Source organism: Frankia sp. AgB1.9 (genome assembly GCF_016786355.1).
GTDB lineage: Bacteria > Actinomycetota > Actinomycetes > Frankiales > Frankiaceae > Pseudofrankia.
In genome coordinates this window covers 1-56,874 of the sequence record NZ_JADWYX010000014.1, presented here as the reverse complement: position 1 = coordinate 56,874, position 56,874 = coordinate 1, and the positions used below count along the sequence as shown (strand labels likewise).

At 69.2% G+C, this 56,874-nt stretch carries 53 protein-coding genes, 1 pseudogene and 1 riboswitch (1 of these 55 only partly in view); of the genes and pseudogenes, 36 read left to right on the top strand and 18 right to left on the bottom strand.

The genetic code is table 11. The features are described 5' to 3' along the window. Positions 1–262, top strand: the 3' portion of a protein-coding gene (locus I6A60_RS07380; RefSeq protein ID WP_203015597.1) for a TauD/TfdA family dioxygenase. 584 nt of this gene lie to the left of the window's left edge; only the last 262 of its 846 coding nucleotides appear in the window; its start codon lies beyond the left edge, outside the window; it ends in the stop codon at positions 260–262. Here I6A60_RS07380 and I6A60_RS07375 read toward each other — a convergent pair whose 3' ends face one another. After that, positions 263–883 carry a TetR/AcrR family transcriptional regulator gene (locus I6A60_RS07375; protein WP_203015599.1) on the bottom strand — a complete coding sequence of 207 codons (621 nt, stop codon included), beginning with the start codon at positions 881–883 and terminating at the stop codon, positions 263–265. A 154-nt stretch (positions 884–1,037) separates the two neighbouring features. Between I6A60_RS07375 and I6A60_RS42700 the strand changes: the two genes are divergently transcribed. Genes I6A60_RS42700 through I6A60_RS07345 form a run of 7 tightly spaced genes read left to right on the top strand, consistent with a single transcriptional unit; the run spans position 1,038 to position 5,890 of the window. Next, positions 1,038–1,166, top strand: a complete 129-nt coding sequence (locus I6A60_RS42700; RefSeq protein ID WP_255545064.1) for a hypothetical protein — start codon at positions 1,038–1,040, stop codon at positions 1,164–1,166. A 14-nt stretch (positions 1,167–1,180) separates the two neighbouring features. Next, the gene (locus I6A60_RS07370; protein WP_203015600.1) at positions 1,181–1,975 is read left to right on the top strand and encodes an SDR family NAD(P)-dependent oxidoreductase; all 795 of its coding nucleotides are present in this window, start codon (positions 1,181–1,183) and stop codon (positions 1,973–1,975) included. After that, the gene (locus I6A60_RS07365) at positions 1,972–2,619 is read left to right on the top strand and encodes a carboxymuconolactone decarboxylase family protein (RefSeq protein WP_203015602.1); all 648 of its coding nucleotides are present in this window, start codon (positions 1,972–1,974) and stop codon (positions 2,617–2,619) included. The genes I6A60_RS07370 and I6A60_RS07365 overlap by 4 nt, the downstream gene beginning before the upstream one ends. A 38-nt stretch (positions 2,620–2,657) precedes the next feature. Then, the gene (locus I6A60_RS07360) at positions 2,658–3,917 is read left to right on the top strand and encodes an aromatic ring-hydroxylating dioxygenase subunit alpha (RefSeq protein ID WP_203015604.1); all 1,260 of its coding nucleotides are present in this window, start codon (positions 2,658–2,660) and stop codon (positions 3,915–3,917) included. Further along, entirely contained in the window at positions 3,914–4,261 is a 348-nt protein-coding gene (locus tag I6A60_RS07355) for a hypothetical protein (RefSeq protein ID WP_203015605.1), read from the top strand. The genes I6A60_RS07360 and I6A60_RS07355 overlap by 4 nt, the downstream gene beginning before the upstream one ends. Next, the gene (locus I6A60_RS07350; RefSeq protein WP_203015606.1) at positions 4,258–5,502 is read left to right on the top strand and encodes an amidohydrolase family protein; all 1,245 of its coding nucleotides are present in this window, start codon (positions 4,258–4,260) and stop codon (positions 5,500–5,502) included. The genes I6A60_RS07355 and I6A60_RS07350 overlap by 4 nt, the downstream gene beginning before the upstream one ends. A 55-nt stretch (positions 5,503–5,557) precedes the next feature. Next, complete coding sequence (locus I6A60_RS07345; protein WP_203015607.1) at positions 5,558–5,890, top strand: DUF4286 family protein; 333 nt, start codon at positions 5,558–5,560, stop codon at positions 5,888–5,890. On the opposite strand, the gene helR is transcribed toward I6A60_RS07345, so the two are convergent. After that, entirely contained in the window at positions 5,874–8,033 is a 2,160-nt protein-coding gene (helR, locus tag I6A60_RS07340; RefSeq protein WP_203015608.1) for an RNA polymerase recycling motor ATPase HelR, read from the bottom strand. The genes I6A60_RS07345 and helR overlap by 17 nt on opposite strands. Positions 8,034–8,426: 393 nt before the next feature. After that, a riboswitch (cobalamin riboswitch) is annotated at positions 8,427–8,625 on the top strand. Between the two features lie 44 nt (positions 8,626–8,669). On the opposite strand from helR, the gene bluB reads away from it, so the two are divergent. Together bluB and I6A60_RS07330 are read left to right on the top strand one after the other, a co-directional pair. After that, positions 8,670–9,323 (top strand): 5,6-dimethylbenzimidazole synthase, encoded by a 654-nt coding sequence (gene bluB, locus I6A60_RS07335; RefSeq protein ID WP_203015617.1) that lies wholly within the window; start codon positions 8,670–8,672, stop codon positions 9,321–9,323. A gap of 72 nt (positions 9,324–9,395) precedes the next feature. After that, a complete protein-coding gene (locus I6A60_RS07330; protein ID WP_307873565.1) occupies positions 9,396–11,255 on the top strand; it encodes a SpoIIE family protein phosphatase in 1,860 nt (619 codons plus the stop codon). A 24-nt stretch (positions 11,256–11,279) separates the two neighbouring features. Here I6A60_RS07330 and I6A60_RS07325 read toward each other — a convergent pair whose 3' ends face one another. After that, positions 11,280–12,254 (bottom strand): LysR family transcriptional regulator, encoded by a 975-nt coding sequence (locus I6A60_RS07325; protein ID WP_203015619.1) that lies wholly within the window; start codon positions 12,252–12,254, stop codon positions 11,280–11,282. Positions 12,255–12,449: 195 nt separating this feature from the next. On the opposite strand from I6A60_RS07325, the gene I6A60_RS07320 reads away from it, so the two are divergent. Continuing rightward, on the top strand, positions 12,450–13,829 hold the full coding sequence (locus I6A60_RS07320; protein ID WP_203015621.1) for an amidohydrolase family protein: 1,380 nt from the start codon (positions 12,450–12,452) through the stop codon (positions 13,827–13,829). An 18-nt stretch (positions 13,830–13,847) separates the two neighbouring features. On the opposite strand, the gene uidA is transcribed toward I6A60_RS07320, so the two are convergent. Then, positions 13,848–15,629 (bottom strand): beta-glucuronidase, encoded by a 1,782-nt coding sequence (gene uidA, locus I6A60_RS07315; RefSeq protein ID WP_203015624.1) that lies wholly within the window; start codon positions 15,627–15,629, stop codon positions 13,848–13,850. Between the two features lie 304 nt (positions 15,630–15,933). On the opposite strand from uidA, the gene I6A60_RS07310 reads away from it, so the two are divergent. After that, positions 15,934–17,049 (top strand): LacI family DNA-binding transcriptional regulator, encoded by a 1,116-nt coding sequence (locus I6A60_RS07310; protein WP_203015627.1) that lies wholly within the window; start codon positions 15,934–15,936, stop codon positions 17,047–17,049. Here the strand turns inward: I6A60_RS07310 and I6A60_RS07305 are convergent. Further along, the gene (locus I6A60_RS07305) at positions 16,950–18,239 is read right to left on the bottom strand and encodes a lactate racemase domain-containing protein (protein WP_203015629.1); all 1,290 of its coding nucleotides are present in this window, start codon (positions 18,237–18,239) and stop codon (positions 16,950–16,952) included. The two genes, I6A60_RS07310 and I6A60_RS07305, sit on opposite strands and share 100 nt — an antisense overlap. 168 nt (positions 18,240–18,407) lie before the next feature. On the opposite strand from I6A60_RS07305, the gene uxaC reads away from it, so the two are divergent. Both uxaC and I6A60_RS07295 read left to right on the top strand, forming a co-directional pair. Then, positions 18,408–19,835: a glucuronate isomerase gene (uxaC, locus tag I6A60_RS07300; protein ID WP_203015674.1), complete on the top strand. Its 1,428-nt coding sequence runs from the start codon at positions 18,408–18,410 to the stop codon at positions 19,833–19,835. Beyond that, positions 19,832–21,196 carry a mannitol dehydrogenase family protein gene (locus tag I6A60_RS07295; RefSeq protein ID WP_203042648.1) on the top strand — a complete coding sequence of 455 codons (1,365 nt, stop codon included), beginning with the start codon at positions 19,832–19,834 and terminating at the stop codon, positions 21,194–21,196. Before uxaC ends, I6A60_RS07295 begins: the two co-directional genes overlap by 4 nt. A gap of 25 nt (positions 21,197–21,221) precedes the next feature. Here I6A60_RS07295 and I6A60_RS07290 read toward each other — a convergent pair whose 3' ends face one another. After that, positions 21,222–21,731, bottom strand: coding sequence for a pyridoxamine 5'-phosphate oxidase family protein (locus I6A60_RS07290; RefSeq protein ID WP_203015633.1), 510 nt, complete (start codon positions 21,729–21,731; stop codon positions 21,222–21,224). A 247-nt stretch (positions 21,732–21,978) separates the two neighbouring features. Here I6A60_RS07290 and I6A60_RS07285 point away from each other — a divergent pair, with 247 nt between their 5' ends. From I6A60_RS07285 to I6A60_RS07270, 4 genes are all read left to right on the top strand, one after another. Next, on the top strand, positions 21,979–23,382 hold the full coding sequence (locus I6A60_RS07285; RefSeq protein WP_203015635.1) for an ATP-binding protein: 1,404 nt from the start codon (positions 21,979–21,981) through the stop codon (positions 23,380–23,382). Beyond that, positions 23,379–24,125: a hypothetical protein gene (locus I6A60_RS07280; RefSeq protein WP_203015637.1), complete on the top strand. Its 747-nt coding sequence runs from the start codon at positions 23,379–23,381 to the stop codon at positions 24,123–24,125. Before I6A60_RS07285 ends, I6A60_RS07280 begins: the two co-directional genes overlap by 4 nt. Next, a complete protein-coding gene (locus I6A60_RS07275; RefSeq protein ID WP_203015640.1) occupies positions 24,122–24,817 on the top strand; it encodes a hypothetical protein in 696 nt (231 codons plus the stop codon). The genes I6A60_RS07280 and I6A60_RS07275 overlap by 4 nt, the downstream gene beginning before the upstream one ends. A gap of 196 nt (positions 24,818–25,013) precedes the next feature. Further along, on the top strand, positions 25,014–26,549 hold the full coding sequence (locus tag I6A60_RS07270) for a serine/threonine-protein kinase (protein WP_203015642.1): 1,536 nt from the start codon (positions 25,014–25,016) through the stop codon (positions 26,547–26,549). Positions 26,550–26,598: 49 nt separating this feature from the next. Here I6A60_RS07270 and I6A60_RS07265 read toward each other — a convergent pair whose 3' ends face one another. The 3 genes from I6A60_RS07265 to I6A60_RS07255 form a co-directional block, all read right to left on the bottom strand. Beyond that, on the bottom strand, positions 26,599–27,399 hold the full coding sequence (locus I6A60_RS07265; RefSeq protein ID WP_203015643.1) for an SAM-dependent methyltransferase: 801 nt from the start codon (positions 27,397–27,399) through the stop codon (positions 26,599–26,601). 281 nt (positions 27,400–27,680) lie between these two features. Next, positions 27,681–30,989, bottom strand: coding sequence for a PKD domain-containing protein (locus I6A60_RS07260; RefSeq protein WP_203015644.1), 3,309 nt, complete (start codon positions 30,987–30,989; stop codon positions 27,681–27,683). A gap of 91 nt (positions 30,990–31,080) precedes the next feature. Beyond that, positions 31,081–33,321, bottom strand: coding sequence for a transglutaminase domain-containing protein (locus tag I6A60_RS07255; RefSeq protein WP_203042649.1), 2,241 nt, complete (start codon positions 33,319–33,321; stop codon positions 31,081–31,083). 565 nt (positions 33,322–33,886) lie between these two features. On the opposite strand from I6A60_RS07255, the gene I6A60_RS07250 reads away from it, so the two are divergent. Next, on the top strand, positions 33,887–34,696 hold the full coding sequence (locus I6A60_RS07250) for a Type 1 glutamine amidotransferase-like domain-containing protein (protein ID WP_203015646.1): 810 nt from the start codon (positions 33,887–33,889) through the stop codon (positions 34,694–34,696). 271 nt (positions 34,697–34,967) lie between these two features. Continuing rightward, positions 34,968–35,609, top strand: a pseudogene (locus tag I6A60_RS07245) (alpha-hydroxy-acid oxidizing protein); the annotation flags it as partial. A gap of 138 nt (positions 35,610–35,747) precedes the next feature. On the opposite strand, the gene I6A60_RS07240 reads toward I6A60_RS07245, so the two are convergent. Beyond that, entirely contained in the window at positions 35,748–37,286 is a 1,539-nt protein-coding gene (locus tag I6A60_RS07240) for a recombinase family protein (RefSeq protein WP_203015647.1), read from the bottom strand. Positions 37,287–37,302: 16 nt separating this feature from the next. Further along, on the bottom strand, positions 37,303–37,548 hold the full coding sequence (locus I6A60_RS07235; RefSeq protein WP_203015649.1) for a hypothetical protein: 246 nt from the start codon (positions 37,546–37,548) through the stop codon (positions 37,303–37,305). Positions 37,549–37,767: 219 nt separating this feature from the next. Between I6A60_RS07235 and I6A60_RS07230 the strand changes: the two genes are divergently transcribed. Further along, positions 37,768–38,238 carry a DUF2637 domain-containing protein gene (locus tag I6A60_RS07230; RefSeq protein WP_203015651.1) on the top strand — a complete coding sequence of 157 codons (471 nt, stop codon included), beginning with the start codon at positions 37,768–37,770 and terminating at the stop codon, positions 38,236–38,238. A 452-nt stretch (positions 38,239–38,690) separates the two neighbouring features. Here the strand turns inward: I6A60_RS07230 and I6A60_RS07225 are convergent, their stop codons facing one another. Continuing rightward, positions 38,691–39,314, bottom strand: coding sequence for a hypothetical protein (locus I6A60_RS07225; RefSeq protein ID WP_203015653.1), 624 nt, complete (start codon positions 39,312–39,314; stop codon positions 38,691–38,693). A gap of 259 nt (positions 39,315–39,573) precedes the next feature. On the opposite strand from I6A60_RS07225, the gene I6A60_RS07220 reads away from it, so the two are divergent. After that, positions 39,574–40,350, top strand: coding sequence for a hypothetical protein (locus tag I6A60_RS07220; protein WP_203015654.1), 777 nt, complete (start codon positions 39,574–39,576; stop codon positions 40,348–40,350). A gap of 141 nt (positions 40,351–40,491) precedes the next feature. Here the strand turns inward: I6A60_RS07220 and I6A60_RS07215 are convergent, their stop codons facing one another. Both I6A60_RS07215 and I6A60_RS07210 read right to left on the bottom strand, forming a co-directional pair. Continuing rightward, complete coding sequence (locus I6A60_RS07215; protein ID WP_203015655.1) at positions 40,492–42,243, bottom strand: UvrD-helicase domain-containing protein; 1,752 nt, start codon at positions 42,241–42,243, stop codon at positions 40,492–40,494. Next, entirely contained in the window at positions 42,243–44,216 is a 1,974-nt protein-coding gene (locus I6A60_RS07210) for an ATP-dependent endonuclease (protein WP_203015656.1), read from the bottom strand. Before I6A60_RS07210 ends, I6A60_RS07215 begins: the two co-directional genes overlap by 1 nt. Positions 44,217–44,727: 511 nt before the next feature. Between I6A60_RS07210 and I6A60_RS07205 the strand changes: the two genes are divergently transcribed. Next, positions 44,728–45,261, top strand: coding sequence for a hypothetical protein (locus I6A60_RS07205; protein ID WP_203015657.1), 534 nt, complete (start codon positions 44,728–44,730; stop codon positions 45,259–45,261). Between the two features lie 45 nt (positions 45,262–45,306). On the opposite strand, the gene I6A60_RS07200 is transcribed toward I6A60_RS07205, so the two are convergent. Next, complete coding sequence (locus tag I6A60_RS07200; protein ID WP_203015658.1) at positions 45,307–45,645, bottom strand: DUF6176 family protein; 339 nt, start codon at positions 45,643–45,645, stop codon at positions 45,307–45,309. A 72-nt stretch (positions 45,646–45,717) separates the two neighbouring features. Further along, positions 45,718–46,233: a hypothetical protein gene (locus I6A60_RS07195; RefSeq protein WP_203015659.1), complete on the bottom strand. Its 516-nt coding sequence runs from the start codon at positions 46,231–46,233 to the stop codon at positions 45,718–45,720. A 395-nt stretch (positions 46,234–46,628) separates the two neighbouring features. Between I6A60_RS07195 and I6A60_RS07190 the strand changes: the two genes are divergently transcribed. The 11 genes from I6A60_RS07190 to I6A60_RS07140 all read left to right on the top strand — a co-directional run bounded on the left by I6A60_RS07190 (position 46,629) and on the right by I6A60_RS07140 (position 54,471). Next, positions 46,629–46,844: a hypothetical protein gene (locus I6A60_RS07190; RefSeq protein WP_203015675.1), complete on the top strand. Its 216-nt coding sequence runs from the start codon at positions 46,629–46,631 to the stop codon at positions 46,842–46,844. Continuing rightward, complete coding sequence (locus tag I6A60_RS07185) at positions 46,841–47,353, top strand: DUF6879 family protein (protein ID WP_374113433.1); 513 nt, start codon at positions 46,841–46,843, stop codon at positions 47,351–47,353. Before I6A60_RS07190 ends, I6A60_RS07185 begins: the two co-directional genes overlap by 4 nt. Beyond that, positions 47,301–48,218, top strand: coding sequence for a helix-turn-helix transcriptional regulator (locus I6A60_RS07180; protein WP_307873563.1), 918 nt, complete (start codon positions 47,301–47,303; stop codon positions 48,216–48,218). Before I6A60_RS07185 ends, I6A60_RS07180 begins: the two co-directional genes overlap by 53 nt. 181 nt (positions 48,219–48,399) lie before the next feature. Further along, the gene (locus I6A60_RS07175; protein WP_238434943.1) at positions 48,400–49,509 is read left to right on the top strand and encodes a radical SAM protein; all 1,110 of its coding nucleotides are present in this window, start codon (positions 48,400–48,402) and stop codon (positions 49,507–49,509) included. Beyond that, positions 49,506–50,093 (top strand): 3'-5' exonuclease, encoded by a 588-nt coding sequence (locus tag I6A60_RS07170; RefSeq protein ID WP_203015660.1) that lies wholly within the window; start codon positions 49,506–49,508, stop codon positions 50,091–50,093. Before I6A60_RS07175 ends, I6A60_RS07170 begins: the two co-directional genes overlap by 4 nt. Then, positions 50,068–50,724 carry a dTMP kinase gene (gene tmk, locus I6A60_RS07165; RefSeq protein WP_203015661.1) on the top strand — a complete coding sequence of 219 codons (657 nt, stop codon included), beginning with the start codon at positions 50,068–50,070 and terminating at the stop codon, positions 50,722–50,724. Before I6A60_RS07170 ends, tmk begins: the two co-directional genes overlap by 26 nt. 140 nt (positions 50,725–50,864) lie before the next feature. After that, on the top strand, positions 50,865–51,248 hold the full coding sequence (locus I6A60_RS07160) for a recombinase family protein (RefSeq protein WP_203015663.1): 384 nt from the start codon (positions 50,865–50,867) through the stop codon (positions 51,246–51,248). Further along, positions 51,245–51,850: an ATP-binding protein gene (locus I6A60_RS07155; RefSeq protein WP_203015664.1), complete on the top strand. Its 606-nt coding sequence runs from the start codon at positions 51,245–51,247 to the stop codon at positions 51,848–51,850. The genes I6A60_RS07160 and I6A60_RS07155 overlap by 4 nt, the downstream gene beginning before the upstream one ends. Before the next feature lie 47 nt (positions 51,851–51,897). After that, the gene (locus tag I6A60_RS07150) at positions 51,898–52,704 is read left to right on the top strand and encodes a hypothetical protein (protein WP_203015665.1); all 807 of its coding nucleotides are present in this window, start codon (positions 51,898–51,900) and stop codon (positions 52,702–52,704) included. Continuing rightward, a complete protein-coding gene (locus I6A60_RS07145; RefSeq protein WP_238434942.1) occupies positions 52,688–54,154 on the top strand; it encodes a B12-binding domain-containing radical SAM protein in 1,467 nt (488 codons plus the stop codon). Before I6A60_RS07150 ends, I6A60_RS07145 begins: the two co-directional genes overlap by 17 nt. Beyond that, positions 54,151–54,471: a hypothetical protein gene (locus I6A60_RS07140; protein WP_238434941.1), complete on the top strand. Its 321-nt coding sequence runs from the start codon at positions 54,151–54,153 to the stop codon at positions 54,469–54,471. Before I6A60_RS07145 ends, I6A60_RS07140 begins: the two co-directional genes overlap by 4 nt. Before the next feature lie 2 nt (positions 54,472–54,473). Here the strand turns inward: I6A60_RS07140 and I6A60_RS07135 are convergent, their stop codons facing one another. Together I6A60_RS07135 and I6A60_RS07130 are read right to left on the bottom strand one after the other, a co-directional pair. Then, on the bottom strand, positions 54,474–54,980 hold the full coding sequence (locus tag I6A60_RS07135; RefSeq protein ID WP_203015666.1) for a hypothetical protein: 507 nt from the start codon (positions 54,978–54,980) through the stop codon (positions 54,474–54,476). Between the two features lie 194 nt (positions 54,981–55,174). Further along, positions 55,175–55,771 (bottom strand): class IV adenylate cyclase, encoded by a 597-nt coding sequence (locus tag I6A60_RS07130; protein WP_203015671.1) that lies wholly within the window; start codon positions 55,769–55,771, stop codon positions 55,175–55,177. 201 nt (positions 55,772–55,972) lie between these two features. Here I6A60_RS07130 and I6A60_RS07125 point away from each other — a divergent pair, with 201 nt between their 5' ends. Together I6A60_RS07125 and I6A60_RS07120 are read left to right on the top strand one after the other, a co-directional pair. Next, entirely contained in the window at positions 55,973–56,521 is a 549-nt protein-coding gene (locus I6A60_RS07125) for a non-canonical purine NTP pyrophosphatase (RefSeq protein ID WP_203015672.1), read from the top strand. Beyond that, complete coding sequence (locus I6A60_RS07120) at positions 56,518–56,811, top strand: hypothetical protein (RefSeq protein WP_203015673.1); 294 nt, start codon at positions 56,518–56,520, stop codon at positions 56,809–56,811. The genes I6A60_RS07125 and I6A60_RS07120 overlap by 4 nt, the downstream gene beginning before the upstream one ends. Positions 56,812–56,874 lie beyond the last annotated feature (63 nt).

The following is a 56,874-nucleotide window of genomic DNA, read 5'->3' as shown; positions in this document are numbered from 1 at the left end:
TCGCACCGGCCGCAAATCCCTGGTCGTCGGCGCCCATGCCAGCCACGTCGTCGGGATGGACGTCGGAGAGAGCCACGCACTGCTGCGGCAGCTGATCGACCACACGACCGCGGCCGGCCTCACCTACCGGCACACCTGGTCGGTGGGAGACACCGTCATCTGGGACAACACCGGCGTGGTGCACCGCGCGTCGCCCTATGACCCCGCCTCGCCGCGAGAACTGCTGCGCACGACGGTGTTCGGGAACGAGCCGATCCGTTGACTAGCCGACCTGGTGGGCGAGCGTCTCCCGCGTCGGGCCGCGATCGCCCTCCAGCGCGCGGATCTCACGTTCGATCACGGTGATCAGCTCCATGTGGCCGATGTCGACGTCGAACCCATCCTCGATGTGCAGGAACCGGGAGACCGCGGCGATCATGACGATCAATGCCGCCGGTGGCCAGCGCTGGGGGTCGAGCCCGTAGCTCGCGAGGACGCCGGAGAGGGCGTCGAGCTGCAGCGTCCGGAAGGTGCGCGAATAGGCCGCGATCTCGGTTCGGATCGCCTTACGGTGGTTCGCCAGCGCGATGAACTCCATCGTCAGCGCGTTGCTGGAGAAGTCCTGGGTCAACTCCCAGAGCGACCACAGCGGCTGTGGGGCCTGCAACGCCTCCTTGAGCCGGCCCAGACTGCGCTCGGCGCCTCGACGGAACAGCTCGATGTACAGACCGTCCATCGTGCCGAAGTAGTAGTAGACGAGCCCGTTGTTGACGCCGGCCCGCTGGGCCAGCCGGCGTGTGGTGACGGCGGCGTAGCCCTCCTCCAGCATCAGCGCCGCGGTGGCGTCGAGCAGCGCCGTGCGCGTGCTCGACTCATCGACGACGCTCCGCCGTGCCGGCGCCATGTCCATCCTCCCGCGGTCCCGCAGCCCGATCCCCCAGTTTCGCGCCGATCGACTCCGTCAGGGCGCTTGCCCCCGGCCGAGCGCCATGTTAGTCATGCGGAGAACAATGTTAGTCGATTGAAGAACACCCTGGCAGCCAGGAAGAAGGCACGTGGTGAGCTGCGCCGGCGTGACGAGGAGCACGGCGCCGACCCGCGAACGCGACGCGGGTGTCGAGGTCCCCGCACGCCGGGTGCCTGCCGGCCAGGCCACGCCGGTCACCGACCCCGTGATCTACGAATGAGGAAGGACCCAGCGATGGCGCTCAGCAGCACGCCGCGCTCCCGGGTGGCGGTCGTCACCGGCGGAGCCTCCGGCATCGGCGAGGCCAGTTGCCATCACCTCGCGGCGCGCGGCCACCGCGTCGCCGTGCTCGACCTCGACGGCGCGGGTGCGGACCGGGTTGCGAAGGATCTGGTTGCGAAGGAGCTGGTGGCAAAGGAGCCGGTGGCCGACGGCACCCGTGCGATCGGCGTGGGCGTCGACGTCACCGACCGGGCCGCCCTCGACGCCGCCTTCGCCGAGATCCGCGCGACGCTCGGGCCGACGGAGATCCTGGTGACCAGCGCCGGCCTCGTCGCCTTCGAGGAGTTCCACGAGATCACGCTGGCGAGCTGGAACCGGGTCATCGAGGTGAACCTGACCGGCACCTTCCACTGCTGCCAGGCCGCCCTTCCCGACATGGTCGAGGCGCACTGGGGCCGGATGGTGCTGATCTCGTCGTCCAGCGCCCAGCGCGGCTCGCCGAAGATGGCGCACTATGCCGCCGCGAAGGGCGGTGTCCTCACGCTGACCAAGTCATTGGCCCGCGCCTACGCGGCCGACGGCATCACGGTGAACTGCATCCCGCCGTCCGGCATCGAGACGCCCATGCAGCACCGCGACCAGGCGGCGGGAAACCTGCCGTCGAACGAGGTGATGGCCGGGACCATCCCGCTGGGCCACCTGGGCACCCCGGACGATCTCGCGGCGGCGGTCGCGTTCCTGGCGTCCGAGGAGGCCAGGTTCATCACCGGGCAGATCCTCGGCGTCAACGGCGGGCAGGTGCTGTGACGGGCACGAACGCGCTGACCGGGGCTCCCGCGGCCCGGATCGGCCCGCTTCCGGCGGCCGAGTGGGACGAGGCGGACCGGGAGCTACTGCGCGGCCACCTCGCCCGCGCCGAGCGCTACCTGTCCGGTGCTCCGGACGCGCCGCCGATGCCACCGGTCCTGGGCCTGCTGGCCCGCCATGCCCGGATCGGCGGCCCGTGGCTGGCCTTCAGCGGCCGGCTGCTGGAGGACGGCGCCCTGCGGCCGCGCGACCGGGAGCTGCTGATCCTGCGGGTCGGCGTGCGGACCCGCAGCCGCTACCTGTGGGCCGAGCATGTCCGCCTCGGCCGGGAGGCCGGCCTAGACGAGGCCGAACTTGCCGCGCTCGGGGTCGGCGCCGAGGCCGACGGGTGGTCCGGGCGCGACCGTGACCTGCTCGTCGCCGTCGACCAGCTGGTGGACCAGCACGTGCTCGACGACGTCCTCTGGGCCCGCCTGGCCGGCGAGCTCGACGAGCGCGAGCTGCTGGAACTGATCTTCGTGGTGGGCAGCTACGTCTGCCTCGCCATGGTCCTCAACAGCGCCGGCCTGGCGCCGCCCGCGGATTCGCCGCCCGTCCCGTGGACCGACCCGGCCGCGCGCCCGACCGGCCTCGACGCCACGTAACTCGTCGCCCCGTAGCTCGACCCCGAAGGAGGAGAAGCGTGCCGCGTTTCCCGAAGCCGCCGGAAGGCAGCTGGACCGAGCACTACCCGAGCCTCGGCACCGGCCCGGTGTCCTACGAGGACTCGATCTCGCCCGAGTACTTCGAGCGCGAGAAGGAGGCCGTCTTCAAGCGCGCGTGGCTGAACGTCGGACGGGTCGAGCAGCTCCCCCGCGTCGGCAGCTATTTCACGAAGGAGATCAAGGCAGCCCACGCGTCGATCGTGGTCGTCCGGGACAAGGCCGGCACCGTTCGCGCCTTCCACAACATGTGCCGCCACCGCGGCAACAAGCTCGTCTGGACCGAGGACCCGAAGAACGAGAGCCAGGGCATCTGCCGCCAGTTCGCCTGCAAGTACCACGGCTGGCGCTACGACCTCGACGGCTCGCTCACGTTCATCCAGCAGGAGGGCGAGTTCTTCGGCGTCGACAAGAGCCAGTGGGGCCTGGCCCCGGTGCACTGCGACGTCTGGGCCGGCTTCATCTTCGTGAACTTCTCCCGGGAGCCGTCGCAGTCGCTGCGCGAGTTCCTCGGGCCGATGGTGACCGACCTGGAGGGCTACCCGTTCGAGCGGATGACCGCCCGCTTCGGGTACAGCACCATGGTCGGCGCGAACTGGAAGCTGTTCATGGACGCGTTCGCGGAGTTCTACCACGCACCCGTCCTGCACGGGAACCAGTCGCCGGAGAAGTACTCGAAGGCCGCCGTCCAGGCCGGCTTCGAGGCGCCCCATTACCAGATCGAGCCCCCGCACCGGCTGGTCAGCACCTCCGGCGTCCGTTTCTGGGAAATGGGCGACGACCTGATCAAACCGATGGAGCGACTGACCCGTGGCGGTCTTTTCGGCCCCTGGGACAAGGTGGACCTCGGCGAGATGCCGAAGGGCGTCAACCCGGCGAAGTGCGACCCGCACGGCCTGGACTCCTTCCAGCTCTTCCCGAACTTCGTGATCCTCATCTGGAGCCAGGGCTGGTACCTGACCTACAACTACTGGCCGACGTCGCACAACACCCACGTCTTCGAGGGCAACGTCTACTTCCTGCCGGCGACGAACGTCCGCGAGCGGATCTCCCAGGAGATGTCGGCGGTGACGTTCAAGGAGTTCGCCCTGCAGGACGCCAACACGCTGGAAGCCACCCAGTCGATGCTGGAGACGCGGTACGTCGACCGTTTCCTGCTCAACGACCAGGAGATCCTCTGCCGCGCCCTGCACACCGAGGTCCGCGCGTGGATCGACAACTACGAAGGGGCGTCCCGATGAACGCCGACAGCACGGGCACCCTGCTGCCGGTCGAGTTCGCCGATCTGGAGCCGTTCGCCGCGAAGTGGGCGCTGCCCAGCGAGCCCGAGCGCTACGGCACCCGGCTGGTCAGCACGACCGAGGAGATGGAGGTCTTCTACGCCGCGATCACCCCACGCGCCGAGGACGCCATGGCCTACCTGGAGAAGCTGCCGTACGACGCACTGCCGGACGACGCGCTGAACCTGCTGTACCTGCTCTACTCGATGGTCCAGGCCTCGTTCCCGGTCGAGATCTGGCATCAGCCGAGGGTCCCGGATACCGGCGCGACGAGCTTCGACTGCTTCGTGGAGCCGACGCCGTGACCGGGCCGCTCGTCCTGCGGGCCGACCGCTGGCTGGACCTCGACGCGGACGAGGTCCGGTCGCCCGCGGTGATCGTGGTCGAGGGCAACCGGATCACCGGGATCAACCCGGAGCGGCTCCCCACCGGGGCGACGGAGCTCGACCTGGGTGACGTGACGTTGCTGCCCGGGTTGATGGACATGGAGCTCAACCTCCTGATCGGCGGACCGGAGACCCCGACGGGTCTGCCGCTGCCGATGCACGGCGTTCAGGACGACCCGGCGTACCGGACGCTGCGCTCGACGATCAACGCCCGCAAGACTCTGCTGGCCGGGTTCACGACCGTCCGCAACCTGGGCCTGATGGTCAAGACCGGCGGCTACCTCCTGGATGTCGCGCTGCAGCGGGCCGTCGACCAGGGTTGGGTCGAAGGCCCCCGGATCGTCCCGGCCGGCCATGCGGTCACCCCGTACGGCGGCCATCTGGACCCGACGGTGTTCCAGCGGCTGGCCCCGGGGATCATGCCGCTGAGCGTCGAGGAGGGGATCGCCAACGGCGTCGACCAGGTGCGCCACTGTGTGCGCTACCAGATCCGGCACGGCGCCAAGGTCATCAAGGTGTCCGCCTCCGGCGGCGTGATGTCGCACAGCACCGGCCCGGGCGCCCAGCAGTACTCCGACGAGGAGCTGGTCGCGATCGCCGACGAGGCACACCGCGCCGACATCCGGGTCGCCGCCCACGCGGTCGGCGACCGGGCGGTCCGGGCCTGCGTCGAGGCGGGGATCGACTGCGTCGAACACGGCTTCCTGGCCAGCGACGAGACGCTGAAGCTCATGGCCGAGGCCGGCACGTTCCTGGTCTCCACCACCTACCTGACCGACGCGATGGACATCGCCCGGGCGGCGCCGGAACTACAGGCGAAGGCCGCCGTCGTGTTTCCCCAGGCCAGGGCCATGCTCCCCAAGGCCATCGCCGCCGGCGTGAAGATCGCCTGCGGCACCGACGCACCCGCCGTCCCGCACGGCGACAATGCGAAGGAACTGGCCGCGCTGGTCGCCCGCGGCATGACACCGCTCCAGGCCCTGCGCGCGGCGACCGTCACCAGCGCGGAGCTCATCGAACGCGACCACGAGCTGGGCCGCCTGCGCGACGGCTACCTCGCCGACATCATCGCCGTGCCCGGCGACCCGACCCAGGACATCACCGTCGCCCAGGACGTCCGGTTCGTCATGAAAGACGGCCACGTCCACAAGGGCGCCTGACACAGAGGCGCCTGAACAACGAAGGCGCCTGACGACAACCCGAAGGGACCTCCGCATGCCCAGCGGCCTGCTCATCGTCGAATCCCGGCCCAGCTCTCCCGAGGAGCTCGCGGCCTACCACGAGTGGTACGACCAGACGCACCTGCCCGAGATCCTCAAGGTGGACGGCTTCGTCTCCGCCCGCCGGCTGGCGTCGCTCGACGCCGACACCTTCCTCGCGGTCTACGAGATCGACGGCGACGTCGAGGCGGCCAAGGCGGCCCTCGGCCTCGCGCAGGCGTCGGGCACGATGTCCCGGCCGGAACGCGTCCAGCTCAGCCCGCCGCCGGTGGTTCGCTTCTTCCGCGGCCTCGACCCCACCGGCCAGGCGGTCAGCTCGTCAGAATGACGAGCTGCTGGGTGGCCCGGGTCATCGCGACATAGCGGTCGACGGCTCCCTCGATGCCCGTGCCGAACGTCTCCGGGTCGACGAGGACGACCAGGTCGAACTCGAGGCCCTTCGACAGCTCGGGCGTCAACGACCGGACGCGCGACGTCGCCGGGAACGTCCAGGTCTGGTTGGCACGGGTGCTGATGACGCAGGCGATCCCGTCGGCGTTCTCGGCAAGCCAGCCGTCGAGGATCGAGCCCAGCTCGGCGACGGATCCGTGGACGACCGGACGGCCGTTCGCGCGGATCGAGGTCGGCACGTTGGCGTCCGGCAGCGCGGCGCGGATGACGGGCTCGGCCGCGGCCATGACCTCCTCGGGCGTCCGGTAGTTGATGCTCAGCGAGGCCAGGGTCACCCGGTCGAGCCCGACCCGGCCGAGTCGTTCCTGCCACGACTCGGTGAACCCGTGCCTGGCCTGCGCCCGGTCCCCGACGATGGTGAAGCTGCGGGACGGGCAGCGCAGCAGCAGCATCTGCCATTCCGCGTCGGTGAGCTCCTGGGCCTCGTCCACGACGACGTGCGCGAACGGCCCGGCGAGCACGTCCCGGTCGGGCTCGGCCAGCGCGTCCTCGTCGACCCAGTGGGTCTGGATGTCCTCGCCGCGCAGGATCGTCACCACGCCTTCGCCGTCGTCGTCGGACTGGATCAGGTTGTCGACGACCCGCGCCATCCCCTCGCGTTCCGCGGCGACGGCCGCCGAGCGCCGGCGCCGGCGCCGGGAGGCCGCCGGGTCGCCGAGCCGCTGGCGGGCCGCGTCCAGGAGCGGCAGGTCGGACACCGTCCAGGCCTGGGCGCCCCGACGCCGCAGTTTCTGGACGTCGCCGGCGGAGAGCCACGGAGCGCACTTGCGCAGGTAGGCGGGCACCGACCACAGGTCGGCGACGAGGTCGGCGGCTTCGAGCAGCGGCCACGCGCTGTTCAGCGTCCCGAGCAGTTCCTTGTTCTGCAGGAGCGCACGGCGCAGCAACCGCGGCGGGAGGTCGCCGGCCTGCTTGTCCGTCAGGATCGTGAGCAGCGCCTCCAGGATCCGGTCGCGGGCCTCGTTGTGAGCCATGCCAGGCTCGGCCGCGTCGAACGCCTCGGCCCAGTCCTCGGCGCTCAGCCAGGTGTCGGCCCCGTCGATGGTGACCGTCATTCCCTCGGTCGGCGGCTCCTCGTAGAACCGGACGGCCGTCTCGATCGCCTTCACCAGGTCCGCGGACGCCTTCAGCCGGGCCACCGCCGGGTCGGCCTCGACCGTCGCCGTGGCGCCCTCGGCGACGAGATCCCGCAGGGTGCAGGTCTGCACACCCTCCTCGCCGAGGCTCGGCAGGACATCGGCGACGTAGGCCAGGTAGGGCTGGTGCGGACCGACGAACAGCACGCCACCCCGGCGGTGGCCGAGGCGCGGGTCGGAGTAGAGCAGGTAGGCGGACCGGTGCAGTGCGACGACGGTCTTCCCGGTGCCCGGCCCGCCGTCGACGACCAGAGCGCCGCGAGATCCGGCGCGGATGATGGCGTCCTGGTCGGCCTGGATCGTGCCGAGCACATCCCGCATCCGCGCGGTGCGGTTGCCGCCCAGGCTGGCGATGAAGGCGGACTGGTCGTCGAGGGCGGCATGGCCCTCGAACCCGTCCGAGGTGAACACCTCGTCCCAGTAGTCGCTGATCCGACCCCGGGCCCAGCGGTACCGGCGGCGGCTGGCCAGACCCATCGGGTTGGCGTGGGTCGCCCCGAAGAACGGCTCTGCCGCGGGCGAGCGCCAGTCGAGCAGCAGCCGGCGCCCGGCGCGGTCGGTGAGGCCCAGTCGCCCGACGTACACCGGCTCCGGGCTGTCCGCGTCGACGATGCGGCCGAGGCAGAGGTCAAGGCCGAAGCGGCGCAGGGTGCGCAGTCGGGCGGTCAGCCGGTGGACCTCCAGGTCCCGGTCCATCGCCGCCTGGCCCTTGCCGCCCGGAGCCCGGCGCTCGGCGTCGAGGCGGTCGGACAGCTCGGCGATCGACTCCGCGAGGCTGTCCGCGATGGCCACGAAATGCTTTTCGTCGCCGGCGATCAGGGCCGGGTCGGCCTTGGCGGCGAGGTGCGCCGGGAGGTCGAACGCGCTCGTGGTCAGCGGGGTCACGTCAGCGCCACCCGAAACATCGACAACAACACACGCATTCAGCGTCCTCAATATCCGCAGGTTCTGGCCAGACCGCCGATTCTGCGGTACGACCCGGGTCTTGCCGCAAGCCCCCAGGTGCGCTATACGTTGAGAGTGGCGAGGGGTGCGAACTCCCGCCTTTTTTGTTGATCTAGTGCCGCCTCCGGCAAGGTTCGCCCGCTTCGGCGTTCCATGATCGCCGTCTCGGCCCTCCGGTGGTCGTTACCGGGTCTGTTTCGTAGCCACCCGAGGGCGAAAACAGCGATCAAGGTGACGGGCAGACGTTGGCGGTCGCGGCACTGGCTTTTGTCGCCGGTCCCATCATCCGCTCCGGACGGGCGGGCGGCGGGCGCCAAGCCCTGATAACGTGCCCGACGGCATCGTTTGTGGGGTGCCCCGGGCGACCGGGGAGAATCGGGAAGCCGGTGTGAGTCCGGCACGGGCCCGCCGCGGTAACCGGGAAGTCGCTGTCCACGCGCCACGCGCGGCCACTGGGCCTCAGGGTCTGGGAAGGCGGACAGCCGGCGTCGATCCGGGAGTCCGAAGACCGGCCCCGCGCGGGTGCCGCCCCCGGTGTAGCAGCCGGCCAGGGCGGCCGGACAGCGGGAGCCTGCCATGCCTACACCTGTTCTGCCTGCGTCCCTGTACGACGCGATCCACCAGCGACGCGACGTACGCGGCCAGTTCACCGGCGCGCCGATCCCCGGCGAGACGCTCGACCGGGTGCTCACCGCCGCGCACGCCGCGCCCAGCGTCGGCCTCAGCCAGCCCTGGGACTTCATCCTCGTCGCCGACCAGCGGACCAGGGCGGCCTTCCACGGCCACGTCCACCAGGAGCGGGCGGTCTTCGCGGCCTCGCTGGACGAGCGGCAGGCCGCCGACTTCAGCCGGATCAAGATCGACGGAGTGCTGGAGTCGACCCTGTCGGTTGTCGTGACCTACGACGAGCGACGCGGGGCACCGGCCGTCCTGGGCCGCCATGCCATCGCCGACGCGGGCCTGTACTCGGTCTGCCTGGCGATCGAGAACCTGTGGCTCGCGGCCACGGCCGAGGGCCTCGGGGTCGGCTGGGTCTCCTTCTACCGGGAGACGTTCGTCCGTGAGCTGCTCGCCATCCCGGCTGACATCCGGCCCGTCGCGTGGCTGTGCCTCGGACCGGTCACCCACCACGAGACCGTCCCCGACCTCGAACGCCACGGCTGGGCGCACCGACGCCCGTTGCGGCAGGCGATCCACCAGGAACGCTGGCACCCCGCCGGCCAGCCGTAGACGCGGCGGGCTCGGGGCGGCGCCGATCTCGCTCGACCGGCCGCCAGTCCGGTGCGGACCTACAGTGACGGAGTGGGTGCGCGGCGGGATCGGCGGAGCACCCACGGCGAGGGGCCCGAAGCCACGACCGATCTTCATCTGCGTGCCCTGCAGAGCATCGACGTGAGCTTCACGATCGCCGACCCGCACCAGCCCGACACCCCGTTGATCTGGGTCAACGACGCCTTCACCCGGACGACCGGCTACCCGTTCGCCGAGGCCGTGGGACGTAACTGCCGGTTCCTGCAGGGACCGCGCAGCGACCGCGCGACGGCCGCGCAGCTCGGGGACGCCGTGCGGGAGCGGCGCCCAGCCCGGGTCGAGCTGCTGAACTACCGCAAGGACGGCAGCACCTTCTGGAACGAGATCGTGCTGGCTCCAGTCTTCGACCGGGCCGGCCGACTCACCCATTTCGTCGGCGTGCAGGACGACGTGACCGCCCGGGTCGAGGCCAGGGCCGAACGGGAGGAGCTGCTCGACCGGGAGCGGCGCACCCGGTCCGCCGCCGAGCGGGCCACCCGGGTCGAGGAGGCCGCGCGGGGGCGCCTGGAACTGCTCTGGGCGGCGACCAACGGCATGGTGAGAGCGCTACGGCAGGCTCCGGAGGCCCTGCGGGCGCTGACCGACGTGCTCGTGCCGGGGCTGGCAGACCTGGCCGCGGTCGACCTGGCCGGGACCGAAAGTGCCGGAGTCGACTTCGCCGGTGACCTGGCCGGCGGCGAGGGGTCGCGCCGCATCGCGCTCACCGGCCTCGACGCCGGGCTCGTCGCCGCCTTCACCGCGGCAGAGGCGGCCGGCGAGCCCGCCGGCCCGGCGCGGGGACTCGTCGGCCAGATCCTTGCCACCGGCGAGCCGATCCTGATCTCCCAGGTAGGCGAGGCCGACCTGGCCGCGGCCACCACCTGCCCCGTGCAGCTCGACGCCTACCGCCGGCTGCGGCCACGCTCGATCATCGCGGTCCCGCTGTCCGTCGGCGGGCGGCCCGTCGGCGCCCTGCGCCTGATCAGCACGACGGCGTCCACGCGCCACTACGACCGCGACGACCTCAACCTCACCGTCGAGCTCGGCCGGCGTGCCAGCCTGCTGCTGGAGAACGCCCACCTGTACGGGCGCGCGCACGCCGTCGCCGAGACGTTGCAGCGCAGTCTGTTGCCCGACATGCCGACCGTTCCCGGGCTGACCTTCGCCGCCCGCTACCTTCCGGCCAGCGACACGGCTCGCGTCGGCGGCGACTGGTACGACGTGCTGTTGCTGCCCGGTGGCAGGTTCGGGCTCGCGATCGGGGACGTCATGGGCCACGACCTGCCCGCGGCCACGGCGATGGCGCAGTTCCGCAGCACCCTGCGGGCCTACGCCTGGGAGCTGGTCGGCCCCGGCGAGGTTCTCGACCGCCTCGACCGGCTCGTCCAGGGACTCGCCATGGACAGCTTCGCGACCGCCTTCTTCGCCATCCTGGAGCCGGACTGGGCTGGGGGCGGCGCGACGCTCACCTACGCCAACGCCGGTCATCTCCCGCCATTGCTCAGCCTCGGCGGAACCGGGGAACCCACTGTGCGGCCACTCACCGGCGCCCAGTCGATCATGCTGGGCGTCGCGACCGCCCGAGGCCGCGAAGAGGTCAGCGTCCCGTTCCCCGCCGGCTCGACCCTGCTTCTCTACACCGACGGGCTGGTCGAGCAACGCGGCCGGGACATCGACGACGGCATCGACCTGGCGGCCGCTCGCCTCGCCAGGTACGCGCCGTCCACCGCCGCCGCCCGCACCGGGCTGGTCCGCGCCGACCTGGAGGAGCTCGCCGACGGGCTCATCCGGGAGGTCGCGGGCGACGAGCCCCAGCAGGACGACATCGCCGTCCTGCTGGTCCAGCTGACCAGAGACCTTCGGCCGACCTGAGGGTGAGGTTGCTGTCACCACAGATCAGTGGAGATCGACAGAAACCGGCCCGGGCACCGTGGGACTCGCGGTCGCCGGGGACGGCAGCCTGCGCGGTGGCGCGGGCGGGAGCGCCGCCATCCAGCCATGCTCGCCTGCGGCGCCGCGGGCCGCGGCCCGGAAGGCCTGGACGCCGCGGGTGAGCCGGTCGCGGTGCCAGAGCACGTACCACGGGTAGACCGGCGACGGGCGCACGAGCGGCCGGACGACGAGATCGGGGCCGGGCGCGGGGCACGACTCGGGCCAGGCGGCCACGCCGTCCCCCTCGCGAACCTGTTCGAGCATGGCGGACAACGGCGTCTGCGCCGACGGCGACGGACGCGGCCGCAGCCCCGCCTCGGCGAGGAAGCCCAGCACGAAGTCGATCCAGTCCGGCGTGTGCTCGGTGTTGCCGAACACCCAGGTGGCGTCGCCGAGATCGGCCACGGCGACGGCGGAGCCGCGGGCGAGCGGGTTGTCCGCCCGCAGCACGACCCGGACCGGGTCCAGCCGGACCAGCTCCATCTCCAGGTCGGCCGGCACGTCGCGGATCAGGCCGACGGCGACGTCGAGGCGGCCGGCGCGGACCTCGGCCACCTGGCGCGGCATGCCGTTGATCCCGTGGACGACCTCCAGCAGGGGGTCCCGGCGGCGCAGCGTGCGCAGGATGAGCGGCACCGTGTCCAGGCCGTCGAGGATGCTCGCCAGCCGCAGCACCTCGGCGTCGGCCACCGCGGCCTCGGCGTCCGCCGCCGCGGCGAGCAGCCGCCGCGCCGCGACGAGGAACCGCTCCCCCGCGCCGGTCAGCTCGACCTGCCGGGTCGACCGGATCAGCAGCGGGGTGCCGAGCTCCTGTTCGAGGCGCCGGATCTGGACCGACAGGGACGGCTGAGCGATGAACAACCGCGTCGCCGCCCGGCCGAAATGGCGTTCCTCCGCGACCGTGACGAAATACCGCACGAGCCGCAGGTTGAGATCCACACACCGAGTGTGGCCGCGGCTCTCCACCAAGGGGTGACGGCCGTGTAAACGAGGAAACAACTACCGGAAGGTGGGGGCGAATAAGCGGCCGCCTATCAATCCCGCCGGATTCTGTATTGGACGTGACCACCTGGTTGGATGCGACGCTGTTCGCCGGCCGCAAGATGTCCGATTACCGGCGAACCTGGAGATTTCATGCCCGAGCGGGTACTCGTCCGTGGTGGAACGGTGCTGACGATGGAGCGCGGCGCGGCGCCGCTGCGCGCGGACGTCCTCGTCGAGGACGGGCTCATCGCCGCCGTGGCGCCGGATCTCGCGGCGGCCGACGCCGACGTCGTCGAAGCCGACCGCTGCCTCGTGCTGCCGGGCATGGTCGACACCCACCGCCACGTCTGGCAGACGCAGCTTCGCGGCGTGACGCACGACTGGTCGTTGAAGGACTACATCCGCTCGGTGCGGTTCACCGCCGCGGCCTGCTACCGGCCGGAGGACATGTACGTCGGAAACTATCTGGGAATGTTGGAGGCGGTTGACGCCGGCATCACCACGGTGCTCGATTTCAGCCACTGCATCAATACACCCGAACACGCGGACGCCGCGCTCAACGGGACCAGGGACGCGGGCATCCGGTCGATCTTCGCGCTCGGGCTCAACGACGTGCCGGTGCCAGACATCCATTTCAGCACGCTCGCCCAGCGGATCGACCATGCCCGCGGGCTCCGGCACGGTGAGCTGAAGAGCGACAGCGCCCTGGTCACGATGGGCATCAGCCTCTCGGACGTGCTCGTCGCGGGCATCGAACGGGTGACCGAGGAGGTCGCGGTCTCCCGTGACCTCGGTCTGCCGATCACGCTGCACGCCAACGCCGTGATGTTCCCGACCCCGGTCAGCGAGGTCGGCTTCCTCGACGAGGCCGGTCTGCTCGGCCCGGACCTCGTCTGGGTGCACATGAACCAGACGACCGACGACGAGCTGCGCCGCGTCCTGGACACCGGTGGCGCGATCTCCACGACGCCCGAGACCGAGATGCAGATGGGCATGGGGCATCCGGTCCACGGCCGGTTCATGGCGCTCGGCGGGCGGTGCACCTTCGGCTGCGACGTCATCTCCAACAACTCCGGCGACCTGTTCCCGCAGGTCCGGCTCGCGCTGCAGACCGAACGAATGCTGCGCAACGACCGTGAGCTCGACCGGCGGCACGGCCCGGACGACATCGGCCCGTCGACGCTCTCGCACCTGGAGGGCGCGACGGTCAACGGGGCCGAGGCGCTCGGTCTCGGCTCACGGATCGGCACGCTCACCCCGGGCAAGGAGGCGGACCTCATCGTCGTGCGCGGCGACGCGCCGAACATGATTCCCGTCAACGACCCGGTCTCGGCGCTCGTGCTGCACGCCCACGCCGGCAACGTCGACACGGTCATGGTGGCCGGGCGGATCCTCAAGCGCGACGGCCGGCTGCTCGCCGACGCCGCCCGGCGGCTCGCGCTCATGGACGCCTCGCACGGGTTCCTGCGCGACGCGATCGAGGCCCGCGGCGGGCTGATCCCGCAGCCGCCGGCGCCGCTGCCGTGGTGAGCGGGGCCGGGGCGTCGGTCAGAGGTCGTCGCGCCAGCGGCGGCGGACGGTGAACGCCGCGCTCTTGGGGTGGCGGTCGCGGGTGAACACGCCCTTCTTGTTTCCGTCGACCCGGATGATGTGGTCGCTGGTGGCGAAGTCGGCGAAGTTCCAGATGTGCTCGCCGACCACGGCGTCCACCCGGTCGAACACCCGGTGGTGCATCTCGAGGAACCGCGCCTGATATTCCTCGGACCAGGGAGTGTCGACGACGGTGTGCAGGCCGGCCAGGGTGTCCGCGCCGTACTCGGTGACGAGGACCGGCTTGTGGTGGCGGACGGCCCAGGCCTTCAGGTCGGCCTCCAGGGCGCCCTCCGCGGCCGCCAGATCCCCCAGGTGGACGTACCAACCGTAGTAGCGATTGATCATGGCGACGTCGGCCAGCTCGGTGACCTGGCACTGGTCGACGGTGCCGGTCGCGTTCACGAAGCCCACCGGACGGGTCGGGTCGAGTTTGCGGGCTTCGGCGAACAGCGGGGCGAAGTAGTCCCGAGCGGCCGCGCCGGTGGAGTCCGGCTCGTTGGCGATGCTCCACAGCACCACGCAGGGATGGTTCCGGTCCCGGATGACCAGCTCGCGCACGGCCTCCAGGTGGGTCCGCTGGGCGGCGGAGCCGATGCCGTCCTCGCCGTAGGTGCTCGCCGTCGGCCTGCTGCCGAACGCGAGGGAGTTCTTCAGGTTCAGGCCGACGGCGGCGGTCTCGTCGATCACGACGATGCCGCGCCGGTCGGCGTACTCAAGCACCTCTTCGGCATACGGGTAGTGGGAGGTGCGGAACGAGTTGGCGCCGATCCACTCCATCAGCTCGAAGTCGTGAACCATGAGCGCGTCGTCGTGGCCCTTGCCGCGCACGAGCGCGTCCTCGTGCCGGCCGAAGCCCCGGAAGTAGAAGGGCGCGCCGTTGATCAGGAACTCGGTGCCGCGTACCTCGACGGTGCGCACCCCGACCGGGAGGACGTAGCTGTCGGTCACCGCGCCGGCGGCGTCGACCAGACGGGCCTCAAGCTCGTACAGGTACCCGTCGCCCGGCGCCCACGGATGCACCTCCGGCACGCTCAGCACGCCCTCGACGCCCTCGGCGGAGGCGACCTCGTGCCCCGCCGCGTCACGCAGCGCGACCCGGGCGGTCGCGCCCGCGGCGCCCTCGTACGCCACGGCGTACCGCACCAGGCCCGTGGCACCGTCCAGGTCGGTCCGCACCACGAGGTCGCTGATCCGTTCGTGCGGCGTGGCGTACAGCCAGACCGACCGGTGCAGGCCCGCGTAGTTGAAGAAGTCGTGGAGGTACTTCTGGCGGCGCCCCCGCGGGGTGTCCTCGACGAAGCCCGGCGGTATCGACGCCCAGGTGAGCTCGTTGTTCACGGCCACGGTGATCCGGGCCTCGCCGCCAGGCGCCACGACGTCGGTGATGTCGGCCTCGAACGGCGTGTAGCCGCCCTCGTGCCGGGCGACGAGCGTGTCGTTCACCCAGACGACCGCGCGGTGGGTCGCGGCGTCCAGCCGTAGCACGATCCGCCGCGCGGACCAGCCGGACGGGACCCGGGCGGTGGTCTGGTACCAGGCGTCGCCCACGTGGTCGCGCACGGCCAGGTCGGGGACGATGTCGTTGTAGCTGGCCGGCACCGGCATCTCCCGGGCGTCGGGCAGGCGCCCGCGCCACCAGCCCGCGTCGCGCCCCTCACCCGCCGGGTCGAGGCGGAAGGCCCACAGCCCGTTCAGCGAGCGCCGTTCTCGCGTCGAGCTGTCCTGGGGACGAAGCACTCCGAGCTCCCTGAGGTCGCGCGACGACCGCACCGAGTGAGGACGGCCGCATTGCCGGGCATCGAGGACGGGCGGCGCCGGGCCCGCGTGTGGCAGCGAACCCGGGCCCCACGCCGCCGACGAGCCTTGAGTCGCAGGGCAGTACGTCATAGGCCGGGACGGCGCGGCAATCGGTTGCCATCAGTTGCCCTCTCCCGCGGTGGTGTACCCGCCTCCCGGCGCCGAGCTCGACGACGACGGTTGCCGCGGTCGTCGCCCGCGCCTAGCGTTGCCGCGCCGAGGTCCAGCCGAAGGAGCCCAGCGGATGGCAGATCCGAACACGTCGCCTCCGATCACGTCGCCGGGATCGCGGCCAGTCACGATCTACGACGTGGCCCGGCAGGCCGGGGTCGCGCCGTCGACCGTCTCCCGTGCCTTCTCCCGGCCGGGACGGGTCAACGCGGCCACGGCGGAGCGCATCCGGCGGGTCGCCCGCGACCTCGGCTACCGGACGAACCCGCTGGCCCGTGCGCTGTCGACCGCCCGTACCAGGATGATCGCGATCGTGGTCCCGGACATCGGCAACCCGTTCTTCACCCAGATCGTCCGCGGCGCCCAGACGGCGGCCGGGGAAGCCGGCTACACCGTGGTCCTGGCGGACGCACAGGAGTCCGACCGGCTCGAACGGGCGGCCCTCGATCGCACGGTGCCCGCGGTCGACGGCGTCGTCCTGGCCGGCTCCCGGATGTCGGACTCGGCGATCCGCATGATCTCCAAGCAGAAGCCCGTCGTGGTGCTGAACCGGGCGGTTGTCGACGTCCCCTGCCTGGTGACGGACAACGCGCGCGGCGCCCGCGACGCCGTGGCGCATCTCGGCGGCCTCGGCCACCAGCAGATCATCTATGTCGCCGGCCCGGCGGCGTCCTGGGCCGACGGGATGCGCTGGCAGTCGCTGCGCGAGGCGGCGGCGGAGCACGATCTCCAGGTCCGCCGGATCGGGCCGTTCTCGCCGGACGTGCCCGGCGGCCTGCAGGCGGCCGGGCAGCTACGCGCGCAGCCCGCCTCCGCGGTGATCGCCTACAACGACCAGCTGGCCATCGGGCTGATCCGGGGCCTGACGGCCGGCGGCCTCCACGTCCCCCGGCAGGTCAGCGTCGTGGGATTCGACAACATCGTCGCCGCCGAGCTCGTCACGCCGGGCCTGACGACGGTGGCCGCGCCCCTGCACACCCAGGGCGCGACGGCGACCCGGCACCTGCTCGCGATGATCGAGGGCCGGCGCGGCCGGACCGGTGAGCCCGCCGTCCTGCCGGTTCGCCTGGTGGTGCGCGGCTCGACCGCTCAGCGCAGCCGGAAGAGGATCTCGCCGGCGTCGGGGACGACGAGCGTCTCGGGGTCGGCCTGGCACGCGCCGATGTCCACCTCCGCCGGGTCCAGGTAGCCGAGGTTCACCGCGCGGGCGGCGTCCGCGGGGATGCCCGTCGCCAGCGTCACCCGCACCCGGCAGCGCTCGCCCACCCGCTCGTCATAGGTGCCGGCGCCGCGCAGGTGGGTCGAGTGCGCGAGCACGCCCCAGGGGACGTCCCTGAACCGGTCCCACTGCCGCACGAAGTAGTCGCGGCAGTGGTAGCCGATGTCCAGGATCTCGGGGTGCGTACCGGCGAACTCGGTGATGTGCGGGGCGTAGAGGATCACCTCGCCGCCGTCGGCGACGACCGGTTCGACCTTGTAGAAGCCCTTGGCCGCGGTCCAGATGTCCGCGTACTTCGCCGGAACGACCGACAGCACCCGGCGCACCGGCCGGTCGAGGTACCGGACATGGGTCCGCGCCGAGATCTCCGCGGCCGCCGACCACGCCGCCCGCGGCTCGCCGAACGAGGCCGCGTGCAGGGCGCCGCTGCCCGACTCCGCCACGACGCACAGGGCCAGCGTCGTGGCGGGGATCAGCGCGGCCGCCTCGTCGATCAGCGCCCGCACGGGGGTGACACCCGGCCGGCCGATGATGTCCGCGCTGGTGATCAGTGCGCCGAGCCAGTGGGAGAGGTCGATGACCTCGGGCCCGGCGACGCCCGGGACGAAGTACTTGTTGCCCCCGGAGAAGCCCACGACCTCGTGGGGGAAGACCGGGCCGACCACGAGGGCGACGTCGTGCTCGACGACGGCCCGGTTCAGCCGGACGTCGACACTCTGGCGCAGCCGGCCCTCGGAGAGCTCGGCGACCCGCTCGGCCGGGATCGTGCCGACCGGGACGAGGGCCGCCGGGTCCCACCACGCGTGGTTGAGGATCGTCAGGCCCGGATAGCGGCTGCCCGCGGCGCCGGGCGGGTAGCCGAGATGGCGGGCCAGGTCGGTGGCCGTCATCGCGGCGTGGGTTCCGAGGGCGACCAGCGCGGTCAGCCGGCTCGCCCGGCCGGCCAGCGCGCCGTGCACCGCCGACAGCAGCGACGGCAACGGGCAGCTGCGGGTCCCGTCCGGGATGACGACACAGACGCTGCGGCCGTCGAGATCCTCGGCCGCGAGCTGGTCGCGGATGAACGCGGCCACCCGCTGCTCGGTCAGCACGTCATGCGGGCCGCCGATGGTCGCCGCCGGCCGCGTCGAGCCAGGAGCAGGGGCGGACCTCGTGGGCATGCGCCTCACCTCTCCAGTCCGGCCGATGACCACCTCTACCCTCTGCCTGGTGGCGCGGCTGGGACAAGGACCGCCCGGCAAGAGATGGCAACCGCGCGGCCGGTAGGCGTCTCGATGACCGCGCAACTGGTGGCAACCGATTGCCGGCCGCCTCGGCGCCCGGCGACGATGGCGGCCATGCCCGCCTCCCCCGTCCTGGCTCGGCATCCCGACCGGCTGTTTCCGGCCGAACCGCGGGTCCGCGCCATCGCCCGGCGGCTCTACGACGCCGTGCGCGGCCTGCCGATCCTGTCGCCGCACGGCCACGTCGACCCCCGCTGGCTCGCGGACGACGTCCCGTTCGCCGACCCGGCGACGCTGCTCGTGACGCCCGACCACTACGTGACGCGCCTGCTGCACGCCAATGGGGTGCCGCTGGCGGAGCTCGGCGTCGGGCGGGGGCCGCTGCCGGAGCACGAGTCCCGCCAGGTCTGGGGCCGGCTGTGCGAACACTGGCCCGTCTTCGCCGGCACGCCGACGCGGTACTGGCTCGAAGCCGAGCTGACCGAGATCTTCGGCGTGACGCGACGCCCGTCGGCCCGGACCGCTGACGCGATCTACGACCAGATCGCCGCCTGCCTGGCGAGGGACGGCTACCGGCCCCGAGCCCTGTTCGAACGGTTCGGCATCTCCGTTCTCGCCACGACCGACGACCCGTGCGACGACCTGGCGGCGCACGCCCGGCTGGCCGCCGACCCGGGCTTCAGCGGCCGGGTCCTGCCGGCCTTCCGGCCCGACCGCTATCTGGAGGCCGCGCGGCCGAGCTGGGCCGCCGACGTGGGCCGCCTCGGCGAGGTCGCGGGCCAGGACACCGGCAGCTACGCCGGCTGGGTCCGGGCGATGGAGCGGCGCCGGGCCTACTTCATCGAGCACGGGGCGACGTCCGCCGACCACAGCCACGACGACGTCGGCACCGAACCACTGGCGCCGCACGAGGCCGAGCGCCTCTACCGCGGTGCGCTCGCCGGCGACGTGACCGAGGCCGGGGGCCGGGCGCTGCGCCGGCACATGATCATGGAGATGGCCCGGATGTCCTGCGACGACGGGCTGGTCATGACCCTGCACCCCGGCGTCCGGCGCAACCACCACGGCCCGACCGCGGCGGCCTACGGACCGGACACCGGCCACGACATCCCCCTGCGCGTCGAGTACACCGACGCCCTGCGGCCGTTGCTGGAACGGTTCGGCACGCACCCGAACCTGCACCTGGTGCTCTTCACCCTCGACGAGACGGTGTTCTCCCGGGAGCTCGCGCCACTGGCCGGCTTCTACCCGTCGGTCTACGTCGGCGCGCCCTGGTGGTTCCTCGACGCCCCGGACGCCGTGCTGCGCTTCCGGGCCGCCGCGACCGAGACGGCAGGCTTCACCCGCACGTCGGGCTTCATCGACGACACCCGGGCCTTCTGCTCGATCCCCGCCCGTCACGACATGTCACGCCGCCTGGACAGCTCCTACCTGGCCCGCCTCGTCGCCGAGCACCGGCTCGAGGAGGACGAGGCGACCGAGATCGCCGTCGACCTGGTGGCCGGCCGGCCGCGGGCGGTGTTCAAGCTGTGAGCGCGGGCCGGCCCCTGCGGCGGGCCGAGCCGGCTCGGCCGGTCCGGGCCGTGCACCTCGGCCTGGGCAGCTTCTTCCGAGCGCACCAGGCCTGGTACACCGACCGGGCCAGCGACGCCGACGACTGGGGCGTGGCCGCGTTCACCGGCCGGCGCCCGGCCGCCGCCGCGGCGCTGCGGGCCCAGGACTGCCTCTACACGCTCGCCACCCGAGGCGCCGACGGGGACGAGTTCGCCCTCGTCCGCTCGGTCTCCCAGGCGCACGCCGGCGCCGATCACGAGACCTGGCTGGAGCTGGTCGGCTCACCCGCCGTCCGGGTCGTCACGCTCACCGTGACCGAGGCCGGATACCTGTGCGGCGCCGACGGCTCGCTCGACACCCGCGACACCCGGCTGCGCTCCGACCTCGCGGCGCTGCGGGCCGACCCACGGGCACCGGTGACCACGGCGCCGGCCCGGGTCGTGGCCGGCCTGCTCGCCCGCCAGGCCCGGGACGCGGGGCCGCTGACGGTGGTGCCCTGCGACAACCTGCCCGGCAACGGCACCCTGCTGGCCGGGGTACTGCACGAGATCGCCGCCGCCGTCGACCCCGGCCTGGCTGACTGGCTGGCCGGGCAGCTCAGCGTCGTCTCCACGGTGGTGGACCGGATCACGCCCCGGCCGACCGACGCTGACGGCGACGCGGTGCTCGCCGCCACCGGGCTGATCGACCGGTGCCCGGTGGTGACGGAGCCCTTCACCGAATGGGTCCTCGCGGGCGAGTTTCCCGGTGGCCGGCCTGCCTGGGAGAGCGCCGGGGCGGTCCGCACCGACGACGTCACGCCGTTCGAGAACCGCAAGCTCTGGCTGCTCAACGGGGCTCACTCGCTGCTGGCCTACGCCGGCTCGGCGCGCGGCCACCCGACCGTCGCCCAGGCCGTGGCCGACCCGGTCTGCCGGGGCTGGCTGCGGGACTGGTGGGACGTGTGCGCCCGGCACCTTCCCCCGCCGGCCGAGGACGTCACGGCCTACCGCCAGTCGCTGCTCGACCGTTTCGCCAACCCGCGAATCCGCCACGAGCTGGCGCAGATCGCCGCCGACGGGTCGCGGAAACTACCGGCCCGCATCCTGCCGGTGCTGCGGCGTGAGCGCGAGCAGGGCCGGCTGCCCGAGCCGGCCGTGACCGTGCTCGCGGCCTGGGTCCTGCACCTGCGGGGAGCCGGCACCCCGGTGACCGACGTCCGGGCCACCGAGCTGACCCAGCTGGCCGCCGGCCCCCTCGCCGGCGCCGTCCCACGTGTACTGGCCGCGCTCGATCCGGCGACGGCGGACGACACCGAGCTCGTCGGCGCCGTGCTCACCCGCGCCGCCCTTCCCTGGTGAGCACCGCACTCCGGCTGGGCCGGCGTCAGGAGGGCTGGGAGAGATCCGGCGCCGTGGTGCCGCCGAGGGGAATCGGGCTCATGCCGAGCTTGCGGTGGTCCCAGGACCGGGTGCGCTCGACGTCGACACGTACGGCGACCCGCTTGTGCAGCATGACCTCCACGAACGGCTTGACCTCGTCGGTGTAGGGGCCGTTGTAGCGCTCCCAGACGTTGACGCCGACGGCCCAGAGCGCCTCCGGGTCCGTCACGATCTCGGCCCGGCCCTCCAGGGAGACCCCGCGCAGCGCGTCGTAGGTCAGGCCGTCCTCCGCGAGGACGGTGACCCGCGGGTCCCGGCTGATGTTGAGCGCCTTCTGCGCCCTCGCCTTGGTCTCGAACCACACCACCCCGTCGAGGACGCCGAACCACATCGCGACCGCGTGCGGTTGGCCGGTCGGCCCCAGCGTCACCAGCGTCGCCGTGCGCTGCCCCGCCAGAAAGGCCGAGATCTCCTCGGCGGTCATCTCGACCTGCGATCGCTGGTTAGTGCCCATGGGTTCCTCACCAGAGACGTCCGCGACGGTCCCGCCCGGGCGGGCCGGCCTGGCGCGTGAAACTATCAGACATTTCCGCCTGCTGGCGGCAGACGGACGGCTGGGAGCAGGCCGGCTCGGCCGCTCGATTCGGCTCTCTCGCGGACTTCCCGCCCGTCACCGGTTCAGCGTGACGCGAAGTTTTGCTGTCCTCGGGGCCGGGCGGACCGCCATCGTCGTTTCTGGCAGCGTTGGGAGGGAGAACGGCGTGCGGCTGATCGCGGCTGGCCAGTTCGGCGCAGGCCGGGACCGGGAGGACCGGTCTCGGCCGGACGTCGTCTGGACCACCGCCGTGCGGGCCCTCGACGCGCAGCACCGGACGACGTCCCTGATCCGCCTCGGCTTCGTCGCGGTCATGTGGGGCATCGCCGCGAGCCTGCCCCTCGCTGGAATCGCCCGCGCCGGGCCGCAGCTCAGCCTGGCGACGGCGGGCTGCCTGCTGTCCTACGCGCACGCGCGGCCGGCGCTGGTCGAGGCGTTGGAGCGGCTGCCTGGGCTGGAGTCGGTGGCTGTCCACCTCACGGCGACCCGAGGCCGGGCGACCTTCGACGTACCGGGTCTACTTGAGGCGTTCGGGTCGGTAAGCGCAGGTCTCCTCTTCGCCGGGCCCTGGCCGGTGGCCGGGCTGTCCCCCTCGACCCGATCGGTCGCGGTCATCGCCGCGGTCGGTTTCGCGTGGCTTGTCGGGCTGAACACCACGATCGACGCAGGCTGGTACGCACCCTCGCTGCCGGTCGTGATGGGCGCGGATCGCAGCGTCGGACCGCCGCCCAAGGTGCTGGTCGTCCTGCGCCACCTCCAGGCGCTCCTCCTGGCGATCCTGGTGGCTCTCATCGTCGGCGTCCCCTGGACGCCGGCGATCGCGGCGATCCCGTGGGTACTGCGGGTGTCGGCCGTCTGCGTGATGCTGCTGCTTCAGGTCGTCTGGACCTGCTTCGAGCAGATCCTGACGGCCGCTGTGGAGACCGTGCGTGACGCCGAGGACGTGGTGCGCAAGGGCGCCGCCCAGGATCTGCACAGCCTCACCAAGAACGCGGTTCGGCTGGTGGCGAGGGCCGTCGAGGCGCAGGCGCCGAATCCGAGCGAGGTGCGGGCGCTGGTCCGCGACCTGCTGGTGGTGGTCGAGGAGACCCGGCTGTCCATGCTCTCCGAGGGGTCGACGGCCCGTGCCGCCGACGTGGCCGACCTCTGGCACGCCGTCACCCGGATCCTCCCGGACGGGGAACGCTCGCGCTGTGTGCTCGCCGCCGGCGCGGACCTCGTGCTGGGTGGAACCGACCATCAGCTGGCCCGGCGGGTGCTGGCCGACCTCGTCGTCAACGCGCTGAAGGCGGGCGCCGAGCGCGTCGAGGTCACCCTTGCCGTCGTCGGCGAGGCACCGTCATCCGGTGTCGAGCTGGACGTCACCGACGACGGTCCGGGCATGCCGGCGGATGCCCTCGACGACCCGCGTGGCAGCCTGCGGCTGCTCGACTGGGAGCTGCGCCGCTACGGCGGCGGGATCACCTTCACCACCGCGCGTGAGACGGGAACAGTGGTCCGGGCCCGGTGGACGTCTCGCCGGGGCGTGCGAACCGAAACGTCGACCGGCAGAACTCTGGAGACGCGATGACAATTCGGCTGCTGGTAATCGATGACCTGCTCGGCGTCGAGGTGGCGGTCGCGCGGGCGCTCGAAGACCAGTCCGACGTCGAGGTGACCGGGGTGCGCGACCCCCATGAGCTCGCCGCCCTTCTCGCGGCCGACAACGCCTTCCAGCTCGCCCTGGTGGACCTGCACTATGGTCGCGGCGCCCAGGCGAGCGGCATCGCGGCGGTCGACCAGCTCAGTACCCACAGCATTCCCTGCATAGTGCATACCGCCGACGCGGAGGAGAACAGGGTGCTGTTCCTGTTGGCGGTCTTCAAGTTCTTCCCCGAGACCTGGACACTCGTGTCGAAGAGCGCCGGGCACGACCCGATCCGCAGCGCGGTGGCCGCCCTGCGTGCCGGCTACCGCCCGGACGACACAGCGGCGCGGCGTTACAAGAAGGCCATTCCCATGCTCGACGCGCTGATCTGCCGACCGAGCGACCTGCTGATCTGGCGCGCGCTCCTGAACAACTTCCGGGAGCCGCAGGTCGCCCAGGCCGCGCACGTCTCCAAACGGGTGGTCTCCCAGTTCACCGCCGACCGCAGGCCGGTGGTGGAGCGGATCGAGTCCGATCTTCTCGGCCGGCGCCCGCCGGCTGACGACGACCTCGACCGGCGCGGCGCCAACCTGCTGGAGGTGTCCCGGTTCGCCCGGCTGAACGCCGACTTCTTCAACGACCCGGATGTGGAGCGCCTGTTCAGCCAACCGAGGTCCGTCTGGTGAGCGCCGGCTGGCTTCCCGCCCTCGGCAGCGCGAACTCCCACGGCCCTTTGGTCGCGTTCGTGTTCTGTCTCGCGATCAGCCCAGGGATTCCGATACTTCTCGGGCGCGGGCTCGAATGCCGCTGGCCTCGGCCGAGCCAGGAGTATCTCGCCTTCCTGTTCGGTGATCCGCTGCTCGCGTTGTCCGCCGCGCTCGGCGTCTGGCGCTGCGGCGGCACACCCCCGGGTCCGGCGCGCTGGCTGGTCTCGGGCACCGGGGGAATCGTCATAGCGGCCGGCTGGCTGGGCTTCGGTCTCTGGCAGTGGCGAGCGGAGCTGCGCGGCGGTCTTTACCTGCCGGCCCAGGCGCTGGCACCGACGAAGATCTGGCACCAGGTCGTCGTCTATCCCCTGCTCGGTTACCCCGTCACCGCCGCCGTGGCGGCGGGAGTGCTCGCCCCTGGCGGACGGCGGATACCCGTGACGGCCGCGATCCTCGCCTGCGCGGCGGCCTGGGTGGCCTTCAACGTCTACGACCGCGGTCACCGCAAGCTCGGGCACCCGCCGTACGACTGGAGACGTCTGCGCCCGTTCCCGCGGCCGTGGCCGACGGCGTCGGAATCACTGCGGATCGCCGTCCGAGCGGACGCTCGGCCCGAGTGCGAAGTTACGCAGCCGGCGTGGCGCACCAACGAGCGCGACGCGACGGGATAACGCGCCACCAGGGCGAACTCACGCGCCGGAACGCGCGAGGCTGCCCGCTGAAATGACCCCTGTGGAAGCGCATTGTCGACCTGAGAACGATTAGGCGCCGAACCCGGCTGAAAAGCCTGAGAAAACTCGCGCCTGACCGGTCGAATCGGCGGCCTCGGCGACCATTCATCGTCGACACACAGGGAGACGACATCAGATGGACGAACTGCGCCCCGGCGACCCCAGACAACTCGGCTCCTATGCGATCGTGGGCAGCCTTGGAGCCGGCGGTATGGGCCGTGTCTATCTCGGCCGGTCCCGCGCGGGCCGACCGGTGGCCATCAAGGTCATCCGACCGGATCTCGCCGACGATCCCGAGTTCCGGGAGCGGTTCGCCCGTGAGGTGGCGGCCGCCCGCACGGTCAGCGGAGCCTTCACCGCGCCGGTGATCGATGCCGATCCGCGAGCCGAGCGGCCGTGGCTGGCCACCGCCTACGTGCCGGGCCCGTCGCTGCAGAAGGCGATCGAGGATTTCGGGCCGCTGCCGACGTCGTCGGCCGCCGCGCTGGGCGCCGGCATCGCCGAGGCGCTCGCGGCGGTGCACGCCGCCGGGGTGGTTCACCGCGACCTGAAGCCGTCGAACATCCTGCTCGCCGCCGACGGACCGAGGGTCATCGACTTCGGCATCGCGCGTTCTGCCGAGAACGTCGCGATGACCACGACGGGCGAGCTGATCGGCACGGCCGGGTTCACCGCGCCCGAGCAGCTCACCCACGCCCGGACCGGTATCGACCCGATCGGCCCGGCGGCCGACGTCTTCGCGCTGGGAGCGGTGCTCACCGTCGTCACCACCGGCGTCGGCCCGTTCGGTCGCGGCAGCGTGGTGGAGATCCACGCCCGGGTGCTCCACAACGCTCCAGCACTCAACGGCGTGCCGCCGGTGCTGCGTGACCTGGTCAGCCGATGCCTGGCCAGGGACCCGCGCCACCGGCCGTCGGTGCACGAGGTGCTGGCCAGCCTGACCGCCGGCGGGGCCACGATGCCCGACCTGAGCGAGCCCGGCTGGCTGCCACCGCCGCTGACGCAGGCAATCCAGTCAGCCCCGTCGTTTCCCGGCGGCACAGGTTCGGACTACCGAGCCCTGACTCCGCCGTCGACGCGACCGCCCTACCAGGGATGGCCCGACGTCTCCATGGTCACGCCGCCCCCGCCGGCAGAGGGCGGCACACCGGCGGTCACCCCGCTGCCGTCCCGGCCCACGTCGCGGCGGCCGGCGATCCTGGCGGGCGGGTCGCTCGCTGTGGCCGCCGTGGCGAGCGCGCTACTCCTGAGAGGGTGCTGGACGGGACCCGTCGACCCGGTGGTCCCTCCCAGCCCTGTCATCACGACGACATCGCCGGCCAAGCAGCCGGTCCAGCCGCCGGTCCAGCCGGTGAGCTCGGCCTCGGTCTCCGTCGATCCCGGGACGGCCGCGCAGTACAGCTGCACGCAGAACGTCAACTCGATCACGAACGCCGGCACGCGACATGTCGATCTGGAGTTCCACAACCGGAGCTCGCAACCGGTCCGGATCTACTCCCACGACGGTTTCGGCACCCGTGTGGGGCTGACACTGCGGATCCTCAACCCGGGCAAGGACGTGACCATCACCGATGCGACGAGCACGAAGGCCTACGAGGTCACGAACGAAGCCCAGATCTGCCAGGCGGTGCTCGTGCCCTCCTCCGGCTCCACGGAGGTCTGGATCTCCTGAGCCCGCTCAGGCGCACGGCGAACCAGGTCGGGCGCGGCCCGAGGTCAGGTCACGGGATGCGGGCGAACCCGGTGTACGAGTCGAGGACCTTGCCGCGGGCCCGGCGGCCCGGGCGCCACAGCGGGGTGGAGACGACCCCGGGCTTCAGCAGCTCCAGGCCGTCGAAGAACCGGACCAGCTCGTCCGGAGTCCTGGACCGGTACGGGGCGTTCTCGGGGTTGCGCCGGATCGCCTCGTCCCGAGCCGGGCTCGCGGTGCCGTCGTTGAGGGCCAGGTAGCTCCCGCTCGGCAGCGCGCCGACGAGCTTGCGGACGATCGCGTACGCCTCGTCGTCGTCGACCACGTTCGCCATGACGCCGAACAGGATCAGCCCGACCGGCTGTTCGAGGTCGAGAACCTCGCCCGCGCCGCGCAGGATCTTCTCCGGGTCGCGGACGTCGGCGTCGACGTAGGAGGTGACTCCTTCGGGGCGGCCGACCAGCAGGGCCCGGGCGTGCAGGAGGACCAGCGGGTCGTTGTCGGCGTAGACGACCTTGCTCTCGGGCGCGACGCTCTGCGCGACCTCGTGGGTGTTGTCCGCCGTCGGCAGGCCGGTGCCGACGTCCAGGAACTGCCGGATGTCGAGCGTGCCCGCGAGGTGGGTGACGACCCGGTTGAGCAGCAGGCGCGAGCTGCGCGCGATGTCGATGATCTGCGGGAACACCTCGACGACCCGGTCCGCGGCGGCCCGGTCGGCCGGGAAGTTGTCCTTGCCGCCTAGCCAGTAGTTCCACATCCGCGCCGAATGAGGCACCTCGACGTTGAGCGAGGCGGCCAGACTGTCGCTGGGGGGCGCAGAGGAGTCCGGCATGCGTGTGTCCGATCCGTGAGCGTGTTGGTGACCTGCTCCGCGGCTCCCGATGCTAGCCGACGCCGCTTCGCCACAGGGCGCCACTCTCCGGTCGCAATGTGAGACGAAGGCCACACAATAGATATTCACAATCAAATTACTGCACTTGGGGCAATCGTCGCGCCTCTTGCTGATCCGCCGGCTACCGGCGGGTTGCCAGCGCGGGCAGGCGGCGGATCAGCGCCGGCCGTCAGCGCTCGACCGGGTGGTTCGAGCGGACGACGCCGGAAGGGTGGTCCGGCCTACGACCCGGGTTCCGGAGTCCCGTTGGGCACGTCCCCGTCTCGCGGCGCCTGCGTAGAAGTAGACGTCGCGGGCGCGGGCGCGGGCGCGGGCTGCACGGTAGGCGAGGCGACGACAGGAGGCGTCGGCGGCGGCGCGGTGCTGGGCCGGACCGAGGGCGGCGGGGACGACGACGGAGGTTCTGTTTCCGGTGGCACTGTCGTCGACGGGGTGCTGCTCGGTGGTGTGCTGACCGGTCCGGTCGAGCCCGTCGGCGCGGTCACGTTCAGGTGCACCGGCCGGCTGGTATTCGACGAACCGTCGTCGGCCTTGACCTCCACGGACAGCTCCCACGAGCCGGCGCCCAGCGTCTGGGTGAAGGATGACGAGGTCTGCGGGCCGTAGGTCTGCGTGCCGGTCGGCCCGGCGACGATGAAGGTGTAGCTGGAGATCGGCGCGTCGCCCGCGGTCGAGTTGGCGGCGCTCATCGCCACCGGCAGCGGCGCCTCGCCGCCGGCCGGGGTGACGACCAGGTACGCCACCGGCGGCCTACCCGTGACGGTCACCGACTCGGATGCGGTGGCGGGCCCACCGGCGTTGTCGGCGGTCACCGTCACCGTGTAGGTGCCGGGCGAGCTGTAGGTGTGGCTCGCGGTCCTGCCTGATCCGTGCGCCGTGACGGCCGAACCGTCCCCGAAGCTGAAGCTGTAGGTGATGGGATCGGTACCGGTGGTCCCCGACGCGTCGGCGGTGACCGTCAGCGGCGCGATGCCCGAGGCCGGGCTGACCCTGAGCACCGGCATCGGCGGAAGAACCTTCGAGGTGACCGCGACGGACGCTGTCACCATCCGCGACTCCGAGCCGGCGGTAACCGTCACGCTCACGTAGTAGTTGCCCGACTGCGGGTACACGTGGGTATCGCTGTTGCTCGCGCTCGGCTTCTCCTTGCCAGCGCCGGCGCCGAAGTCGTAGGCGTAGCTGACGGTTCCCGTAGGGGTACAGGCCAGGCTGACCACCGCGGTGACCTGCTGATCCGGGGCGACGGTCCCCGGCGACACGGTGAGCGTCGGTTCCAGGGAACAGGCCGACCCCGGGACGGTGACGGTCGCCCGCGCGTTGTCGCTCGACCGCCCCGCCGAGTCGGTGACCGTGAGGGTCATCGTGTAGGTGCCGGCGGCCGCGTAGGTGTGTGACGCGGTCGACGCCGCTCCCAGAGTGGCAGCGGTCCGGTCACCCCAGTCGAACCGGTAGGTCAGCCCCGATCCACCGCGCGACTGCGAGCCGTCGGCCGTGATCATGAGCGAGTTGTCTCCCGCTGGCCGAACCTGCAGGACAGGCACGATGCCCTCGTCGACGATGACCAGCTCGCTGGCCTGACTGCTTACACCGGTGCTGTCGAAGACGGTGACGACGACGGCGTAGTCGCCCTTCACCAGGTAGTTGTGGGCGGCCTGGGGCGACGACGAGGAAACGGCTGTCGTCCCGTCGCCGAAGTCGAAGACGTACCGGCTGATCGGCGCGCCGCCCGGTGCGGACGCGGCGGCGCTCGCGCTGACCTGGAGTTGCGCCTCGCCCGAGTTCGGCGAGACGGTCAGCGCCGCCGTCGGCGGGCCGACGCCCGGCTTCGAGACGGTGATCGTCACCGAGCGCACCAGCGTGCCACCGTTCACGAGCTGGACGGTGGCGGTGACCGGATAGCCGCCGTCGGACGTCCAGGCGTGGCTCACGGTCGTTCCGGCGGCGGTCACGCCGTCACCGAATGTCCAGGTCACGGCGCGCACTCCGCCGGCCGCCGCGTTGGCCTGCGCCTGCAGGGTCACCGACGTGTCGATCTTCGTGGACGTCGTCGACGCCGCGATCACCACGTCCGGTACCGGGCTGTCGTCCGTCGTCGACCCGCCGACGACCGTGGTGGAGCCGGTGGATCCGAGCACGCTCGGCCCGGTTCCGGAGCCACCCGGCAGGACGCCGGTGCCGATGCCGTCCCCGGTGGACCTGGGCTCGACGCCCGGCAGCGAGAGCCCCTGCCGGATCGAGGGTCGAGAAGGCCCGGCCGACGAGCCTGGCCGCGGTGGACTGCTGGCTCCCGCTGAGGCGGGCTGGGTCTGCCGCGGGTTCGTGCTGGGCTGGCTCGACGGGGTCGGCGTCGCCGTCGGGCCGGCAGACGGCGGCGTACGCGGGCTGGACGAGGTCAGGGAGGTGGTGTCGGTGAGCCCGAGGCCGCCACCCTCCGCGCCGCTGCCCGCCCCCGGTCCGACCTTGGTCGGGTCGTATTTCCGGACCGGGCGGACTGCGCCGGTGAGGTCGATGATGCCGGCGCGGGAGCTCGCGGGGTCGTTGAAGAACATCACCGGGCCGTTGTTCTCCAGCTCGAACGGCGTGTTCGGCGGCAGCACTTTCGGCCGCGCGACGACCCGCGTGCTGGCCTCGTCGAACACGATGACGGTGCCGGCGGTGAAGTCCGGGATGAACACGTGCGCGGCGGCCTCCTTCGGCTCGCCGAGCAGGTGGCCGGCCGTGCCGAGGTCGACCGCGAGGCCGCAGCTCCCGGTGGCGAGGTCGCTGGTCAGCAGCAGGCCACGGGCGCCGCTGACGACGTAAAGCCGTGAGCCGAGGGCCGCGCCGGTGACGGTCAGGCTGGAGTCGCCTGGCCCGGTGGCGAGGCACACCCCGGTGCCGGTCACACCGTCCGTATCGATCCTCCTGGCTCGACCGGCCGCGAGATCGACCGCGACCGGGCGGCCGCCGACGGTCACAAGCCTGGTCCTGGCCGGGTCGACCGCCGTCCGCTGGATCTTCTCGCCGCCCAGGCCGATCCGGATCAGGTCGCCGGTCCGGCCGTCGACAGCCCAGAGGCGGCCGGCGGAGTCGGCGACCGCTGCCCCGTCTGCCACCCGCGCGGCCAGCGAGAACTGCCCCCGCACCCGCAGCGAACGGGGGTCGGCGAGGGTGACGAGACCGGTCGTCGGGTCGACGGCGAACAGCGCGCCGGGCGCCGGGTAGAGCGCGGGCGCCTGGTTATGGGTCGAGAACCGGACCGGCGCCGACACCCCGTACGTGGCGCCGTCGATGCGGCGCAGGCTGCCGTTGCCGGCCGTGACGAACTCGTCCGAGCCGGCCTGCACCCCGGCGAGCTGCGCCGCCGAGACGCTCACCTGGGTGAGCACCTGCGCGGTTGACCCGTCGATGAGCGAGACCTGCCCGGCGGCCGACGACACCAGCCAGGCCTCACCCTCGGGCAGGCTCACCGACCGGGCGTGCTCCCCGCGCGAACGCCCGACGGCCACGACGACGACCGTGACCCCGACGATCAACACGGCCAGCGCCACGCGCGACAGCCATCCCCACCGAAACACCGTCGCCCACCCTCTGCCAGCCGGACGCGTCTTCGCGCTCGCCGGTCCCGTTACCGCGGTCATGTCATCGGCTCCGGGCCGACGGTGCGGGCAGCAGCGGGCGAAGGTCGGCCGCGCGCACCAGAGCCCACCCGCGGCCGCGGCCCGCGAGCAGCTCCCGGCGCAGGTCACCGACCAGGCCCCAGGCCTCGTCCGGCTCGTTCTCGTCGCCGACCGGGGCGAACATCGCCCGGTCGGTGAGCGTCGCCAGCCGGCGCAGCGGCGCCGCGGCCCCCGCGATCGTGGGCCGGCCGGCGACGAGCGCCACGACCTCCTGCTGGGTCAGCGTGCTCGCCCGGGACACCCCGTGCTCGGCGAGACGATCGCGGGCCTCCCCCCAGGCGCCGATGACTTTGGCACCCGGGTCGCCCCGCCTGCGACGGCGCCGTCGCCGGGCCTTTTCGGCTACGACCAGCAGCGGCAAGGCGACGACCAGCGCGGCCACCGACAGCAGGACCCACAGCCACAGGAGGTCCGATGCGCGTGGCCGGGTGCCGTCCGTCGTGGACCCGACCGGCGGAACCCGCAGCGGAGGCACCACCTGGGCGCTCGTCGCGTCCCGGCGGCCGGCGGACACGCCGGTGAGCGCGTCCGGGGAGGTCTCGGCCGGCGGGGGCAGCACCTTGGTCAGCTGGCTGTCGTCGGTTGGCTCGAAGGGCACCCAGCCGAGGCCGGACAACAACACCTCCGGCCAGGCGTGTGCCTGCTGGGTCGTCACCGTGAACGTGTCGTCCGCGGACATCCGGCCCCGGTCGAGCAGATAGCCGACGCTCACCCGGGTGGCGAAGCCGAGAGCTCGGGCCAGGACGGCGAACGCGGCAGCGTGCTGCTCCGAGTAGCCACGCTGGTCTCCGGCGCCCTTGCCGGTCAGGAAGCGGGTCAGCGCGCCGTACGAGTGGCCAGGAGTGGCCGCGAGGTCGTACGGGAACCGGCTCCCGTCACGCAGGTAGTCCTGGAGCGCGACGAGCTTGGCGTAGGGACTTGGCGCGGACGCGGTCACCGCGGCGGCCAGGCTGACGAGCTCGGGCGGCATGCCGGGCGGCAGGCCCAGCGAGGGTGCGGCGGCTGGACCCGTCGCCGGGGTCGCCGCGGCCAGCCGCGCCTCCGTCGGGACCGCGACGTAGCTGTCCAGCTCATAGCGGTAGCCGTCCGGAACGGGTCCCAGCGTGGCGAGGGTCCCGGACGCCGGCTGGTACGCCGCGCCCGCGCCGGGCCGCGCCTGAACGCGCAAGGCGGTGGGTCGGCCGAGCGACGGCAGCAGGACACCGTCCAGGCCGGTGTCCGTCACGTCGGCGCGGACCGCGGTCTGCGCGACCGTGACGGACACCTGGTCGGCTGGCGCCGGCAGCGCCCGCTCGACGCGGACGAACTGGCCGTCGTCCTGCCAGGCCGCACCGTCGAAATCACCGAGCGCCGCGACGCGAATCCGATCCACCGGCAGGCGACCTGCGCCGGCGGCGATCCGGACGGTGAACAGCGTCCTCGGCGGTGTGGTCGCGAGCTGGCTGCGCACCTGGACGAGGGGGCTGAGCACGGCGACGTCGTCGACCGGAGGGTGCCAGTGCTCGCGCGGGTCGTAGCGGGCACCGCCGGCCGGCACGAGGGTCGCGGCGACGGTGCCGACGGCGGCGATCAGGGCGACGACCGGCAACCCGACTGACAGCGCTCCAGCGCCGCGGCCGCCGCCGCGGGCGACGACCTGGTCACCGCCCCGCGTCCGGCCGGCGGATTCCGCCGGCAAGCTGGCGCGCACCGCGGCCAGCGCCAGCGCGGCGGCAACGAACCCGCCGGTCGCCAGCAGTCGAGCGCGCGAGGAGCCCGCTCCCGCGCCGCCGACCAGCACCAGCACCGCGACCAGCGCTCCCAACGGCGGGGCGACCGGCGCGAGCGGCGGTCGCCCCCGCACCACCAGCACCGCTGCGCAGTACGTGCTCACCCACAGCAACGCGGCCGGCGGGGTGAGCAGCAGCGCCGACGGCTGGGCCGGCAGGGCGACGCTCAGCAGGTGCGGCCAGCCCGCGCCGAGATCGCGCAGCACCGCGCCGGCCGTCGCCGCGGCCCCGTACGTCAGACCCCCGACCAGGCCGACGACGCCGACCAGGCCCAGGTCAGCCAGCCGGTACGCCGCGACCGCGCCCAGCGGCGCCGCGACCAGAACGGCGCCGGCCAGCGGCGGCAGGTACGCCAACCCGTCGAAGAGACCGCCGACGGCGACCACCGCCGGGACGGCCAGCAGTGCGACGAGAACCAGCTGGACGGTGGTCATCCGCCAGTTCCCCGCCGTCTGCGCCAGCGTCGGCGGCGCCGGCTCGGGCTCGGGCTCGGGGACGGCCGGCGCATTGGCCCCGGAGAGCGAAGGCGGCTGCGAGCCGGGCCGCGAAGGCGCTCCCACCACAGTGGGGGCCTCGGTGGTCACCCGCGCGCCGCGGCCGGCGGGCAGCATCCAACCGGCGCCAGATTCATGATCATATTGGATTTCCCCCGTCACACGACACGCAGGTCGCGGGCGCGCCCCCGCACGCTGCGACTCCTAGCTTTGCATAGGCCACGAAGCGTGGCCATACCCGACACGCAGGCAACGGCCTGGTTGCGGATGGCATGTTGATTTTGGAAGCGTCCGGTGGCTCAAAGCGACACGGAACCGATCTTCATCAAGGTGGGCGTCGGCAGGCGAGCTCATCGCGAAGCTGTTCGCCGAGCACTACGGCCCGGTCCTGCACGCCCCCGACGCCCCGGCCGTCCACGTCGAGTACTGAGCCGGCGTCGGCTTCGGGACCACTTCGGGTGGGCCACGAAGCGCCACGGAAATGTCGCGGTGGAAACATGGCCGAGTGGACGTCACGCTGGTCGGCGGCGGTCGGGACACGGCCGCCGCGCCGACGCTCTTCGGCCCCTTCGTCGCGGCCGCCGGGCCTGGCGCCGTGATCGCCTGCGTGCTCGTAGACGAGGGCGACGACCGTCCGACGCCACCGTGGACCCGCGCCTACCGGCGTGCCCGCCGGCTGGACCCGTTCGACCGCTGGTCGCGGCTGCTGACGTCCGCCGGCCCGTGCCGGCCCGTACTGATACAGATCCCGTCCGGCGGTCGGCTCGATGTCGCGGCGCTGGACGGCGCGACCGGGCTGTTCGTCGCCGGCGGCCTCACCCCCGACTACGCGACGGCACTCGCGTCCGTCCGCGCGGACGTGCACGCCTGGCTCGCCCGCACCGGAGCCCCGTACGCGGGCTACTCGGCCGGCGCCGCCGTCGCGGCCGACCGCGCCGTCATCGGCGGCTGGCGTTCAGACGGCCTGCCGATCTGCGACGAGGAGGCCGGGGAGAGCCTGGACGAGGTCACCGTCACCGACGGCCTCGGCCTCGTGCCCGCGCTCGTCGACATCCACTGCGCCCAGTGGGGAACTCTCCCCCGCCTGCTCGTCGCGGCCCGGGCCGAGGCCGCCGCCGGCCGCCCCGCCGAGGGCTGGGGCATCGACGAGGACACCGCCATCCACCTGACCGACGACGCGGTGACCGTCCTCGGCCGCGGCCAGGTCCACCGGCTGGTCCCCGGCCCGGACGAGCTCACCGTCGAACAGTTCGCCGCGACCGACCGCCTCCCCGACCCACGCGCGCCGCAACCCCAGCCCGAGCCAGCCGACTGACCACGGCCAGCGCCGCGGCCGACAAGGTCCGTCCCCTCGTTCGACGGCCAATCTTGATCGCCGTTTCGGCCCTCGGATGGTCGTACTCACAGCCGCTCAGCAACCATCCGAGGGCGCAAACGGCGATCAAGTTGGCCTGCTCCCACTGCTCGAACGCGCCGGCTTGCCTCGCTTCGCCGCCGAGGTGCGCCGACACCTTCGCTAGAAGATGAGGGGCGAGCCTCAGAGGAAGATCCTCCCCGAGGCGGGATCGAACGAGAGGCGGGGCGTGGTGGGGCTTCCTGAGCCGTTTGGGGATTTTCAGCTTGAGATCTATCTGCAGGGGCTGAGCGGGGTCGTTCCGACGTTGCCAATGGTGTTCGAGGAGCTTGAACGCCGGGCCCAGAGCGCCTTGCCGTCGTCGGTCTGGTCGTACGTGGCCGGCGGCGCGGGTGACGAGGCGACGCAGCGGGCCAACGTGGCGGCGTTCCAGACCTGGGGGCTGATCCCGAGGATGCTGGTCGGCGCGGTCGAGCGGGACCTGTCCGTCGAGCTGTGGGGCCGGCGCTGGCCGGCACCGGTGTTCCTCGCGCCGATCGGGGTCATCGGGCTGTGCGCGCAGAGCGGCCACGGCGACCTGGAGACGGCGCGGGCCGCCGCGCGCGCCGACGTCCCGATGGTCGCCTCGACGCTGACCGTCGACCCGCTGGAGGACGTCGCCGCCGAGCTGGGCGAGACTCCTGGCTTCTTTCAGCTCTACACGCCGAAGGACCGGGAGCTCGCGGAGAGCCTGGTAGCCCGGGCGGAACGCGCGGGCTTCGCCGGGATCGTCGTCACGCTGGACACCTGGGTCACCGGCTGGCGGCCCCGCGACCTGGCGACGTCGAACTTCCCGCAGCTACGCGGCCACTGCCTGGCGAACTACTTCACCGACCAGAACATACATCAACATGGGTACTCAAACGATCTTGCCCCCGCCAGCGTGTAGCCGGCAGGGGCAATCACCTTCGTGACGTCACGAAGGTGATTTGTGGCCAAATCTTCTTGAGACTTGCGGAAAAAGGTTTGTGGTTCAGCTAAGCCAGACTACCTCTAGTCTTCTCGGGTCGAAGCTACGGGTGCCCGTAAGAGTCGGCGGTTTGAGAACAATGGCACTGATAACCGTCTCGATAATCACGCGGCGCTGCTCGATCTCAAGCTTTGGCCACTCGGCAACTACGTTGGTAACACGAGGTGTTCCAGCGCGAGCCTGTACCCACAATCCTCGATCTTCGATGAGTGCGCTTCTTCGCTCTTCCAGTTCTCGCACGTTAGGGAAGACGAGCGCGGCTGTTAGTTCACCGGCCCTGTAGGCGGCCATCAGCTCGCCTATACGTGTCTCAAGTGACGCGAGCTCACCATTTCCCGGCCACACCTTCTCACCTAGAGACACGCGATGATCGGCTAGATAGGCGAGCACAAGCTCAGTCACCAAGTCGTCTATCGGCCTACCTGCGCCGTAGACGCCCGAGCATTCAATGTGTGTTCGATCATCGACGCACCAGTACATGTAGCCGCACGCGTAGCTTGTCGACTTAGAACCATAGAGCTTCTGCCCACACTTGCCGCATCTGAGTATGCCGGACAGTAGATAGACCCGACGACGCCTGGGGTCATGAGATTCGGTCTTAGGCTTGAGTATCTCGCAGACCGCTAGCCAGGCTTCGTTGGACACCAACGGCTCGCTAGGAGCTTTCACCGGGCGGTTATCTTTATCCGTAGCTATGCGCCCTTGGTAGATGCGCCAGCCCGCCAGTCGCGGATTCGTCATGATCTTCACGAACGATGCACGAACCCACAGGTTGCCCTTAGTGGTTTTGACTCCCGCCTTGTTCCATCCCCTGAAAATACGGGTGGAATTCACACCGGCTAGCAGATCGTCGACTGCCTTATGAAGTATCGGAGCCTCCACAGGATGAAGCCTTATGCCGTCTTCTAGCCAGCCGAATGCCCGTGGCCCGTTCACCTTCCTGCCGTGCTCTGCCATTACTCGGTGCTTCGTGCGTACCCGCTTCGAGGTGTCGGCCGACTGCCGAGATTTGATAGTCACCATGATGCGGGCCATGTCTCGACCGCTGTCAGTTAGCAGGTCGAGCGTCCCGGTGATATCGATGATGGGACGTCCGAACTGCATAACCACGTCGATGGCATCTTCTAGATGGCGCTGGTCGCGGGTGAGCCGGTCGAAGTCGGCCACTACCAGGCCATCGAGCCTCTTGCCGTTTGGCGTTAGTCCACGCTTGAGGTCTTCGAGGACACCATCAAAGATGGGCCGAATAACCCGATAGCCAACTGTGCCATCAGGTAGTTTGACCTTGCGCTTCTTCCATGCCGAGGAGTTGGGCTCATCATAGTAGTAGATGAGCGTGCCCCCGCGGCTACGGATGTACGTCTCACAGTCTTCTAGCTGCACCTCACGGTTATTGATATCCAGATCAGCCAGAACCTTCACCTTGAGTTCTTCTAGCTTCTGGGGATCAACCTCGAATGACAGACGGACAAGGGCAGCAAAGTTGAGGCCGGTAAGGTCTCCCAGATGGGCGCGCTGTACCGCACCATTGTTAAGGTCCACATGATCACTTATGCGCCTATTGATCAAACCAGGCAACTATAAGTGCCGTTGCTCGCAGCACCGACTTAGCCTGTTTCCTTACTTCCTCGACGGCGGCCACCACATCATCGCCTGCGTAGTGAGCAAGGTCCGCGGCTTCGTCGAGGAGATCTAGGACCTCGGCCGTTATGCGCGCAAGTGATTGAGCGACCTGTATAAGTCTTGGGTCTCCTGTTGCCTCGCGCTGGAGCTGAAGCCTTAGCCACTTGAGTTCGTCGTTCATCGGCGGCCACCAAGGATGCGGGCGATACGCTGCCACTTCTCTGTCGTCAGCGTTGGGGCTTTAGCTAGCTGCTCACGAATCCAGTCAACGGTACGGGTCATAAGTAGCAAGCCTTGGCTGGCCAGAGCGCATCGCTAGATCGCGGTTTGGCAGTTCCGAACCGCCACCTTGCCAGAGTGCTACCTGCCCAACCGCTTATCAGCTGGCAGCGTTGTTGGCATGCGACGAACCATTGCAATCATCACCATCGCCCTCATGGGCGCAGTCGGCACGCTTGCCTTCGCGGTCTCCTACGACTCCATTCGCCTCTTCGCCGAGCGGTCCGGCACCGTGCAAAGCGGCTGGGCTTTTGCCATCCCGCCGCTTGTGGACCTGCCGATTCTCATGGCCTCAGCCAAATGGCTGGAGCGTTCAGTACATGGCGAGAAAGCCCGTATGGCCCAGGCAGTGCTCATCATCGCTGCCCTAGCCTCACTGGCCTTCAACATTGCCCAGGCACCCCATCATCTCGGAGCTTGGGCCGTTGCCCTTGTCCCACCGGCGGCTTTGATGGCCACGGTAGAGATGGCGTTCGAGGAGCTGCGTAGGGCCGCCGTCCGGGCTAACCGTGTGCCCATCGGCCGCCAGGACACGCCCAAGCCCGAGGCCAAGCCGACACCGACTCCCAAGCGGCCGACCCGCCGCTCATGAGCCGCCTGACTATCCTGCGGCTCTGGCACTGCGCTACGTGTGTCCTCCTCCTCGTCGCTCTGACCCATGCCGCAGGAAGGATGGAGAACGAGCCCGCAAACGCTGCAACGTCGACTGCTTCACCGGCCCCAAGGCTGCCCGCGTTTCCTACGAGCCGCGGCGGTTTGAGACCTTGCCAAAGATCGGCTATGGTCTATGCTAATCCACCCCGGCCATCAAGATGGTGGCCGCCGGAGCCTACTGGCGAAGCAACCCGGCCACACAGATACGGTGATGCGACTCGTACGCACTCGATCGCTACAAAAGCTGGGCGACAGCCCACCGGAATTGGGTGCAGTATCGATACTGGTAGCCAAGCCTGGGCATGGAAATGGCCCGCCAACGCTTGTTGCGTTAGCGGGCCAGTCCCGGCCATCGACTCTTCAGCTGCGGTGCGAAGGCCCTTCGGGCCTCTAGCTCGCGCCCCTATCTTCCTCACGCGCCGGCGGGATCTGCGCGGCGGCCTCCGCCCACTTGAGAGTCACTTCCCGGCCATTCCGACTCATGAGGAGCCGGACGGCCACGGATGACACGAGGAGCGAGAGGGCATCCCGCAGACCATCGGGTATGCGCGATAGTTCATGGTAGAGGCCGCCGTCCTCGAACGTCTCAGGACGCGAAGCGATGCGCCATAGATCCGCGAAGACTGCGCCCGCCTCGTCTGGAAGGTAGGCAGAGAAGAGCGCCGTCGACGTCTGCAACACCCCCTGATACACGGCGTGAAGGAGCCATGCCAGATGAGATGTGGCGTCTTCCTGGAGCCCGGATTCCCACTGATGGAGCGTGATCCTGTCAAACTGGGCCTTGAAGTCAATCACCTCATCGGGGTTGTCGATGCTGTCCATTGCGCAGATCATCTTCATGATCAGTTCGCTTGTGCGCTCCGGATCAGCCATGCGCAGAAAGGCCGCAGTCGCCTCGGCGCCCTCAGCGCGAACCAACGTCTCCGGCGGCTCTTCGACGCCAGCCACACCGCGCGAGAGTGCCTGCATCATCCTCTCAACGAGGCGGTCCAGACCGGGTGTTTCGCTGGCCATGTTTCGGTCCTCTCCTCACATGGCCCGACACGAATTGTCAGGCCAGCCCCTTGGTCACCAATACAAGGGGCCGGCCTGAGACAATTACTATGAACAATTTCATCATATTTTGCAAGCATAAGAATCCTTCAGCGTTACAGGTCAACGGTAGAAGCTTGGGCTACACGATTAGCGCGAGATCGCACCTGCAAGCAACGGCTAAGACCGAAGGAGACCGCCTGAGGCTGACATCGTCTTCTAAGCGGTAAGCAAAACGTTTATGATCAAGGATGGAGCGCCGGAGGCCTATTCCGACTATACGATCAAGATCGAGCGGCCTTTGACTGGCTACAAGATACCCGTCTTCCGATGTCGACAGCTTCTGCCTCCGCGTCAGCCCATCCGTTTCACGGTTGGCGCGGGGGACGGAAAAGGCCTCCCCCGACAGATGAGAGGGGTCATCATGAGCAGCCCTGGTCCGGACGACGCTGTATCCGCGGCGGTGAACGCCAGGTTCGAGAACCTCATGGAAGGGGTCGGAGCCTACCTCCAGGCCAGCAGCGACGACGAACTGGAGGAGGTACTGCACCGCTACCCCGACCTGACAGCCCTCCTGGCAACGCCGAGCGGAGCAGCCATTGAGCACATCCGGGACTTCCGGCTGATGATCGCGACGGAGCCGACGCTGCTACAGACCAGCGAACGGTTCAACACACTGGCCGAGCGGATCAGGCCGAAGTTCGACCAACAGGCGGCGCTCATCGCCGTTGTCTTGATCCAGATGTGGCTGAGCGAGCGAGGAGACGAGCCGGTCTCGGCGCAGTTCACTTTCAGGTCGCCGAAGTCCGTCACCGTGTTTCGCCGGGACGAGACGAGCGTGTCCGTTGATCCTGAAGACATCGAACAGGCCGTCCAATCCGCGGCGCTCTGCCTCATCACCTACCTGATGATGTTCGCCGCTCCAGGCACCACACCCGCTTCGGTGATCGAGAATACCCGGCTCATCGAGGAGACCGGGCCGCAGCCGGCGCTGCTCGTCTACGCCAGGCGGTCGTGAGCCCCAGGTCGGGATCGCGCAGCCCGGCCATACCCCCCCGAACCGTCCTCCAAGGCCCACCGCAAGTCGGTTGGGCCTTGGAGGCTCAACCCGAGGGCTTCAGCTTTGCCAAAGCTTTCAGGTTGAAGCCAATTCGCTGGACTACGCCTCCTCGTAGGGGACGTCGTCTCGCTTCAGGATCTCGACTACGGTCGCAAACTGGCTGTTGTCCACCACCAGCATGAGGAGTTGCTCCGCCCGCGAGGCGGCAACGTACAGCACGCGTCGGGCCTCGCTGTCCTTCTGGTCCTCCCAGTGGGACACGCCCTCCTGAAGCCCGCCACCGCTCGGCTTCGGGATCACGACGGCGACCGCAGGTGACTGCAAGCCCTTGTAGCCGTGGACGGTGCGCCACGCCAGCGCCGCCGAGATATCCGAGGCGGGCGCGTGCTGCCATCCGACGCCCTTCGTCACACGCAGCTTCCTCAGGATGTTCGGGAACAGCGTGTCCCACCCAAGCCCGGCCACGCCGCTCTTGATCGCCGCGCGGTACTCCCGTGGTGTCATTTCATAGGGCGCTGCGCACCGAGCAAGCCGCAGGCAGCCCGTGCGGAACTGCCGCGGGTTCAGGTCGCAGAGTACGAGGAAGTCGTCCTTGGGGAGGTCGCCCAGACCGTCTTTCCCGAGGCTGCACATGATGTTCTCGAAGGCGGCCATGGCCTGGACGCGAGCCCGCGGCTCCGCTCGGCCATCGCAGATGGTCGCTGCTGCCTGAGCGAGGCGCTCGACGCCTGCCGAAGTCGGCTCAGGTGGTTTGGCCGCGCCGGCGTAGGTGCGCGCGTCGTTGCCGCCATGGGAGAGCACCACGATCTGATCGGGCATGAAGCCGTGCCGAGCGGCCAGATCCGTGATCTTCCCGGCGGCCTCTGGCGGCCGGTTGGTCCTCAGGACGTAGACGGGGCGGCTGTCGTCTTGCCACCGCCCGCACGCCACATCAGTGCGAGGCCCATGGCGCAGGCTGTCCACCAGCTCGCAGATGGCAGGCGTGCTGCGGAAGTTGCCGTCCAGCGGCTTCCCAGCCTTCACGAGGTTCGCCAAGGCGTCCAGGTCGGCGGGCGTGTCCTGGCGGAAGCCATAGATCGCCTGGTCTACGTCGCCCACCATGACGATGCTGAGGTCGCACCACTTCAGAAAGCGGATGAGATAGGCGTCGTCGTCGCTGGAATCCTGGTACTCATCGATGATGACCTCGCCGAAGCGGTGGGCCATCTGCCGCTTCAACCGCTCCCTGTGGCTCCGGTTGGCGAAGTAGGAGCGCATGAGGTGACGGGCCAACTCGCAGTCGACGTAGCCCCGTCGGGTGGTTAGGGACCACCACCTGGTCTTCGCATCTGCGAGGACGCTGGCCATGATCGGCGCGGCACGCCTGAGGACCCGATCCTTGAGGTCACCCGGGACCCGGTCCAGCGTGGGCGTGCCGTCCAGGGCGAAGGAGAACCAGGCGAGGTTCAGGCGCAACTGCCAGTCAGCGCGGGCCCCGTACTCCGACTCGGGCAGGGCGTCCCAGGTATTCACGAAGGTCGGGGGCTCGCCGCGCTCAGCGGTACGGAGGGGGCCAACGATGTAGCGGTTGATGAACCGGTCGATCGTGCCGAGGAAGTTCGGGGCTCTCAGCAGGTCAGGGTGGTCGCGGCAGCGCGCCTCGGCCGCCGCGATCGCCGCGTTGGTGAAGGACAGGAGCGCCACCCCGCGGCGGTCGTTCTCAAGACCAGGCCGGTTCCAGAACCGCTCCGCGACGCTCTGAGTCTTGCCGGCTCCTGGACATGCCCGCACCACCTGGCTGCCCGGTGTCTCGATCAGCAAACGCTGGGCTGGGCTTGGGTCGAAGCCTGGCTTGATCGGGGTCGCCGGCATCAGACGACTTTGATCGCTTCGGTGATCGCTCGGGCGAGGTACGGCGGGCAGGTGAAGTCCAGGGCGATGAGGGCCGCCAGGTCATGGGCGAACTCGCCCTTGCTGATCAGCTTCGTCTTCTTGTTGCGCAACGCGATGTAAAGCGCCTTCGCCGGCGCATCGCTGTCGACGAAACCCCGCCACTTCGCCCGCGAGCGCGGCCGTTGTTTGAGGAAGGCAGCACCCAGTACCGGCCCGTTCGTCCCCACCGGCTCCAGGAGATCCGCCTCCAAGGTGTACCTGGCCTCAGCCACATGAAGGACATCGCTCGCACCAAGCGCCGCAGCGATTGCATCGAGGTCAGCCTTGCGGTTGGTAGCCGTCGGCTCCTCGTCAGCTTCGTCTTGGTCGTCCTCGTCCGACGACGACCCGTCGTCCACGGACCTCTGTGGCACCGGCAATTCCGGTAGGGGCGGATCGCCGTCCGTGATCACGACTAGCCTGTCCACCAGACGGACGCGGTCTCCGGGCGACCAGAGCAACAGTTTGATGTAGGGCGCGAAGTCCACGCTGCCGACGTTGATGATGGAGGACGCTCGGAACCGACTCAAGTCCGCCTTGGCTGCGGCCACCTGCTCCTCACTACTCGGGTCAGCGGCGACGTAGACGCAGGCTTTTGCGAGCGCCGGAAGCAGCACCGCCTCGGCGATGCCCTCCACCAAGGTCACTCGCGAGGTGAACAAGAGCTCCGAACGGGTGACGTCCAGGTATTGGTCGATCTTCCGGCGCTCGTCAGGCTTGAGGTTGACGTCGGCCAGAGGCAGTGCTGCGGTCGTGGCGCGCCGGATCGGCTTACCGTCGTCCGTCGGCGAGGCCAGCGGCACCAATTCACGCTTCGTCCGCAGGGCCACGATGTTCTTCGTACCGACAGCGCTCGCCAGGTTCGGCGAGTGCGTGGTGGCGATCACCTGGATGCGCCCGGCCGGCTTCGCGGCGTCGTTGCCGATCGACTCGTCCGCCTTCTCCCGGAGGTAGTCGAGCAGCACGGCCTGGAGTTGGGGGTGTAGGTGCGCCTCTGGCTCCTCGACGAGGAACAGCGTTAGCTCTGAGCCTTTGGCGTGCTCCAACTCCAAGATGACCGAGGCCATGAAGACCAAGTTGGCGTAGCCCAGTCCGGAGTCGGCGATGTCGGCCGGTTCCAGCCCATGCTCCGCCATCTTCAGACGAAGGCCGCGGGCGAGGTACTCCAGCTTTGGTGGCGACTCGAAGGCCAGATCCACATCGTGCCGACGGATCGGCGTCGTCAAGCGGTCAACGTGGTCCCGGATGTCCCTCCTGGGCTTCGTGACCATCTCAAGCTTCGCGAGCTCCTCGAAGCTTTTCTCTGCCTCCGCGAGGAACTCCTCTCGGTGCTTCTCCTCGACGAGGTACTTGATGATGTGAGACAGGCGGCTGCCCCTGGCCGAGTCCAACTCCCGCTGAGCGTCACGGAGCGGTTCCAGGTAGACGTGGTTGATCCGGTCTCGGAGGTGCGGCTCTGGGTCCGAACTCGGCGACTTGCCGACCAGTTGCACCCGTCGGTCGCGCTGCGGAAGACCTTCCTGCGCCCGGTAGCGACTGGTGTAGGTAAGGCGGCCGTTGGCATGGTCGACGACCGCGTGGTACAGGCCCTCTTGTGCGTCACTCAGGCCGGCGAGGCACGTGGTCAGCTCAACATCGTCACGGCTACCGAAGGACGGGTCACCGTCGGCCTCGAAGTAGCGCGTCACACGGCCGCTCAGCGGCGGCGTGGCGAGGCGCAGGCCTTCGATGATGTTGGACTTGCCTGAGTTGTTCTCGCCGACGATGAGCGTCAGCGACTGCTGGAATGTGACCGTCGTGTCTAGGCACGAGCGGAAGTTGCGCAGCGTGAGGCTCTCCAGGTACATCGACTGCCGGGTCGGCGACACCTCACCGTCTCCAGGCAGCGCACGTTCAGGTGTTGATACGGCCATCTCCGGTCCCCGTTAACAGTTCAATTTTGATCTTGCATCAGGTGGAGGTCAAGATCGCCCGTTGGCGCTTCCCAGCGAGGGGCAAACGCGACAACGGGGACTCACTGTAGCGGGGCACTGCCACTCGGACTCAACTCAGGCGTACTCGGCGTGTCGCCGCGACGCACCTCGAAGCGGGATGTCCAGCATCGACGTCGACGTCGACACCAACAGATGCTGTCCTTGGCAGCGAGCGTATGGCTCCGTCGCACGGTCCCAAACTCACTTGCGGCGGAGCACATCGTGGCGACCTACCACTCGCGCATCGATCCAGACCTCGTGATACCGATCTGCGCCACGATTGGGCCATCGCAATACCGAGTCTTCAGCTATGCGGGCCCCAACGCTCCGTTTTGGAATGCAGGAGGGCGGGCCGGCTGCGGGTAGCGCTACGCGGCATGGTGTCCCGGGACGCTGATATTTTGATTAGTTCGCACGCGGCGGGCGGACGGCCACCAGGAAGGACATGCCCATGACGAGTCTGTGGGTACCGCCAGATGCCGACCTCGGCGAGTTGGCTGGGCCAGAGCCGGATCTGCGGATGGTCCACTTCGGCGGCGACTTCGACGCATCGGGCCTGCCTCTGCCCATGACTTACCGCAAGCTCCATGACCACGCCGCCACTTGGCCCGTGACCGTCGCGACGCCAGCGGGTCCGGCGAGCCTCCTCAAACTGTCCCGGGAGCAGTTCGCGCTGGCCTTCTACGCCTACGAACTCGCGGCGTCAGCGGTCGCCTGGTCGATCTTCGCAGTGGAAGCGGCGCTGAAACTGCGCCTGGAGAAGACTGCATCGCTTCATGGCTTGATCCGTACTGCGATGCAGGAAGGGCTCATCGAACCGGACACCGCCGACGTGCTCGACGCGGGGCGGCAGCTGCGAAACAAGCTAGTACACGGCGGCCACCAGCCGGCGATGACCTTTGCTATGAGCGACGGCGCGCTTCGCACCTCGCATCTGGTGGTCGCCGAACTCTTCCCGGACGGCGCCGAGCGGCTACAAAAATAGCCCGACGAAACTCGGGCGAGGTAGGCTTCGGATGTTCGTTACGATCTAGGTAGCCCGCTCGTCGGCCGCCAGGAAATAGGAAAAGTCTCCGCGGTGGACGGGCTCCAGACAGTCTCTCTTCTGGAAGGCGTGCTCACGATTAATGGGCCGCGCGCGGTCAACCTCACCACCGCCCTTCGAGCTATCGTTGATCGAGGCGCCCATGGCATACCAGCCGTTCGATAGTTTGAATGTAGTGAAGAACTCATACTCCAAGCCTTCCTCGTCGAGGGTCGCTGCCGCTTCCTGTCGCCGACTCGTGTCGACCGTCTCGCACCATGCGAGCCATTGATCGAGCTTGCCTTTCTTCACTTTGTAGAGGGCGTAAGAGCCAGGGTTCTTCATTTCATGATTGCATTAGGTGGTGAGGCGGCGGGGGCAGAGCCCCCGCCGCCGGTTGCGGCGTTGCGCCGCAGGTCAGACCTTGGCCAGCTCCTCGTCACGCGGGAAGATGGCCTGGTCCCGGATGTCGGGACGCCACACCTCGGTGTGCGTGCACATCAGGCGCGCGTCCGGAACCGCCAGCGGGTAGAACTCGGGGTTGACGTACGAGAACATCCGCTGGTAGATGCCCGCCGTGTACGAGTACAGGATGGACACCCGCCGCAGCATCGCCGCGTCGCTGTGGTCGAGCGGTTCGTGCTGGATGTACTGGCCGAACACCCTGTCACAGAAGTCGATGTACGGCTTCGTGTGGAGGATGTGCGCGTGCCAGAACGGGTCGATCACGTCCGAGACCGCGTGCCGGTTGGTCGGGTCGAGGAGCGCGACGACGTAGTACTGCTTGAGCGCCAGGACGCCTTCGTCCAGGAACTCGTCGCTCGGGACGACACCCTGCTTGGCGAGGTCGGTGAAGACCTTGCGCTTGACGCCGGTGAAGTCCTCCGCGTCGATCATCGCCAGCAGCTCGCTGTGGAAGGGGGCAACGTCCACGCCGATCGTTGAGACGACTGACCGCGACATCAATGCACCTCCGGTGCGTTGAGGGTGCAGCACTGCTGTGCTGCTCACCAGTCTGGAAATTGAAGCCTGCGACTTCAGACCAATGAGCAACACAAGAGGCGTTTTGACCCTCAAATTCACACCCGTCACCCTAAGGGTGATGCCAATAGATAAACACAGGCCTCATTGTTTGGCAATAGTTTTTACAGGAATGCCTGGTCGACAGTTTCATTTCGCGCCGAGAGCCTCCGTCATCGAACCCTGGCGCACAGCCAACGGCCCCGGGGTAGCGCAGGCCACCGCAGCGCCGCCTCGCTTGACCGGCCCCCACCTCATGCCCAACGATGGATGCGAACCTTTCGCGCACGTTCGAGGAGGAAGATCCCATGCGCCTGACGTTCCTCGGCACGGACTCCCAAGAGGGGCACTGCCCCACCATGTACGCCACGGACCGTGACACCTTCGTCATCCAAGGTTGGAAAGTCACGGACCCGGAGGCACTGGCCGGCCTGCGCGACGTCCTCGACGGCGAGACCTTCGTGGAGATTCCCAAGCAGCTGCTGCGCTTCGCGGCCAACGACCGCCCCGAGGAGGAGCGCTGAGCCTGCTCGTCGGCCCGGAGTTTGGCCAGCTCTTCCGCACCTTCGAGCACACCGCCTTCCGGCTGGAGACGCTGGAGTACTACTACTCCGCCAACGAAGCCACGGCGCTCGCCCAGTTCAGGGCGGGCGAGGACGTGGAGATGGGCTGGTTCGGTAACTGGTTGAGCATGATCCGAGCCGCCACCGCCGAGGGACGGCGCTTCACGCGGGTGCGGGTGGTCAGCCTGCCCCTGTCCGACTACTCCCGCTTCGGGATCTTCTGCTCCGGCTACACCGGAGAAGCGGGCGAGGAGATCCGCTACCTGACCCGCGAGCAGGCCACCGACCTCCCCAACTACGACTACTGGCTGTTCGACTCCCGCAAGCTCGTGCGGGTGCACCTGACCGACGACGGCCACTTCCTCGGGGGCGAGGTCATCACCGACCCCGCCACCGTGGTCGAGCACAGCTACTGGCGTGACGCAGCGTGGCATCACGCCGTACGACGGGATGACTTTGCCCACTCCTAGATCAGCCGGCACGACGAGCGTGCAGGAAGCCCGCCGTGCTCTGGGCCTGCGGCTCCGCGAGCTGCGCACCATCGCCGGACTGACCGGCCGGCAGCTCGCGGAGGCCGCAGCCTGGCCAGCTTCCAAGGTGTCGAAGGTGGAGAACGGTCGGCAGACCCCTACCGACGGCGACATCCACACCTGGTCCCAGCTCACCGGCGCCGCGGCTGAGGCCGAGGCGCTTCTGGCGTCGCTGCACACCCTGGAGTTGCAGCACGCCGAGTGGAGCCGGCAACTGTCCGCCGGCCTGCGCCCCCACCAGGACGAGATCGCCGATCTCGACGCCCGGACCCGGCTGTTCCGCGCCTTCGAGCCGGTCGTCATCCCGGGCATCCTCCAGACGGCGGAGTACGCCCGCGCCCGCTTCGCCCAGAGCATTACCGTCTTCAAGGTCCCGAACGACATCGACGAGGCCGTCCGGGTGCGCGTCCAGCGGCAAGAGATGCTCTACCGCTCCGACAAGCGCTTCCACTTCGTCATCACCGAAGCCACCCTGCGTTACCGGCTGTGTTCACCCGAGATCATGGCGGCCCAGCTGGACCGGCTTGTTGCCCTGTCCGCCATGCGCAACGTGCGCCTCGGCGTCATCGGCTTCGGCACCCAGTACGTGGTGGCCCCGGCCCACGGCTTCTGGCTGCTGGACCAGGAGCGCGTCATGGTCGAGACCTTCTCGGCCGAGCTGAACCTCGCCCAGCCCCAGGAGATCGAGTTCTACGGCTCCATCTTCGAGCAGTTGGCCGCTGTCGCCAGCTACGGCAGCGCGGCCCGCGCCATCATCACCCGAGCTTTGGACGACCTGGCCGCCGAGATCGAGAGTGGCGTCTAGTTTCGCCGGCTGTGGTCTCGTCCATTAGTTTCGAGCAACCTCAAGAAACATTCTGGTTTTCTGTGGTACGCGCGCCTTACTCTCCGACGCAAGCGAGTCACGCTGACCCGCTTGGGGAGGTTTGGAGGGCCGCCGGGTGCACACTTTCGTCCCGCTTTTGAGTGCGGGACAGATCGAACGCTTGCCACCGCGAGCGCGCGAGGTCGTCGAGTACCGCAAGAGCGGGCTGAGCCTGAACCACATCCAGGGCTGTCCCCTGGACTGTGCCTACTGCATCCGCCACACGTACGGCCTATGGGACGAACGTCAACCGCGGGCCCTGATGAGCGACGCCGAAGCGGTGGCCCGTCTCGTGGAGCATCCCTACTTCCGGCCGGGGCTCACACCGATCCAGCTTTTCAACCGCGCGACGGAGCCGTTCCTGCCGGCCGTCCGGCCGCACACCTTCGCCGTGCTCGAAGACCTCGACGCATTGGGGCTCACCAACCACGTGCTGGTGATAACCCGCCACCAGCTACGGGCCGAGGACTGCGAGCGGCTGAACCGGCTGGACTCCATCAAGCTGACCGTGCTGTTTACCTACTCCGGCATCGAGGACCGGCGCATCGAGCCGTACCCGTCCGAGGTGGCGGCGGCCTCGCTGCGGCTGGCAACGGCTGTCCGGCCCCGCCGCTACCGCACGATTTTCTACTGGCGCCCGCTGGTGCCTGGTCTGAACGACACCGACGAGCACCTGGCCCGTGCCGCCGACCTGTCCCAGCACGCCGACGCCACCGTCTTCACCGGCCTGTTTTACCGGGATGAGATCGCCGCCTACTACCGGGACAGCGGCTTGCCCGAGCCGTACACGGCCACTGCCCGGCGCAAGGTGGTGCCCGAGACGCTGGAGCGGCGGGTGCTGGAGGCGCTGGCTGACCATGCCGAGGTGTTCCGCAAGACCTCGTGCGCGGTGTCCTACGTCCACGGGCTACCCGACTACAACGGCCACTATGGCGTCCGCGAGCTGTGCGACATCTGCCCGGTCGGGCAGATGCGTCGGTGTCGGGATGCCCACCAGGTCCCGAGCGCGGAGCAACTGGTAGCTCTGGCCAGCACGGTGCCAGACGCGGGTGGCCTGGAGGTCCTCGACATCACCGACCGCGCCGCGGTGGTTGCCGGTCTCCCCCACGAGCAGCCGCGCTACTTCCTCCAACATGCCCTCCGCTTCCAGATCCACGATCTACGCCATCCTCATTACGCCGGACGGCACGGCCGCGCCGAGATCGGGTGGAAGGAGCCTGTCACCTCATGACCGCTTGGACGAGCCTGGAGTATGCCGTCGTTGACGTCGAGGGCAATGGCCACCAGCCGCCCGACCTTGTGGAGCTGGCGGTCGTACCCATCACCGCCGGCGTGGTTGGGGAGCCGACCGCCTGGCTCCTGCGGCCCGAGCGCCCGATCACCGGCTTCGCCCGCCGCATCCACGGCATCACCAATGAGGCCGTGGCTGCCGCGCCCGTCTTCGCGGACGTCGAGAAGGAGATCCGCAGCTGCCTCGAAGGGGTCGCCTTCGTGGCACACAACGCCTCCGTCGACCTCGGCGTACTCCGGCGCAACCTTCCCGGCTGGGAACCAACGGAAATCTTCGACACGCTGAAGCTCGCCCGGCGGCTTCGGCCGGAGCGACTCAGCTACCGCCTCGGCTCGTTGGTTGCGGCCTTCGACTTGGCCGAGGGCCTGGAGCAGAGGCCCCACCGGGCCGGCTACGACGCCCTCGTCACGGCGCGGCTGTTCACCCTTCTGGCCGTGCACCCCGACGGTGGCTCGCTCGACCTCGACGCACTCCGCGACCTTCCCCCTGGAGGCGACGATGACCCGCCTGCGACCCTTTTCTGACCACCGTCGCGGGCTGTTCATCAGCATCGACGGACCCAGCGGGGCCGGTAAGTCGACCCTCGTGCGGCATCTGGCCCAGCTGCTCGTGGCCGCCGGCGAAGACGTCCACATCACCGCCGAACCTTCCACCGGCCCCATTGGGGTGTTGGCCCGCGAGCTGACCGAGACCGTCACGGGACACGCCCTGGCCTGCCTCTACGCCGCCGACCGCTACCACCACGTCGAGACGGAGATCAGGCCGCATCTGGAGTTGGGGCAAGCCGTCATCTCCGATCGCTACGTGCCGTCGGGACTGGTCATGCAGCGCTTCGACGGCCTGGACCCGGCCTTCCTCTGGGCGCTCAACGCCGAGGCCGCCCGGCCCGACCTCTGCGTCATCCTCGAGGCGGACCCTGAGATCATCGGCCGCCGCTTGGTGGAGCGGGGCGCGCACAACCGGTTCCAGCTCGCCCCGGGTTCCAGCCACGCCGAGGCCCACTTCTACCGCCAGGCCACGGAGCGGTTGATCCAGGCCGGGTTCGACGTCCTGCGCGTCGACTGCGGCGCCCGGCCGCCGGAGCGCCTGGCCGAGGTCATCCGCGACCGCCTCATGGCCTTCTTCGCCGCGCCCGTCATCGAGACGCCGGCGTAGCGCCGCACCAAAACGGCCGAGCACTGCGCTCGGCCCCTCAAGACGCGGGACCGGCGGTGCTGGACGGCGCCCCACGCGGGGCGTCGAAGAGACCCGCCGCCGGTCTCGCCTGCCCAACACACCGCGAAGGAGGACAAACCATGCCTCGGACCGTCTACGGCTACATCAGCTCCGAGTACGCCGACGAGGCCGAAATCGAACGACTCCACGACCAACTCACCCAGCACGCCAGCGCCGAGGGCCTGACCCTGGCGGAAATCTTCGTGGACCGCAGCATGCCGCCGGGGCGGATCATCCGGCCGGGCCTCACGGTGCTGCTCGACGCCGTCATCCGGTCCGAAGCCGCGGGCGTCCTGGTGGCAGACCTCGATCACCTCTCCTCTTTGCCGGCCGTCCGCCGGGCGATCGAGGTGCAGATTGAGATCCTCGGCGCCGAGCTGTTGACCACCACGGCGCACCCCAGCAGGATCGGCGCCACCAATCCCCAGGCTGCGCCGGTCATCCCCCTCCAGAGGCCGGCATGAACATCCCCACTGCGGAGGCGCCGCAGCCCACCGCCAACCTGCGCGTGGGCGTCCGTCAGTTTCCGGCCACCACCACAGCCCCGGCACTGGCCCGGCGCGCGGCCGACCAGCTCCTCCAGAGCTGGGGACTCGCGGATCTTCGGGGCACCACAATCCTTCTCGTTTCGGAACTCCTAACCAACGCGGTCCAGGCCACCGCCGTACTCGACCCACGCCCACGTGCCGTCGTGGCTATGCGCATCAGCTGGGCGGCCGAAAGCCTCGTTATCGAGGTTTGGGACCGCAATCCAAAGCCGCCCAGGCTCCAGGCCCTGTCTCCTGAGGACGAGGGCGGCCGAGGTCTCCGCATTGTCGAAGCCCTGAGCCTGGCCGCCGCCTATTATCCCTCGCCGACCGGCCAAGGAAAAGTCACCTGGTGCCAGATCGCGGCGCCGGAAGCCACGCCAGTCGACGCACCAATAGCGCCGTTGCCACGCCGCCAGGCGACTGTGGCCCGCACAGACTCGTTCTATTTCGGTGATTTGGTAGTGCTCCGGCGGGTCCTCGACGGCCTACTGGCCCTTGACACCCGATTGCCCCAGGGTGACGCCATGAGACAATAGCGCCGCTTTTCTCGTCCGCACACGCCCCCTCGCCGAAGGTTCTTCCTATGCCGCTCGCCGCAGACCGCTGGATGACCGAATACCCCGCTTGGCTGCCAACCGATACGGGCGTACGCCGCGTCCTGTCGCTCCCGGGCGGTCCGGTTCTGGCGGAAGTCAGCGGCGACGTCCTCACGCTCACCGCGCTGGGCGCAAGCGACGTGGAGCCGGCGGCCGACGTCTTCGGCCTGGCGGACGGCGCCGCCGGGGACGTGCCGGAGCTGGCGAAGCAGCTCGCGGACCTCGGGCAGGTCGGGCGCCTGCGCAACCCGTCCCTGTGGGAGGCACTGGGCACGGCCATCCTGCGCCAGGTCATCCGCGCGGGGCAGTCCAAGAAGCTCTACCGGCTTCTGTGCGCGACCCACGGCGAGCAGGTCGCGCTCCCAGATGGCAGTTTCTACGGGCTGTTTCCCTCGGCCGAGGCGATCCTCGGTCTGACCGACGTGCAGTTCACGGAACTGGGCCTTGCCTTCAAACGCCCGGCGCTTAGCGCTGCCGCTACGGCCTATCTGGAGCACGGTGCCACCTGGGACCGCCTTTCCTGGCCCGCTCTCGTCGACGAACTCCAGAGCGTGCGGCGCATCGGCCCGTGGACCGCAGGCGCGGCGGTCGCTGACTACACGAATGACTGGGGTCTCTACCCCTACGTCGATCTGGCCGTGCGTACCTGGGCGGGACGGGCTGCCCCCGCACACCACTGGTTTCACAACGAGCGCGCCTTTGGCACCCAGTGGCGGCACCTGGCCGGCGAGCACCTTTCCGCCCTCACGCTTTTGACACTTGCTTGGGGATCACGTCATGGAGACATCGGATGACGCCGCCGTCCGCGGCGCCGACCTAAGCCGCCCCCTCGACGCCATATTCATTAACGCCCCTTTGCGCGATTACGGCCTGCGGCCCCGGGTGAACGACTTCACGTTGCCGGTTCTGGGCATGGCCTATATCGCCACCTACGCGAGCGCCCAGGGCTTCAACGTCGGGGTGCTGGACTCCGAAGCCCTGGGGCTGGGCGTCAAAGAGACTTCCGAACTCGTGAGCCGCCTCGGGCCGCGATGGGCCGGCTTCAACCTCCTGGCCCCCACCTACGAGGTGAGCGCCCAGATCGCCGCCGGCCTGGACCCGGGCATCTGCGTCATGGTCGGCGGCCACCAGGCCAAGGCCATGCCCGAGGCCATCATCACCGACTCCCGCTTCGCGGCCCTTGAGGCCCTGGTGCTCGGCGAAGGCGAAACTCGCGTCGCTGAGCTACTGGGAGACAAGCGCTCCCGCGCCGACTTGCCCGGCGTGATGTGGCTTGATCCGGTCCTGCGCCGTCCAGTGACCGGCGGCCGACCCGGTACCGGCTTCCACCTGGCGCCCGATGTCGACCGGCTGCCGTTCGTGGACCGCCGCTTCCTCGCCGGCGACCCGTACCAAGCGTCAGACGGCCGCATCGAGGCCAACATGGTTGGTGCCCGCGGCTGCCCGTACGACTGTTCCTTCTGCGGCGCCGCCGTCAGCGCCAACCCGGACGTCACCATCCGCACCCGCGCACCGGGAAGCATCATCGCCGAGATGGAGGCGCTGTACGCCGCCTACGGCGTGACCGCCTTCCGGTTCGTTGACGATCTCTTCCTCGGGTACGAGCGGTTCATCCGCCGCTGCATGGAAGCCTTAACCGCTCACGGCATCGGCAACCGCTACGTCTGGGACGCCACCGGCCGTATCAACATCCTCCACCGGGCCGAAGACGCCCTACTGGACCGGCTGGCCGCCAACGGACTGCGGGAAGTGGCGCTCGGCGTGGAGTCCGGCAGCGAGCGGCTCCTTGGGTACATGGGCAAGCGGATCAGCCCCGACATGACCCGCTCCGTGGTCCGCCGCCTCACCGAGCGCGGCATCTCGGTGAAGGGCTACTTCATCCTCGGCTTCCCCACCGAGACGCGGGAGGAGCTGGCGGCCACCGTCCGCCACGTCCGGGAGCTATGGGAGGTGGCCGATGGCCAGCCCGGAGACTTCCGGGCTTCCGTCTTCGAGTTCCGTCCCTACCCCGGCACCCCAGAGTGGGACCGCCTTCTGGCCACCGGCCGCTACGAGCCGGCGGAACTGCTGGCCTACACCGCCGTCGACCTCACAGGCGGCGGCCTCGACGAGGCGATGCGCGGCCGGGATGAGTTCAACTTCTCGGTGAATCTCCAGTTCGGCGAAGCCACCGTGGACGAGGTGCGGGCTGCCCTGGTGGCGCTGTCCCGCGAGCAGCACGAGCGATCCGCCATCCGCCGATGAGCACCGGTTTCTTCCTCGCCATCGACGAACCCAGCGGCATCGGCAAGAGCACCGTTACGGCAGCCCTGGCCCGACAGCTCGCTGGACGGGGTCTGCCCGTGCTCGCCACGAAGGAACCGACGGTCAGCACGCTCGGAAGCCTGGCCCGCTTCGGCACCGACGACTACCGCAGCCTCGGCCTCGCCTGCCTGGTGGCGGCCGACCGGCCCGACATGAATATAGCAGCCAACTCGTCTCTTAAGGCGATGTTAGATATCCCGCTATCTTCATCCTCATCTTCGACAATACCGCTTAGCGGGCCACATTCTCTGGAGTGATGTTATACACCTAGCTCTTCCTTCATGAAGTTAACTTGGCGTCCAGCGGCATCAAGCCACAACGAACTGTGGTCCAGAGCGGCACAGTAGATGGCGAAGTCGACATCCAATTTGGAATTCACTTGGCCATCGATGGAAGCCGCAGCGGAGACAGCAAAGCCAATAGCATTTGCTGCTCGCGCCGCAAACCAATCACCATCGGAGTAACCCGGACCAGAATTGAAAACATCATCCGCTAGTTTTATTGCAGCTCTGGCATGAGCCGCGCTCGGATCGTCCAGACAGGCCCTAGCCGCGCCGAGTGCCTTCCGCGGAAGGTCATCCTCCGGGAAACAAGACTCGAACCGCTCAAGAACTGACTCAGCCGCCAAGAGACCAAGCTCAATACTCGCACGCGCTTGAAGCTTAGCGATCTCGGCTCGATGGAGTCTTTCAAGATCTTTCCTGCCGGTCTTGACCCATACAATGATGTCGGTTTCGATCCCGGGGAATTTCGGTGAAGGGCTCATTTCGGCGATCCTTGCTTACTTGCACATATAGCTTCATGCTAATTGACTAGAAATGCAATACCTAAATAGCGTTGCCTAAGTAGCGTTCATGCTCCATCTTCTAGCCATTTCTCATCAGTCGCACGACACCCCTCGTGCGGGCCTTCGTAGCAACAGACGGGACCCAGGCGTAGGCCTCCGAGCACCGAACGTGGTCAGGTGGCCGGTGTGCTCACCGCTTCTGTGCTCTCTCGACTGGACGGCACCCGCACCGCCTCCTCCTGAGCAGCCCGTACCAAGGAGTCGTACGTCTCACTGGTACGCACGGCGTCGATCCCCAGCGACGCAACGAAGGCCGCCAGCTCGTCTTGGACGGCGGTGGCCGGCTCGTCGTCGGGCACCATCCGCTCCAGCTCTAGGAAGGTCCCGACGCCTTCGACTTCATCCAGGCACAGCGACACTTCGCCGTGCCGGCCGGTCCGCCGAGACTTCGCCACGCGCACGGTGGCCCAGTAGCCCATGCGCAAGATTGCCTCGTGCATCTGCCGGCGGTCCGCGACCTCCGTCTCGTACTCCAAGCAGTCCTGAGCGTTCACGCCCGGCTGCTTCAACGCGAACCAGTGGCGACCGTTCACCGTCCGCAGACGCAGGAACGACACCCCGAGCTTGCTGTCGCCGAAGGACCAGCCGAGCGGGGCAAACGCCTGGTCGTCTTGAAAGACCAAATCTCCCAGCTCGACGTAGCGAGATTTGAGCGCCACGAGCAGCGCATCCAGGTCCACTACCTCGAACTTGACCTCAACCTCACGCACTGTGGGACTCCCAAGTCGGATATCGGATATTGGCACTCAGATATTACACGACAAAATCGGCCATGATCTCGCCGCCCCAGGCGAAAAATTGCTCTTGCGCCATACACATCCATGTGTATATATAAATGTAAGCCATACACATGGATGTGTATGGCATTAAAGAAGAAGGGACCGATGAAAGATGGCTCTATAATTTACTTCATGACGACCGACACCCGTCTATACGAGGAGTATCAGGATTTCCTGTCCTCGTTCCAGATTCACCTCGTACAGGTCACGCATCGACTCACGCCTCCGCACGTCAGCGATGGCCGAAGGATTATCCAGGCCAAGCTGGAGCGCGCAAAAGTCTTATTGCCCGGACATCCCGTACTTGTGCACGAGAAGACCTTAATTCTACGGGGGCATGCAGGCCCCCGTAGGTCCTTGCGGGCCACTACTCTGCATAAATTTAGCGTCGAGGCACTCCTGCGCATAGCAGAGGGGCAGACCGATCGCACTGTGAAGTTCATTACCGATCTGGCCTACTTTGATGGTTATACCAGGCACTTTGAGAGGGCGATCGAGAAGGGCCATATATTAGATGAGCCGCGTGGTCTCCACACTCGCGACTGGCCCCTCTCGCAGCTGTATGTGAGTGACCATTTCTCACCCTGCACTCTCGCGCAGTTGTCCGAGGCCGAATGGGACAAGTACCGGACCACCGGAAGCGATTACGAGGCAATCCTTAGGCTTCGACGCTCCCTATGACTACTCCGCGCGGCTATCACTTGATCGTATTCTTCGACAAACCAGTCGATGAGGACAACCGCAAGGAGCTGATGGTTCACCTTTCGAGCACTTTTCACGACCGTCGAATCAGGTTCCATCTATTTGATCGCACCTACGACTTAGATGATCTCTTGGTGTCGGAGGGACACCTGATGCCGATGAGCGACAGCACCTTGGGAAGAGCGCGAGTGAGCCTGATCGCAAACAAGATCATCCTCGATCACGGAATCGCTGCTCATGCCTTCGTCTTTCGATTACCCCTCGGGTGACAAGGCGCTGTTTTCCGCATCGCGATGGAGAAGATCATTTATAATTGTGGTCTTATTTTGTCC

Bases quoted from the DNA above. Each gene is read 5' to 3' on its own strand.
- I6A60_RS07375 (WP_203015599.1), bottom strand. From the start codon at position 883: ATGGCGCCGGCACGGCGGAGCGTCGTCGATGAGTCGAGCACGCGCACG.
- I6A60_RS07370 (WP_203015600.1), top strand. From the start codon at position 1,181: ATGGCGCTCAGCAGCACGCCGCGCTCCCGGGTGGCGGTCGTCACCGGC.
- I6A60_RS07355 (WP_203015605.1), top strand. From the start codon at position 3,914: ATGAACGCCGACAGCACGGGCACCCTGCTGCCGGTCGAGTTCGCCGAT.
- I6A60_RS07345 (WP_203015607.1), top strand. From the start codon at position 5,558: ATGCCCAGCGGCCTGCTCATCGTCGAATCCCGGCCCAGCTCTCCCGAG.
- bluB (WP_203015617.1), top strand. From the start codon at position 8,670: ATGCCTACACCTGTTCTGCCTGCGTCCCTGTACGACGCGATCCACCAG.
- I6A60_RS07320 (WP_203015621.1), top strand. From the start codon at position 12,450: ATGCCCGAGCGGGTACTCGTCCGTGGTGGAACGGTGCTGACGATGGAG.
- I6A60_RS07310 (WP_203015627.1), top strand. From the start codon at position 15,934: ATGGCAGATCCGAACACGTCGCCTCCGATCACGTCGCCGGGATCGCGG.
- I6A60_RS07305 (WP_203015629.1), bottom strand. From the start codon at position 18,239: ATGCCCACGAGGTCCGCCCCTGCTCCTGGCTCGACGCGGCCGGCGGCG.
- uxaC (WP_203015674.1), top strand. From the start codon at position 18,408: ATGGCGGCCATGCCCGCCTCCCCCGTCCTGGCTCGGCATCCCGACCGG.
- I6A60_RS07290 (WP_203015633.1), bottom strand. From the start codon at position 21,731: ATGGGCACTAACCAGCGATCGCAGGTCGAGATGACCGCCGAGGAGATC.
- I6A60_RS07280 (WP_203015637.1), top strand. From the start codon at position 23,379: ATGACAATTCGGCTGCTGGTAATCGATGACCTGCTCGGCGTCGAGGTG.
- I6A60_RS07270 (WP_203015642.1), top strand. From the start codon at position 25,014: ATGGACGAACTGCGCCCCGGCGACCCCAGACAACTCGGCTCCTATGCG.
- I6A60_RS07265 (WP_203015643.1), bottom strand. From the start codon at position 27,399: ATGCCGGACTCCTCTGCGCCCCCCAGCGACAGTCTGGCCGCCTCGCTC.
- I6A60_RS07255 (WP_203042649.1), bottom strand. From the start codon at position 33,321: ATGACCACCGTCCAGCTGGTTCTCGTCGCACTGCTGGCCGTCCCGGCG.
- I6A60_RS07235 (WP_203015649.1), bottom strand. From the start codon at position 37,548: ATGAACGACGAACTCAAGTGGCTAAGGCTTCAGCTCCAGCGCGAGGCA.
- I6A60_RS07230 (WP_203015651.1), top strand. From the start codon at position 37,768: ATGCGACGAACCATTGCAATCATCACCATCGCCCTCATGGGCGCAGTC.
- I6A60_RS07225 (WP_203015653.1), bottom strand. From the start codon at position 39,314: ATGGCCAGCGAAACACCCGGTCTGGACCGCCTCGTTGAGAGGATGATG.
- I6A60_RS07220 (WP_203015654.1), top strand. From the start codon at position 39,574: ATGATCAAGGATGGAGCGCCGGAGGCCTATTCCGACTATACGATCAAG.
- I6A60_RS07215 (WP_203015655.1), bottom strand. From the start codon at position 42,243: ATGCCGGCGACCCCGATCAAGCCAGGCTTCGACCCAAGCCCAGCCCAG.
- I6A60_RS07210 (WP_203015656.1), bottom strand. From the start codon at position 44,216: ATGGCCGTATCAACACCTGAACGTGCGCTGCCTGGAGACGGTGAGGTG.
- I6A60_RS07205 (WP_203015657.1), top strand. From the start codon at position 44,728: ATGACGAGTCTGTGGGTACCGCCAGATGCCGACCTCGGCGAGTTGGCT.
- I6A60_RS07200 (WP_203015658.1), bottom strand. From the start codon at position 45,645: ATGAAGAACCCTGGCTCTTACGCCCTCTACAAAGTGAAGAAAGGCAAG.
- I6A60_RS07190 (WP_203015675.1), top strand. From the start codon at position 46,629: ATGCGCCTGACGTTCCTCGGCACGGACTCCCAAGAGGGGCACTGCCCC.
- I6A60_RS07170 (WP_203015660.1), top strand. From the start codon at position 49,506: ATGACCGCTTGGACGAGCCTGGAGTATGCCGTCGTTGACGTCGAGGGC.
- tmk (WP_203015661.1), top strand. From the start codon at position 50,068: ATGACCCGCCTGCGACCCTTTTCTGACCACCGTCGCGGGCTGTTCATC.
- I6A60_RS07160 (WP_203015663.1), top strand. From the start codon at position 50,865: ATGCCTCGGACCGTCTACGGCTACATCAGCTCCGAGTACGCCGACGAG.
- I6A60_RS07155 (WP_203015664.1), top strand. From the start codon at position 51,245: ATGAACATCCCCACTGCGGAGGCGCCGCAGCCCACCGCCAACCTGCGC.
- I6A60_RS07150 (WP_203015665.1), top strand. From the start codon at position 51,898: ATGCCGCTCGCCGCAGACCGCTGGATGACCGAATACCCCGCTTGGCTG.
- I6A60_RS07145 (WP_238434942.1), top strand. From the start codon at position 52,688: ATGGAGACATCGGATGACGCCGCCGTCCGCGGCGCCGACCTAAGCCGC.
- I6A60_RS07140 (WP_238434941.1), top strand. From the start codon at position 54,151: ATGAGCACCGGTTTCTTCCTCGCCATCGACGAACCCAGCGGCATCGGC.
- I6A60_RS07135 (WP_203015666.1), bottom strand. From the start codon at position 54,980: ATGAGCCCTTCACCGAAATTCCCCGGGATCGAAACCGACATCATTGTA.
- I6A60_RS07125 (WP_203015672.1), top strand. From the start codon at position 55,973: ATGACGACCGACACCCGTCTATACGAGGAGTATCAGGATTTCCTGTCC.
- I6A60_RS07120 (WP_203015673.1), top strand. From the start codon at position 56,518: ATGACTACTCCGCGCGGCTATCACTTGATCGTATTCTTCGACAAACCA.